Source organism: Edaphobacter sp., from assembly GCF_035532915.1.
GTDB lineage: Bacteria > Acidobacteriota > Terriglobia > Terriglobales > Acidobacteriaceae > Edaphobacter.
This window is the reverse complement of the sequence record NZ_DATKQC010000318.1, coordinates 1-45,434: the sequence shown is the minus strand read 5'-3', so window position 1 is coordinate 45,434 and position 45,434 is coordinate 1. Positions and strand designations below refer to the sequence as shown.

Annotated in this window: 38 protein-coding genes and 2 riboswitches; of the genes, 17 read left to right on the top strand and 21 right to left on the bottom strand. The window is 58.3% G+C overall.

Annotated features, from left to right (window positions below; translation table 11 throughout):
* Positions 1 to 78: 78 nt before the first annotated feature.
* The 5 genes from atpB to VMU57_RS15225 all read right to left on the bottom strand — a co-directional run bounded on the left by atpB (position 79) and on the right by VMU57_RS15225 (position 3,960).
* The gene (atpB, locus tag VMU57_RS15245; protein WP_325384916.1) at positions 79 to 810 is read right to left on the bottom strand and encodes a F0F1 ATP synthase subunit A; all 732 of its coding nucleotides are present in this window, start codon (positions 808 to 810) and stop codon (positions 79 to 81) included.
* Between the two features lie 54 nt (positions 811 to 864).
* Entirely contained in the window at positions 865 to 1,275 is a 411-nt protein-coding gene (locus VMU57_RS15240; protein ID WP_325384914.1) for a hypothetical protein, read from the bottom strand.
* A gap of 20 nt (positions 1,276 to 1,295) precedes the next feature.
* Positions 1,296 to 1,553, bottom strand: a complete 258-nt coding sequence (locus tag VMU57_RS15235; RefSeq protein ID WP_325384912.1) for an AtpZ/AtpI family protein — start codon at positions 1,551 to 1,553, stop codon at positions 1,296 to 1,298.
* A gap of 229 nt (positions 1,554 to 1,782) precedes the next feature.
* Entirely contained in the window at positions 1,783 to 3,576 is a 1,794-nt protein-coding gene (locus VMU57_RS15230; protein WP_325384910.1) for an ATP-binding protein, read from the bottom strand.
* Positions 3,577 to 3,585: 9 nt separating this feature from the next.
* Positions 3,586 to 3,960 (bottom strand): response regulator, encoded by a 375-nt coding sequence (locus tag VMU57_RS15225; protein WP_325384908.1) that lies wholly within the window; start codon positions 3,958 to 3,960, stop codon positions 3,586 to 3,588.
* A gap of 151 nt (positions 3,961 to 4,111) precedes the next feature.
* On the opposite strand from VMU57_RS15225, the gene VMU57_RS15220 reads away from it, so the two are divergent.
* The 7 genes from VMU57_RS15220 to phoU all read left to right on the top strand — a co-directional run bounded on the left by VMU57_RS15220 (position 4,112) and on the right by phoU (position 10,877).
* Positions 4,112 to 4,816 carry a response regulator transcription factor gene (locus tag VMU57_RS15220; RefSeq protein WP_325384906.1) on the top strand — a complete coding sequence of 235 codons (705 nt, stop codon included), beginning with the start codon at positions 4,112 to 4,114 and terminating at the stop codon, positions 4,814 to 4,816.
* A gap of 14 nt (positions 4,817 to 4,830) precedes the next feature.
* Entirely contained in the window at positions 4,831 to 6,207 is a 1,377-nt protein-coding gene (locus tag VMU57_RS15215) for a sensor histidine kinase (protein WP_325384905.1), read from the top strand.
* Positions 6,208 to 6,321: 114 nt separating this feature from the next.
* Positions 6,322 to 7,371, top strand: coding sequence for a phosphate ABC transporter substrate-binding protein PstS (gene pstS, locus VMU57_RS15210; protein WP_325384903.1), 1,050 nt, complete (start codon positions 6,322 to 6,324; stop codon positions 7,369 to 7,371).
* 111 nt (positions 7,372 to 7,482) lie between these two features.
* Complete coding sequence (pstC, locus tag VMU57_RS15205; protein ID WP_325384901.1) at positions 7,483 to 8,538, top strand: phosphate ABC transporter permease subunit PstC; 1,056 nt, start codon at positions 7,483 to 7,485, stop codon at positions 8,536 to 8,538.
* A gap of 1 nt (position 8,539) precedes the next feature.
* On the top strand, positions 8,540 to 9,457 hold the full coding sequence (pstA, locus tag VMU57_RS15200; RefSeq protein ID WP_325384899.1) for a phosphate ABC transporter permease PstA: 918 nt from the start codon (positions 8,540 to 8,542) through the stop codon (positions 9,455 to 9,457).
* Entirely contained in the window at positions 9,457 to 10,215 is a 759-nt protein-coding gene (pstB, locus tag VMU57_RS15195; protein WP_325384897.1) for a phosphate ABC transporter ATP-binding protein PstB, read from the top strand. Before pstA ends, pstB begins: the two co-directional genes overlap by 1 nt.
* Positions 10,212 to 10,877: a phosphate signaling complex protein PhoU gene (phoU, locus tag VMU57_RS15190; RefSeq protein WP_158910540.1), complete on the top strand. Its 666-nt coding sequence runs from the start codon at positions 10,212 to 10,214 to the stop codon at positions 10,875 to 10,877. Before pstB ends, phoU begins: the two co-directional genes overlap by 4 nt.
* A gap of 1 nt (position 10,878) precedes the next feature.
* Here the strand turns inward: phoU and VMU57_RS15185 are convergent, their stop codons facing one another.
* Genes VMU57_RS15185 through VMU57_RS15175 form a run of 3 tightly spaced genes read right to left on the bottom strand, consistent with a single transcriptional unit; the run spans position 10,879 to position 18,369 of the window.
* Positions 10,879 to 14,490 (bottom strand): UvrD-helicase domain-containing protein, encoded by a 3,612-nt coding sequence (locus VMU57_RS15185; protein WP_325384894.1) that lies wholly within the window; start codon positions 14,488 to 14,490, stop codon positions 10,879 to 10,881.
* Positions 14,483 to 17,176 carry a PD-(D/E)XK nuclease family protein gene (locus VMU57_RS15180; protein ID WP_325384892.1) on the bottom strand — a complete coding sequence of 898 codons (2,694 nt, stop codon included), beginning with the start codon at positions 17,174 to 17,176 and terminating at the stop codon, positions 14,483 to 14,485. Before VMU57_RS15180 ends, VMU57_RS15185 begins: the two co-directional genes overlap by 8 nt.
* Positions 17,177 to 17,223: 47 nt before the next feature.
* Entirely contained in the window at positions 17,224 to 18,369 is a 1,146-nt protein-coding gene (locus tag VMU57_RS15175; protein WP_325384890.1) for an MFS transporter, read from the bottom strand.
* Between the two features lie 50 nt (positions 18,370 to 18,419).
* Here VMU57_RS15175 and VMU57_RS15170 point away from each other — a divergent pair, with 50 nt between their 5' ends.
* Positions 18,420 to 19,310 (top strand): SCO family protein, encoded by an 891-nt coding sequence (locus tag VMU57_RS15170; protein ID WP_325384888.1) that lies wholly within the window; start codon positions 18,420 to 18,422, stop codon positions 19,308 to 19,310.
* Positions 19,311 to 19,380: 70 nt separating this feature from the next.
* Here the strand turns inward: VMU57_RS15170 and VMU57_RS15165 are convergent, their stop codons facing one another.
* From VMU57_RS15165 to VMU57_RS15150, 4 genes are all read right to left on the bottom strand, one after another.
* Positions 19,381 to 19,914 (bottom strand): outer membrane beta-barrel protein, encoded by a 534-nt coding sequence (locus VMU57_RS15165; protein WP_325384886.1) that lies wholly within the window; start codon positions 19,912 to 19,914, stop codon positions 19,381 to 19,383.
* A gap of 49 nt (positions 19,915 to 19,963) precedes the next feature.
* Positions 19,964 to 20,512: an outer membrane beta-barrel protein gene (locus tag VMU57_RS15160; RefSeq protein WP_325384884.1), complete on the bottom strand. Its 549-nt coding sequence runs from the start codon at positions 20,510 to 20,512 to the stop codon at positions 19,964 to 19,966.
* Between the two features lie 131 nt (positions 20,513 to 20,643).
* Positions 20,644 to 22,473, bottom strand: a complete 1,830-nt coding sequence (locus VMU57_RS15155; RefSeq protein ID WP_325384882.1) for a hypothetical protein — start codon at positions 22,471 to 22,473, stop codon at positions 20,644 to 20,646.
* Between the two features lie 88 nt (positions 22,474 to 22,561).
* A complete protein-coding gene (locus VMU57_RS15150) occupies positions 22,562 to 23,695 on the bottom strand; it encodes an energy transducer TonB (protein ID WP_325384880.1) in 1,134 nt (377 codons plus the stop codon).
* 350 nt (positions 23,696 to 24,045) lie between these two features.
* Here VMU57_RS15150 and galE point away from each other — a divergent pair, with 350 nt between their 5' ends.
* The 3 genes from galE to crcB all read left to right on the top strand — a co-directional run bounded on the left by galE (position 24,046) and on the right by crcB (position 26,205).
* The gene (galE, locus tag VMU57_RS15145; RefSeq protein WP_325384878.1) at positions 24,046 to 25,014 is read left to right on the top strand and encodes a UDP-glucose 4-epimerase GalE; all 969 of its coding nucleotides are present in this window, start codon (positions 24,046 to 24,048) and stop codon (positions 25,012 to 25,014) included.
* Positions 25,015 to 25,057: 43 nt separating this feature from the next.
* A complete protein-coding gene (locus VMU57_RS15140; protein ID WP_325384876.1) occupies positions 25,058 to 25,633 on the top strand; it encodes a DUF421 domain-containing protein in 576 nt (191 codons plus the stop codon).
* A gap of 47 nt (positions 25,634 to 25,680) precedes the next feature.
* A riboswitch (Fluoride riboswitch) is annotated at positions 25,681 to 25,742 on the top strand.
* Between the two features lie 37 nt (positions 25,743 to 25,779).
* Positions 25,780 to 26,205, top strand: coding sequence for a fluoride efflux transporter CrcB (gene crcB / locus VMU57_RS15135; protein WP_325384874.1), 426 nt, complete (start codon positions 25,780 to 25,782; stop codon positions 26,203 to 26,205).
* Between the two features lie 28 nt (positions 26,206 to 26,233).
* Here crcB and VMU57_RS15130 read toward each other — a convergent pair whose 3' ends face one another.
* The gene (locus VMU57_RS15130; protein WP_325384872.1) at positions 26,234 to 28,429 is read right to left on the bottom strand and encodes a glycosyl hydrolase 115 family protein; all 2,196 of its coding nucleotides are present in this window, start codon (positions 28,427 to 28,429) and stop codon (positions 26,234 to 26,236) included.
* A 157-nt stretch (positions 28,430 to 28,586) separates the two neighbouring features.
* Positions 28,587 to 28,657: riboswitch (Fluoride riboswitch) on the top strand.
* 12 nt (positions 28,658 to 28,669) lie between these two features.
* On the opposite strand from VMU57_RS15130, the gene VMU57_RS15125 reads away from it, so the two are divergent.
* Positions 28,670 to 30,097 (top strand): voltage-gated chloride channel family protein, encoded by a 1,428-nt coding sequence (locus VMU57_RS15125; RefSeq protein ID WP_325384870.1) that lies wholly within the window; start codon positions 28,670 to 28,672, stop codon positions 30,095 to 30,097.
* Complete coding sequence (gene dcp, locus VMU57_RS15120; protein WP_325384868.1) at positions 30,030 to 32,201, top strand: peptidyl-dipeptidase Dcp; 2,172 nt, start codon at positions 30,030 to 30,032, stop codon at positions 32,199 to 32,201. The genes VMU57_RS15125 and dcp overlap by 68 nt, the downstream gene beginning before the upstream one ends.
* A 32-nt stretch (positions 32,202 to 32,233) precedes the next feature.
* Here the strand turns inward: dcp and VMU57_RS15115 are convergent, their stop codons facing one another.
* On the bottom strand, positions 32,234 to 32,503 hold the full coding sequence (locus tag VMU57_RS15115; RefSeq protein WP_325384866.1) for a hypothetical protein: 270 nt from the start codon (positions 32,501 to 32,503) through the stop codon (positions 32,234 to 32,236).
* A gap of 12 nt (positions 32,504 to 32,515) precedes the next feature.
* Between VMU57_RS15115 and acs the strand changes: the two genes are divergently transcribed.
* Complete coding sequence (acs, locus tag VMU57_RS15110; protein ID WP_325384864.1) at positions 32,516 to 34,477, top strand: acetate--CoA ligase; 1,962 nt, start codon at positions 32,516 to 32,518, stop codon at positions 34,475 to 34,477.
* A gap of 18 nt (positions 34,478 to 34,495) precedes the next feature.
* Here the strand turns inward: acs and VMU57_RS15105 are convergent, their stop codons facing one another.
* The 4 genes from VMU57_RS15105 to sppA all read right to left on the bottom strand — a co-directional run bounded on the left by VMU57_RS15105 (position 34,496) and on the right by sppA (position 39,224).
* A complete protein-coding gene (locus tag VMU57_RS15105; RefSeq protein ID WP_325384862.1) occupies positions 34,496 to 36,892 on the bottom strand; it encodes a PAS domain S-box protein in 2,397 nt (798 codons plus the stop codon).
* A gap of 65 nt (positions 36,893 to 36,957) precedes the next feature.
* Positions 36,958 to 37,530 carry a nuclear transport factor 2 family protein gene (locus tag VMU57_RS15100; RefSeq protein WP_325384860.1) on the bottom strand — a complete coding sequence of 191 codons (573 nt, stop codon included), beginning with the start codon at positions 37,528 to 37,530 and terminating at the stop codon, positions 36,958 to 36,960.
* A 148-nt stretch (positions 37,531 to 37,678) separates the two neighbouring features.
* Positions 37,679 to 38,026, bottom strand: a complete 348-nt coding sequence (locus VMU57_RS15095) for an HU family DNA-binding protein (RefSeq protein ID WP_325384858.1) — start codon at positions 38,024 to 38,026, stop codon at positions 37,679 to 37,681.
* Between the two features lie 274 nt (positions 38,027 to 38,300).
* Positions 38,301 to 39,224: a signal peptide peptidase SppA gene (gene sppA / locus VMU57_RS15090; RefSeq protein WP_325384856.1), complete on the bottom strand. Its 924-nt coding sequence runs from the start codon at positions 39,222 to 39,224 to the stop codon at positions 38,301 to 38,303.
* 290 nt (positions 39,225 to 39,514) lie between these two features.
* Here sppA and VMU57_RS15085 point away from each other — a divergent pair, with 290 nt between their 5' ends.
* From VMU57_RS15085 to VMU57_RS15075, 3 genes are all read left to right on the top strand, one after another.
* Positions 39,515 to 40,327 carry a dolichyl-phosphate beta-glucosyltransferase gene (locus VMU57_RS15085; protein WP_325384854.1) on the top strand — a complete coding sequence of 271 codons (813 nt, stop codon included), beginning with the start codon at positions 39,515 to 39,517 and terminating at the stop codon, positions 40,325 to 40,327.
* 237 nt (positions 40,328 to 40,564) lie between these two features.
* Positions 40,565 to 42,511: an NHL repeat-containing protein gene (locus VMU57_RS15080; RefSeq protein WP_325384852.1), complete on the top strand. Its 1,947-nt coding sequence runs from the start codon at positions 40,565 to 40,567 to the stop codon at positions 42,509 to 42,511.
* 131 nt (positions 42,512 to 42,642) lie between these two features.
* Positions 42,643 to 43,503, top strand: a complete 861-nt coding sequence (locus VMU57_RS15075; RefSeq protein WP_325384850.1) for a proline dehydrogenase family protein — start codon at positions 42,643 to 42,645, stop codon at positions 43,501 to 43,503.
* 478 nt (positions 43,504 to 43,981) lie between these two features.
* On the opposite strand, the gene VMU57_RS15070 is transcribed toward VMU57_RS15075, so the two are convergent.
* From VMU57_RS15070 to VMU57_RS15060, 3 genes are all read right to left on the bottom strand, one after another.
* On the bottom strand, positions 43,982 to 44,602 hold the full coding sequence (locus tag VMU57_RS15070; RefSeq protein WP_325384848.1) for a DUF3106 domain-containing protein: 621 nt from the start codon (positions 44,600 to 44,602) through the stop codon (positions 43,982 to 43,984).
* 101 nt (positions 44,603 to 44,703) lie between these two features.
* The gene (locus tag VMU57_RS15065) at positions 44,704 to 45,213 is read right to left on the bottom strand and encodes a hypothetical protein (RefSeq protein WP_325384846.1); all 510 of its coding nucleotides are present in this window, start codon (positions 45,211 to 45,213) and stop codon (positions 44,704 to 44,706) included.
* 66 nt (positions 45,214 to 45,279) lie between these two features.
* Entirely contained in the window at positions 45,280 to 45,420 is a 141-nt protein-coding gene (locus VMU57_RS15060; RefSeq protein WP_325384918.1) for an RNA polymerase sigma factor, read from the bottom strand.
* Positions 45,421 to 45,434 lie beyond the last annotated feature (14 nt).

Sequence of the window (45,434 nt, the reverse complement as noted above, 5' to 3'; positions counted from 1 at the left end):
CTCACCGTGCTGGCACCCTCACGCTATGCGGCGTTGTTACCTGCCGCGAAGAGGGAGGCCCTCCGCGGCAAACTCAAACTAATGGTCCTGCGCGACTGCCAGCGAAAGATAGATCGCCGCGAGCAGGAAGAACACGTAAGCCTGAACCACGGCCACGCCAAGGTGCAGTCCCAGAAACACCAGGGGAACGCCGATCGGTACCAGCGAGAAGAATGCGATGGTTAGCAAGTCGCCGGCGAACATATTGGCGTACAGACGAACCGTCAGCGAAAGAATACGTGCAAAGTGCGAGATGATCTCAATCGGCAGCAGCAGCGGATACAGCCACCACACCGGCCCCAGAAACTGCTTCCCGTACGAAAGGCCATGCGTCCGGATACCGTGGTAGTGGTAGTAGATAAACGTGACCAGCGCAAATCCCAGCGGCACCACGACATTCGCTGTAGGCGACTCCAACCCCGGAATCAGGCCCAGCAGGTTGCAAAGCAGGATGAACAGCAGCAGCACCGTCAGGTAGCCGGTGAACCGCTCCGATCCGTGTCCGATGATCTGGTCGCCCTGCTCCGACACGAACTCATGCGTCATCTCGGCAAGGTGTTGCAGCGATGCGGGCTTCTCGACGTTGAGTGTCAGTCGCACTACGATGAAGTAGGCCAGCAGCACAGCGAAGACCAGCAGCTCCATCGCAAACTCGTTCGTAATCGGCTTGGCGGGATACTGCGGCTGGATATGCAATGCATGAAGCAGCGAATCGACCGGGCCGGCAAAGTGCGCGTTGAGAGTTCTGGTAATCAATAATTGTGTTGGCATATAGAAAAATAAAGAAAATCTTCTGTCTTGCAGATCTAAGCCCGAATCGCCGGTCTAAACCGTCCACGCTTTCATAAGTCTCAGCCCCTCCACCGCGAGTGAAAATACCCCCAGCGCAAGGCCTGCGGCGAGCGCATAGACCGAACCATTCAGATACTTTAGGCTAACATAAAGCACCACGACTGCGACCCCCAGCCGCAGGAAGAATCCCACCAGCACCATCGCCATCGGTCGCGCCGTCTGACCGCCGTCCATCCGCACCATCACGGCCGACATCAGCCGCAGCCACTCAAACAGCCCCGACCCCGAGATCGCTGCGCCTACAACCAGCAGGGCCGCGCTCGGCCAGCCCACCTTCCACCAAACCAGCGGCGTCGCCACGACGACAATAATAACTAGCAGCCGCAGCGCGCTCCATATCGTACGCTTGAAATCAGCGTCGGTATAGCTATTGATTCCCGTCACAAAATCGTCCTCGTCCGTCTCTATTTGCTGTTCTTCAAAAAGCGTGAAGCGGTCGTAAATATCTGAACAAAGCCCGCCACGGCCCCCAGCACGATCCCGGCAATCGAGATCCAGCCTTGGTGAAAGTGCTGATCCAGCCATGCGCCAATCAGCCAGCCAATCAGGCACCCTGCCGGTAGCGCTATCGCCAGTTGAATCATCGATTCGGCCTTTACCAGGTCCCCCAGCGGACCATTGCCGCCCCCGCCCTTGCCGTTTTGTGATCCGTCATCCGCCATCGCCCACCTATTACACCACGCAAAGGCGACCAAAGACACCTCTCTGAAGCTCTAAAAACGTCACGCCCGTCCAACCTGAAGCAACAAACCCACGTCATCTCGACCGGAGCGAAGCAGAGCGGAGAGATGGCGTGGGTTCGGGGGACGGGGATGAGAAATTTCAATAATCGAGAGCGGCCGTTGGATGGAAAGTCTTCTCTATATCATCCATTTCCCTGAGGAGAGTTACCTAGTTACCGCCTGCGTTGATGGTCGGCTTAGTGGCCAGGAAGACGCTTACGGAGGTGCCGTGCGTGGTTTCGCCGGTATCGCTGGCCAGCTCGATGGTGCCGCCATGTTTGGTGATGATGCCGCGGCTGACCCAGAGGCCGAGGCCGGTGCCGCGCTCGCCCTTGGTGGTAAAGAAGGGCTGGAAGAGATGTGGCTGCACCTCCGCCGGAATGCCCATGCCATTGTCAGCAATGGTTACGATGGCTCCGGCCTCCTGCCTGATCCCGTTAATTGAAAGGGCCGGCTGCGGCCTGAGGCTGACGTTTACCTGTCCCCCGGGACCGGCTGCTTCAGCGGCGTTCGTAATCAGGTTGCTGAAGACCTGTCGCAGCTCGGCAGGGAAGGCATCGACCGAGACGCCGGAAGGGAGATCGGTGTGGACGATGACCTGGTCGTCGCTGAAGCGGCGCTCCATGAGTAAAAGAATCTCCTGAAGCATCTCTTTGAGATCGACCAGGACGGGAGCCCGGGACTCGCGGTAGAGGCCAAGCATGGCGCGGCTGATCTGGGTGACGCGGGCGAGTTCCTGCTCGGCCATGTCCATGAATTGCACCGACTCCTCTTTGGTGGCCCCGTTGCGCATGAGGTAGAGCAGGTTAGAGACGGAGTCGAGGGGGTTGTGAATCTCGTGCGCGATGGTTGCGGCGAGGCGACCGGCGACAGCCAGCTTCTCGTTGGCCAGCAGAGCATCCTGAGTCTTGCGCTCGAGCGTGATGTCGCGGAAGACCATGACGACGCCGGCGATTCCGTCGGTGCGGTCGCGGATGGGGGCTCCGCTGTCGGCGATGTGCAACTCGGTCTTGTCTTTGCGGATGAGGATGGTGTGGTTGCCGAGGCCGACGATACGATTGAGCCGCTTGACCTTGGAGACAGGATTTTCCATGGCGAGGCGAGTCGTCTCGTTGACGATTTGAAAGATGGTCTCGAGCGGTCTGTCGTGGGCCTCGGCCTGTGACCATCCCGTGAGTTCCACGGCGACGGGATTCATCATCTGGACACGGCCCTCGGTGTCGCAGGTGATGACGCCGTCGCCGATGGAGGCGAGCGTCGTACGCAGTTGCTGCTCGGACTGAAAGATCTCTTCGGCGCGGCGGCCCAGGACGTCGAGCGAGGTTTTGTAGGCGTCGGAGACGGCGTGGAGGCGGTTGCGGGTGAACAGGCCGATGAAGATGCCAACGCACAGGGCGAGCACCAGCAGCAACTGCTCCATGTAGCGAACCTGATGCTGCCATAAGTCGATTCGCACGGCACGGCGCTGCTCGGCGTTGTGGGTGGTATCCGCGAGGTCTCGACGGATGTCATCCATCATGAACTTGCCGCGCAGGTTCAGATCAACGTCGCGGACCTGGCCGCCGGCCTCAATGGTGGCGATGACGGGGAGAGCAAACGCATCGAGCCAGGTCTGGTGCTTGTCGATTAGATCGTCGATGTAGCGCCTCTCGACGTCATCGAGGCCGGGAAGCGCCTTCATCTTGTTGAACTCGGCCTGCAGGTGGGGGGAGGCATCGAGATACGGTTGGAGAAAGCGGGCGTCGGAGGTATTTTCGTATCCGCGAAGGGCGGACTCCTCGTTGAGGATGAGGGTATTCAGGCGGCTCACCTGGGAGATGTGGGCGTCGGATTCCTGGATTAGCCGGACGGTCGAATTGGCACCCTGAATCTGCAGGTACAGCGCCACGGCGGCTAATAAGAGCGCGATGACCGGCAATAAAAAGACCTGCCGCAGGATGCGATTGAATTGACTTAGATTCACAGCCCTCTCTTAAGCTCGACTCAGCGGTTGCAGGAGACTGCCCAGCTTGCTCAATAGAACCGGGGGACCCTCTCCTTTGGTCATGCACAGGTCAACCATTGAGAGTACCTCAGATGGCAGACCAATGTAGGCAGAGAGTAGAAGAATGGGGATATGAGGCTTAGCCTGGCGCATCTTCGCGGCGACCTCGCCGCCATTCATTCCGGGCATCGAGTAGTCGAGTACAACGCAATCGATGGGCTCGCTCGTAAACAGCTCGAGTCCGGCTGAGCCGTCGGGCGCGGTGAGGACACGGTATCCCGCGCGCTCGAGCAGTATCTTGCGAACCTTGAGGCCGATCAGTTCGTCATCGACACAAAGGACGAGATGGGGTTCTTGCGCCATAAGAACTCGATTCGGAGCCACTGCTCTATCAGGATACCGCGTGGGCGTATAAAAGTAACATTTCCTAAAGGACTGACGTTAAGGATTCATCGTACGTTAGCAATGTTTCGGTCACGGTAGGTTAATCTGACGGTAACACTGAGGTTACAAATTGAGTCAGACGATCTTTGTACTGGAAGACGATGCCGATATCTCTCGCCTGGTGCAGTATCACCTGGAGAGCGCCGGTTATACCGTCCGCGTGTATTCGACCATTGGCCAGATTGTTCCGGATGCCGATCGGCAGCCGCCATCGCTCTTTCTGCTGGACATTATGGTTCCGGGAGGCGATGGGCTGGACCTGTGCCGCAGGCTGCGTCAGAATCCTACGCTGAGCGTGATCCCCATTATCTTTTTGACGGCGCGTGCGGCGGAGAACGACCGGGTGCAGGGTCTCGAGATGGGAGCGGACGATTACATCACCAAACCGTTTGCTACGAGAGAGTTGGTGGCGCGGGTAAAGGCTGTGCTGCGGCGGTTTGAGCGGCCGACCTCCCCGTCGGTGCTGAAGTTCGAAGAGATCGAGATTGATGCGAACGCGATGCAACTCCGCGTAGGCGGCGAGTTGGTGACGACGACGGCAACGGAGTTTCGGTTGCTGGACTATCTTGCGCGTCATCCGGGGAGGGTGTTCAGCCGCGACCATCTATTGGATGCAGTGTGGGGCGATGCCCGTTTCGTTACGCCGCGCTCGGTCGATGTTTATGTGCGGCGCATCCGTGAAAAGATCGAAGCCGATGCTGAGAGCCCGCGCTATCTGAAGACGATGCGGGGAGCAGGGTATCGCTTTGAAATTCCCAAGACTTCGCAGTCCTGAGCGCGGGGGTATTGGTGAAGCGTAGTCTCTTTCTTTCGATCTTTTTTCGCATGACGATCGCCCTGGCGGTGGTTGTAGCCCTGTGCGTGTGGCTTGCACCGCATGGCTGGATCTTTGCGGCAATCTTTCTGCTGGGCTGGGCGGTGTTGAGCTCATTGCTGATAGCGCGTTTGGTGGGCCATGATGCCTCTGCGCTGCGGTTGTCCACGGCGGCGATTGCTGAGCGACCTGTCAGCGCGATCGGCAATCAGTATGCCGACTTCGACGAGGTTGCGCATGCGATCTCGCAGGCTTCGGAGCAGGTGCAGCGTCAGCTTGCGGAGGCTTCGGAGGGTCGTCATAAGCTGGAGGCGATGATCGACAGCATGCAGGACGCTGTCGTCGCCGTGGATCAGGCGGGGCGAATCCAGTGGACCAATCAACGCATGCAGCGGCTGATTCCAGGGGCTTTCGTCGGCGGAGCGGTTCGCGTCGGACATGCGCTGGTGCAGACGATTCGCGACCCGGATGTTCTGCAATGTGTTCGCTCGGCGCTGGACGAGCGCGTGGTGTGCGAGCGGCGGTCGACGTCGGTTGTCCCGGGGCGCATCTTCGAGATTGCAGCGTCGCCGATGCCGGGCGGTGGAGCCGTGGCTGTTCTGCACGATATGACGCGCATTGAACAGGTGGAGCGTATTCAGCGCGACTTTGTTGCGAACGTCTCGCATGAGCTGCGCACACCCCTCACCTCGATTAGCGGCTATGTGGAGACGCTGCTTGACCATGAGGCGGGGCTCAGCAAGCAGGCGCGGGAGTTTCTTTCAACGATTCTGAAGAATGCCACCCGCATGAACCGACTGACCGAGGACCTGTTGCTCATGGCCAGGGCGGAATCGTCCGAGGGAGAGCTTCACCCTGTACCGGTGCGGGCAGATATTCTGATTCGCGATGCGGTGCAGGCAATGAGTGGGCTGGTTCAGGATGCAGAGGCGGTGTTGGAGATCGGCGAAGTGACGACTGCCGAGGTGTTTGCCGATACGGACGCGATTGTGCAGGTGCTGAGCAATCTTATTGAGAACGGCATCAAGTATGGACAGGGTCGCAATGCTGCGGCTCCCCGCGTGATCGTGAGCGCACGTGAGGTCTCAGAACCTGTTGAGGCTGTGGAGTTTCGCGTGCGCGACTTTGGGCAGGGAATTGCATCCGAGCATCTTGGCCGAATCTTTGAACGCTTCTACCGGGTGGACAAGGCGCGCTCGCGGGAGTCGGGAGGAACCGGGCTTGGGCTCGCGATTGCACACCGGATTGTGCAGGTTCACGGAGGAACAATTCGTGCTGAGAGCGCGCTGAATCATGGCAGCACGTTCATTTTTACGTTGCCGAAACAGTCTGTCCAGGCGCCGCGACCATAAGAAGAGACGCAAGCTTTTCCCCAGCATTCATGTCTTTGTAACCTTGGCTTAACATTGCTGGACGACACTCAAAGAGACACAAATCCAATTTTCTGAGGTAATCAGGTGGAACGAGTGAGTTTGAAAATTGCTGCCGCAGTGTTATTCGCTTTCTGCGTCACGGGCTGTAAGCAGTCTGCCAACACGACCGCAACATCGGAGAGCCAGAGCAGCGCGCAGAATCTGAATGGCGCCGGCGCTACCTTTCCTTATCCTATCTATTCGCGCTGGTTCAGCGAGTATGCCGCGGCGCATCCTGGCGTTCACATTAATTACCAGTCCATTGGATCGGGTGGAGGCATTCGACAGGTTTCGGAGCAGACGGTTGACTTTGGAGCGAGCGATGGCCCGATGACGGACCAGCAGCTTGCGGCATCGAAGGTCCCACTCATGCATATTCCTTCGGTACTGGGCGCGGTGGTGCCGGTTTATAACATTCCGGGAGTTACGGGAAATCTCAACTTTTCTCCTGAAGTGATCGCCGATATCTATCTGGGAAAGATCACCAAGTGGAATGACCCACGGCTGGCGAAGGACAATCCTGGAGTCAAATTTCCCAGCTCGGCGATTCTTCCGGTCTATCGTTCGGACGGAAGCGGAACGACGTACATCTTTACGGATTTCCTCTCCAAGGTTAGCCCCGAGTGGGCGAAGAAGGTAGGGAAGAGCACCTCGGTGAAGTGGCCTGTTGGAATCGGCCAGAAGGGCAACGAGGGAGTTGCCGGGATGGTGCGCCAATCGCCTTCGTCCTTTGGCTATGTGGAGCTGATCTATGCGCTGCAGAACAAGATGACCTACGGCGCTGTTCGCAACGCTTCGGGCAAGTTCGTTCTTGCAACCACGGATGGCGTGACTGCAGCAGCAGCAGGTGCCGCTGCGAACATGCCTGCGGATTATCGGGTCTCGATTACCAACGCGCCGGGCGATACCTCTTATCCCATCAGCAGCTTTACCTGGTTCTTGATCCCGACGCATTCGTCCGATGCGGCGAAGACGGCGACGCTCAAGGACTTTCTGACATGGATGCTTGATCATGGCGAAAGCGAAGCTTCCTCTATGGGGTATGCTCCGCTTCCGACGCAGGTCCAAGACATGGAGCGGAAGAGTATTGCGGATCTCCACTAGGCCGATCTGCCGCACGGCTTCAAAAAGCCGTGCGGCATCGCTGGCTTTACCCGGCTACAATCAACTGCAGAGACTCAAATCACAGGATTCAGGATTGTGCCTCCGAGTCGCATGACTATCGACAGAGTATCAGGATCATCGTTACCGGCTGCGCCGCCACGTACGCCTGCCGTCTTCGCTGTTGCCAACCCGGCCACAGGTGGAGCGACGCCTTCGCCTATACGTGACTATCTCAGTAAGCGGGGCAGTGGCCGATTCGCTGACAGCAGCTTTGCGGCGCTGATGCTGCTTTGCGCATGCAGCATTTTTGCAATCGTTGCCTTTATCTTCTGGATCTTGACGGTCCGCTCTCACCTCAGCCTGGTGCAATTTGGCTGGAATTTTTTTTCCAGTTCGGCATGGGACCCCGTCTCGGGCGCTTTCGGCGCGCTTCCGTTTATTTATGGCACGCTCGCGACTTCATTTCTCGCTCTATTGATGGCGGTACCGCTTGCGCTTGGTGTTGCGGTCTTCGTCACGGAGCTTTGCCCGAAGCCGCTGCGCGCCCCGATCTCTTTTCTGACAGAGTTGCTGGCCGCGATTCCGAGTGTGGTGTATGGCCTGTGGGGAGTATTTGTTCTTGTTCCGCTGATGCGAGATGTCATTGGCCCGGTTCTCACTAAAACACTGGGATGGACCGGCTTCTTCTCTGGCCCAAATTTTGGCGTCGGCCTGCTTACGGCGGGCATCATTCTTGCAATTATGATTTTGCCCATCATCTCCTCGCTGACTCGAGATATTATGCTGGCGGTCCCGAACAGCCAGCGTGAAGGTGTTCTCGCGCTGGGCGCGACGCGGTGGGAGATGATTCGCGTCGGTGTTCTTCGCAATTCGCGCATCGGCATCGTTGGCGCGGTGATGCTTGGCCTTGGGCGCGCACTGGGCGAGACGATGGCGGTCACCATGGTCATCGGCAATCACCCCAATATCAGCAAGTCGCTCTTCGCCCCTGCTAACACGCTGGCCAGTGTGATTGCGGGTGAGTTTACCGAGGCGACGGGAGATCTTTACCTGAGCGCGTTGATCGAAATAGGCCTCGCTCTCTTCCTGGTCACAATCGTCGTCAATGCGATTGCCCGCCTTCTGGTGTGGGCGGTCACGCGTGGCGCGCCGGTAGGAGCGGCCTGATATGAGCACGCAGCCTGTCATTCCGCCCACGCAACCTCGTCCTATGAATTTTCAGTCGAAGGCGATGCGCTTCAACACAGCCCGCCGCTCTGCGACGAATTATTTTGTCGGCGGTCTGGCAGTCCTTGCTACTTTTATCGTGCTCGCACCGCTCGCCGCCATTCTTTTTTATCTCGTCTACAAGGGTGCAAGTTCCCTGAACCTTGCCTTCTTTACGCACGTACCTGCCCCGGTGGGCGAACCCGGCGGCGGCATGGCGAACTCAATTATGGGATCAGGCGTCATCCTTATTCTTGCAAGCCTGATGGGGATTCCGATTGGGATTTCCGCTGGCGTTTATCTGGCGGAGTTTGGCCGAGGCAAGGTGCTTGCCAACGCGGTGCGCTTTACGGCAGACGTACTTAACGGTGTTCCTTCGATTGTGATGGGCATCGCTATTTATTCACTGGTGGTGATGCCGCAGAAACATTTCTCGGCGCTGGCCGGTGGCATCGTACTGGCGATCATGATGGTGCCCACCGTGACGCGCACGACAGAAGAGATGCTCTCGACGGTGCCCCATGCGATTCGCGAAGCGGCGCTCGGCCTTGGCGTTCCCAAGTGGAGGACGGTGCTCTCGGTCAGCCTTCGTACGGCTTCGCCGGGAATTATCACTGGTTGCATGCTGGCCTTCGCCCGCGTTGCCGGAGAGACGGCGCCACTTTTATTCACCGCTTTCGGCAATCAGTTCTGGAGCTTCAAACTCAATGAACCAATCGCTGCACTGCCGCTGCAGATCTTTGTTTATGCCATCTCTCCTTACGATGAGTGGCATCGGCTGGCGTGGGCAGGCTCGCTCGTTCTTATCGTTATGATCATGGTCTCAGTCACGCTCGTCCGCATCTATGCCAGCCGCGGCGTACTCAAGGGAGGAAGCTAGTGGGAGTAGGCATTCAGGTCGAGAACCTAAACGCGTGGTATGGAAGTACCCACACCTTGCAGGACATTAACCTGCACATTCCCGCGAACCATGCCACTGCGCTGATCGGGCCTTCGGGCTGCGGAAAATCCACCTTTGTTCGTTGCCTCAATCGAATGCATGAGACCAATCCGATTGCGCGAGCAACGGGTACCGTCAGAATGGGTGAGCTTGATGTTTACAAAGATGCGTCGCCGGTGGAGATTCGCCGCCGCGTAGGGATGGTCTTTCAACGTCCTAACCCGTTTCCAACGATGTCGATCTATGACAATGTGGTCAGCGGATTGAAGCTCAACGGCTTTCGTAATAGACGCGTGCTCGACGAGACGGTCGAGCGGTCGCTGAAGCAGGCCGCGCTGTGGGAAGAAGTGAAGGACGATCTCAAGAAAAAATCGGGGGCCAGCCTCTCCGGCGGTCAGCAGCAGCGCATGTGCATCGCCCGTGCACTTGCGGTCGATCCTGAAGTGCTGTTGATGGACGAGCCTGCGTCTGCGCTCGATCCTGTTTCGACCTCGAAAATTGAAGACCTCATCTTCCAACTTAAGAGTCAGTACACCATCGTCATCGTTACGCATAATATGCAGCAGGCTGCACGCGTGGCTGAGAATACGGGCTTCTTTCTGAATGGCAAGATGGTCGAGTTCGACTCGACCCACAAGATTTTTACGAACCCCCGCGATAAACGCACCGAAGACTACATCACCGGGAGGTTCGGATGACTCGGATTAAATTCCAGCAGAACCTCGACGATCTCAAGGAGCGATTGCTCATCATGGCAGGCATGGCGGAGCAGGCCATCCAGCGATCGATTGAGGCCTACAGCAGCCGCGATCTCAGCATCTGCGAGTTGGTCTTTCGCTCGGAGCCCGCCATCAATCGGCTTGAGCGTGAGATTGATCAGATGGCGCTGGACCTGCTCGCGATGGAGCAACCGATGGCTATCGACCTTCGCTTCATTCTCTCGGTGATTCGCATCAATGCCGATCTGGAGCGAGTTGGCGATCAGGCCGTCAATATTGCGATTCGTGTTCGCGAGATGGGAGCCTTCGCGAATACCGATCTTCCGGTAGATATTCCCAAGCTGGCTTCGCTGGCTTCGGCGATGGTGCGTAAGGCGCTGCAGGCTTTCATCGAGGCGGATGCGGAATTAGCGCAATCGGTGCTTCTGCTCGATGACCAGGTGGACGAGATGAATGATGCGGCGTTTTATGCGCTAAGCTCGCTGATCAAGGAGAAGCCTGAGTTGACGCCGCAGTCGCTCAATGCGCTCATCATTGCGCGCAACCTTGAGCGGGTTGGAGATCACGCCACCAATATCGCGGAGGACGTCATCTTCTGGGTGCGCGGGTTCGATGTTCGGCATAATCCGCGCACCGATTAGTTCAGGCTGGCTCGGGGTCCCACCAGATTAGTTGCGGCAGAAGCGGGTAGTAGAGCGCCAGGCGGATATTTCTCCCTCCGCTGTTGATCGTTTGCGCGTAGGTCCGCATCTGCGCGTGGTATTTTTCTCGTTCCGCGGAGAGAAAGGCTTCGATGCCATCGCTTCCATGGGTGGTCGTTTTGTAGTCTACGATCCAGAGGTAGTCGTCTCCTTCAGCGAGCGGGGTTGCGCCTGCGCGAAAGATTCGATCGAGCCGGACATTGCTGCGTGTCTCTGCCCACGAGGTGAGAGCAAGCTCGGTGGACGCTTCCTTGTGGGCTGCCAGTATCCATAGCCCTTCAGCGTCACGCAGTGAATTTTCAAGCGCCGTTCTCACCCGTGACGCCAGTTGCTTTGTGCGGGGCAGGGCTAGCCCGTTGCCGCGTAAAACTGTCGAGATGCGCGATTCCCATGTTGCTAATTCTTTTGATAGCCTCTCTGGACTAGCTCCATGCGCGAGTTGCTTCGCGATTACTTCCAGAAATTCGTGGACCGTATTTCCAAAGGCACGTGCCTCAAATGAGCCTTCCGGTCGCTTGAAGTGAGCTAACGGCGTCTCAGACCTGATGTCTCCACACGAGAGCTTTTGTATTTCGGCAAATCTCGCCGCTGGTAAAAAGTTCAATGGTAGACGCTCCAGCATTGCGGGTCGTTCTTCTGCTACCGTTGCGGCTAAGCTGCCAACGAATGTATCGGCGACCGGTGAGGACTTCGGATGTGACAGGGCGAGCTTGCCCTGCACGTTGTCGGAAGCGTCATACTCAACAACGAAATGCCGCTCTGCTGCGGGCCACGACGCACTGAGCAGGCTTCCGTATGCCTGACTGACCGAGCCGTCCGATTTAATCTCAGGAGCGGCGAAGAGATGCAATTCTTCTTTTGCTCGAGTGCAGGCGACATAGAACAATCGCTTTCGCTCTGCAGTATCGCGAGCCTTCTCGATGTTGTTCAGCCAATCGTTCAACTCTCGCGACTCCTCTCCTCTGCCGACGATTGGAGCAAGAACTACATGCGCAGCGTCAGGCCCTTCCGAATTAATTTCGGTCCATGTCAACAATCGCCCACCAGATGCACGTGCCCGCTTTTCCAGTCCCGGCACGATCACTACATCCCATTCCAGCCCCTTTGCTCCGTGGATCGTCATCAGGTCGACTGCGCCTGCGTGGATTGCCGCTTCAGCGTAGAGCTTATCGAGCCGCGACCTCAACAGGTTCAAGTCGATTGAGACAGCCTGCTCTTCGAACTCATCCAGCAATTGCAGGTAGCGCCGCGCGTTCTCCATCTTTTCGGGCGTCAGGTAGACATCGCCGCCCAGGGAGCGCCACGTTCGCTCAACCCATTGTGCTGTCGTCAGTCTGTCGCGGTGCTCCGATGCGGCTTGTAAGACCGGCCAGATTCGAGTCAGTCGCTCACAGCTTTCCTCACTCAGCAGATGCCCGCGCTCTGCCAGAACGTCGTCGATGGACCGCTCTGCCCACGTATCGTCGTCTGCTCCGGCGAGCAGATGCAGTTCAGAGGATTCCAGGCCGCACCATGGAGCATGCAATACGGCGAACCATGCCACCCTGTCTGCTGGATGAAAGAGCGCACGCGTCAGCGCGAAGAGGTCCAGCACTTCGCGCTGCTCTCCAAGAGCCTTGATGTCGACGGCGCGATAGGGAATTGACCCTCCGCCATTGTCTCTTTCCAATGTGGCGACGATGTCAGTCAAATGACTGCGGCTTCGCACCAGGACGGCAATCTTCCAAGGCTCTTTTCGCTCCTCAGGCAATGGACGGGCCTGCCATTGCTCGATGATTGTGCGAACAGATTGTGCGTCCGCCTTCGTCTGTTTTCTGCGGGTGAGCGCATCGGAGGCTGGCAACCGATTGGTATGCCAGACAACATCGCTTGCTGCGTTCGTGGATCTCCCGCGTATTGCCTGAGCCGCAACGTACGCGACTTCGCCTGAAGTTGCTGCATCCACGGTGCTGGGAAAGATCCGCGAAAAATCGTCATTGAACGTACTCACCAGTCCTTCTTGCGAACGGAAGTTGGTGGTCAAGCGCAGACTTCCCACTGGCAAGTCGCCCAATTGTTCTGCCAGCATTGTCTGCACGAAGCGCTCGACTCGCGCTTGCCGGAAGAGATAGATCGATTGCTTCGGATCGCCAACCAGAAAGACAGTCTGGCTGTGGCCGTCCCAATTCTGGGTGAGCAACTGGATCAGCTCATACTGGCTGGTCGACGTATCCTGCATCTCGTCGACCAGCAGATGTTGCAGCCTCATGCCTAATGCCGCTTCCAGATCGTGCACGCCGTCTTCGCGACGCAAGGCAGACTTCGCCAACAGTCCGAGTTCGGCGAAATCGCATTCTCTACTCTCGGCGAATACGAGTTGCAACTCCGCCAATGCGTGGCTGAGAACGCGAAAGAGCGCCTTCGCTACGACCCATTGTTCCTGCGGATATTTTGCGGGAGGCAGGTAATTGATTGCCTGAATTGCCGCCAATATGTCATCGCGATCGCTTAGTTCTTCGACAAATGCTTTCAGTCGTGCGGCATCGTTTTTGTCGATCTCGAATTTGAGCCAGTTGTTGCGGAAGCCGGAGCGCCAGCCTCCATCACTCTTCGTCAACAGGTGAATAAGTGCACGCCAATGTGCGAGATGCTCCGCAGACTCTTCTGGAGCTGTGTGCAATCCCGCGCAGATTGCGATCGGCGATGCCGAATTCTTATAGCCGCTTGCATGACCCAACTCTCCGGCAAACTGCGAAAGCTCGTGCAGGATGTCAGGCGGAAGGGCCTGCGAAAGCCTCGTCAACGCAGCACAGATCGCTTGTTCCAATGCCCGCTCCAGGCGAGGTAGCACGGTCTCATCGAGATAGGTGTCGTCGAGATCACGCCCGGTGAGTGGGACCAACTCACCCCACTGATCTCGTAGCGCCAACATTGCGGCAAGCAGGCGTTCGCACTCTGCGAGGTTGCCATCGCGGTGAAGCAGAACTAGCCGCAGTGCGGCGTTCAGGGAATGGTTCTGGCCGCCGAGTTGCATCAATGTGCGCCGCGCTGCCTCGAGATGAAGCCGCGAAGCATCTAGCACGGGCGACTGGCCGCCGCCACCGCCTGAGAGTACAGGCAGTGAGTTGGCAATTTCGGCACAGACAGAGTCGATAGTGCGCACCCTTAATCTGCGTGGGCGTTCCAGCAACCCCCACTCCAGTATTTGGTCGCGGCGCAAAACGGCCTCGGCGAGCGTGCGTGTCTCCCGCTCGAACTCGCTGTTGCTCAGTAGGGGCTCATTTCGCGATGCTTTTTCCAGTTGAGTGACAACGCGTTCCCGAATCTCTCCCGTCGCTTTAACCGTGAACGTAATTGCCAGCACCTGCTCGGGCTGCTCTACGCTTTCATCGCCCAGCAGCTTCAGATATCGCTGAATGAGAAGCCCGGTCTTTCCGGAACCTGCTGGAGCCTCTACGATCCACGACTGCCTAATATCGAGCGCCTTCTCGCGCTCGCGCCAATCGGGCGGCCTTACGGCATTAGGATTATTTTTTGTCTCCGATTCAGATCCGACAACGAATAGCTTAGTCACGCTCTGCCTCCGTTGTTTCTTCATCATCTTGATCGAACGAAGCTGGATCGATGCGGCACAGCAGGCGTTGTGCGCAGTAGGCACAGGTCGATGGAAAACTCTTCGGCCTTACACGGATGTCACCATGGTAAAAATCTTCGGCGAGCGAAGTCAGAACCTGCCGCCACTCCGCGACCTGGTTTTCAAGATCGTCGGGATGTTGTTTTGGTACTCGAATTCCCGAGTCTGCGCTGGTGGCGAATCCCTGCAGACCCATATCTTTTCCTGCGCGTACCTGGCCGAATGCCACGGCTTCCAGTTGCTCGGCCTCGGACAAGACAGCGTAGAGCGGCAACTGGGGAGCGTCCGGTCGGTCTGAGAGCCACTCGCTCGGTTTGGCCACACCGGTCTTGTAATCGATGATGATGTCGCCGCCCTCGCCGATATCGATGCGGTCAACACGCACGCTTAAGCGTAGGGGGCCAATCTGTACGCCTTCCAATTTCTTTTCGCTGAGCTTCACTTCGAACGGTGGCCGGGCTAATTCAAGATCAAGCCATGGCCCCAGCAGGTTTCGCAGACGCTCGCGTTGCATGTCAAGATAGGCTGCATCCCAGGAGGTCTCACTCAATTTCTCACTCTTTTGGAGAGCAGTCGTTATGCATCGATTCAGCAAAGCCTCGCGCTCGGAGCGTTGCATGGCCTTCAGTGCGCTCTGAGTCTTAACTTCGTTCCAAAAACTTTCGAGCACAAGATGAACGATGGTGCCGCGCTCTGCGGCGTCCAGGCCCATCTCTGTGGTGCGAAGTTCCGTTGACCAGAGACGACGCTCTGCGAATGCGCGAAACCCACAAGCGGCTTGCAGGCGCAGTATCTCAGCGCCGCCGTGAATTACTTGATCGGGCAGCGGTTGCAAACGGCCCATGTCCTCGATCTTTTCGGTGTCAATGAAGGTGGGCGCCGTTTCTGCTGCTGTGATTGCTTTAACGGCAACTGCTTCGAGCGCTAATCCATTCATCGCCGAGGACAGGCGCTGCCGCCCTTCGGCAGACTCGGCTGCGTAGGTGAACACCGTGATGGGTGCGCTTGCGGCGATGCGCTCGGTCATACGCTGTGATTGATTCGCATCCCACTGCGCATCGGCACCAGGCATCTGAAGATCACGTTGCAGTGGCCAGGGCAACAGAGGGTTCGCTCTTCTCGGGAGAGGCCAGCTCAAATCGCCGCTTCGCATAAACCAGATAGCGTCGAATGTTGAACCGGCAGCTTCGAGCGGACCCATGATCTGGACGGGCGCTTCGCGCGACTCAGGCGCGAACATTGTTTGCTGCGCTATTCGCGCCAGCGCGTCCAGCGCCTGTACGAACCCGACGCGCTGCCCGTCGAAATCGAGCATGGATAGTTCATCCAGAGCGCTCTCCCATTTTCGCCGGGTTTGAAACTCAACGCTGTCCTCACCTTTGCCTGCTCCCCAGTCTGCAGCCGCCAAAAGTTCCCGCATCGCTTCGGCCCACTCTGAATGCGGTCGCAGCGCGCTCTTTGTTAGTCGATTCGAGGCTACGAGCATCATGCGCAATTTGTTGAGCAGGCCGGTCAACTTTGATTTGCGCCTGGAGCCTTCTATCGCCTTAATTGACCACTCCAGTGAAATCTCAGGACGTAGAAGCTTTGCCCGCCGCAGTTCGAATGCATCGAATTCGGCTCGGACACCGTACTCTGCTTTGATCGCTGCGAGATATGGAGAGAGCAGCAACCTGCTCACACGCTCCAGAGGAAGTGCGCCTGTGCACCAGCGCAGCAAATCCAAGGCTGCTGCCGCCATGGGAGTGTCCGCCAGCATCACACCGACGGAAAACTCAAAGGGTTCAGAATTTGCATTGGCCGTAATATCTTCCAACTCTGGAGCAAGGATCTCTCGGAAGACTCGATCGATCGCGGCGCGTTGCTTCTCAAGATCGGGCACGATGACCGCGATGCGAGCGCGCGAATTTTGCTCGAGCAGCTTTCGCACTCCGAGGGCTGCAACCCGAAGTTCCTCGCGCTCCTCTGCGATTGTGACGATCAATTGCTGTTCTGACGTGATGGCGATTGGCAATTCGTCGATTTTTACTCCGGCATCCCGCAATGCTTCCACGAGCTGCAACTGGGCTGGAGTCAACGAGTCGAATCCGAGGAGCACAACTTCTGACGTTGTTTCAGCTTTAAGTTGTCCGGCAGAGGCTGCAGCTTGCAGCGCCGACTCTAACTGCGCTCGAGCCAGCAATCCATCTGCTCGGCATTGCTGTTCAAACTTCGAGGACCACCGTTGAAAGGCGCGTGTATCGGAACTCACGGCGGCTCCGCGCAGCCGCGCCTGTCCGTTGTGGCCGCAGAGCAGACTCCATGCCTGCGCCGCCATCTCTGCAAGAGAGTCCACCGTGCGGAGGCTGCGCAGCTCTTCATCTGCTTCCAGAATCTTGCGCCACACGGCATGTTCCTGTGCTCGGTTCAGCAGCAGCTTCGAAGTGTGGCCGCCGACCAGAAGCGCGTGCCAAAGATCTGCTGTCCACACGTCCCATGCCATGATCGCAGGAGGCTTCCAGCTATCCAACCCCAGGGAGCGCTGCTGGCGATCAAAGGCAACCCGCAATGTTCGCGCCGCGCGCTGATTTCCCGTCACCACGGCTGCGCCGCGCCCGAGCGCCTGTGCAATCTCTACTGGCAGCAAATCTTCACCATCCCTCTCTCGGTTATACGCCCGGCACCGTTGGAAAATCAGCTTGTTGAAGCCGGATTGGAGTTTCTCCACAGACTCATCACGAGCAACAGGATTGCGGCTGCCAGCGGTAGTGCAAGCGCCACCTGCAGCGATCCCGTTCGCGTCGAAACTACTCCCATCAGCCACGGTAAAGCTGCAGCGCCCAAACCTGATACGGCGAGTACAATGCCTGCCTGCCGAGCGGCGGGTTTTTCAGTCATCAACAAGGCAAATGTCGATGGAAAGAAGGGAGCGAGGCTGAAGCCCAGCAATACGGCAAACACCGCAATCCCCATAGCCGAATGCGCTGTCGCCAGTCCAGCGGTAAAGATGACAGCTAGAGCCATTCCCCAACGCTGGACTGTCTTCTCTCCAATCCGCAGCATGACGACAGAGGACCCGGCACGCCCTGCGGTCAGAGCCATCCAGAGCAGCAACGTTGTGTATTCACTGATGGCCAAAGTTTTGTCGCCATATCGCAGAGCGTATGTCGTCAGCCATCCGCTCAGGCAGGTCTCGAGGCCGCCATAAAGAACCAGCAGCGCGGCAAAGTAGAGGAAGACTCCCCAGCGTAGCTGCTTACTCTCTGCGGGAGCTTCGGCCGATTCGATCTCTTCCGGCATGCCACCTATCTCGACGGTCATTGCCAGGCCCGCGACCAAAAACAGTGCGGCGAAGCACTCCAGCATTCCGCGCAATGCGAATCGTGGGAGCAGCCACGCAGCCAGCAGGGGGGAGAGCATTGCCCCGAAGCTCCACGAGAAGTTGAGCAGCGCCAGGGCTGAGCCGCGATGCTCGGTATAGCGTCGTCCCGCAATAATGTTGGTGGACGCAATGATCTGGCCCAATCCGAAGCCACCGAGGAAGAGGCCGGTACACGCCGCTGCCAAACCAGACGCAACTGAAAATAGACCAAAGCCTGCGGCGGCGGCGAATAGACCCGTTAGCAGGCTTCTGCGCAGATACCGTGAGACGCTGACGCCACCTGCAAATGAGCCGCAAAATTGTGCCAACAGCAAGAGCCCGCTCTGCGCGTCCAATAAGTGCCACTGCCGGGTCAACAACGGCAAGATCGGCCCCAGCAACGCCGTTCCCAGGCCGGTTAACACAAACCCGAAGTGCATCAATCCGGCAGATGGAGAGACCTTGATCCGTTCAGCCATGCAACCCCCACCAAGCTCTTTCCATTATCATCAATCCAGGAGTTCTTGCCTTGCCCAGAAAAGCTTTCGTCGTTCTCCTCTTCATTGCTCTCCTGTCGGGCTGTCGCAAGTCCTCGGTTCCGGCATCAGGCAACTCCACTGCGGCACAGGCCACCTTTCCGATACGCGGCAAGGTCGTCAGCACCGATGCATCCAGCGTAACTCTCGACGCCGAGGCCGTTCCCGGCTTTATGGACGCGATGACAATGCCCTATAAGCTCAAGGACCCGATCGTCGCCACGGAACTTCATCCCGGTGACCGCATCACGGCTACGGTCCTTGCCGATAAGGATGGCAGTGACTTCGCCAACGTTCGTCTGGATAACGTCGTAATCATCTCGCAGGCGCGTCCGGATTACGTCCCTGCCGTTCAGTACCACATCCCCAAGGTGGGGGATGTGGTGCCCGACTTCAAGCTGCTCAACCAGAGCGGCCGCGCGATCCATCTGGGGCAGTTCAAGGGCAAGGTGCTGTTGCTCACCTTCATCTACACCCGTTGCCCGCTCGCTGATTTCTGTGTCCGCATGAGCCGCAACTTTGCCGAAGTCGATAAGGCTCTCGCCGCCGATCCGGCACTGTATCAGCAGACCCATCTGCTCAGCATCAGTTTTGATCCCGCCTACGATACGCCGAAGGTGCTGCGCAGCTACGGCGGAGCCTACACGGGGCTGTATACCAAGGAGAAGTTTCTACACTGGGATTTTGCCGCACCTACCGAAAAAGAGCTGCCTGCACTTGCCCAGTACTTCGACGTGGGCATTACGGGAAGCGGCAAAACTCTCTCCCACTCTCTGTCGACCGTTCTTGTCGGCAAGGATGGCAAGATCATCGCGTGGTACCCCAACAACGAGTGGAAGCCCGCCGATGTCGTAGCCCAGATGAAACAGGCTGGGGGTGCCTGAGGTTTTCTACGTCAGAAGCAAATCAATGCCCCGGTATGAGCCGGGGCATTGATTTGAAAAGAATTATGGATTAGAAGTGATAAGCCGCGCCAAAGGTGAACAACGTGGGTGTCAGGCCGCTTTGGGGGAAGCCCAGCCATCTCTGGTATTCGAAGTCGGCTCGTGCGTTGAGGTGCTTCAAGACTCGATAATCGACACCTCCGCCGACGGCAAAGAGGTTGTAAGCCAGATTGGCGTGCCGAAAGCCGGGAAAGGCAGGGAAGTTGAAGACGCCGCGACCATACATTCCCTTTGCATAGGGAGAGAACCGGCCATAGGTGCGGTGGTAGCGGCCACCGATCTCATAGGTCTTTTCGTAGACCTCTGAACCTCCTCCATCCTTGACGAAATGGAACTCGCCTTCGATGCCAATATGGTGGATGAAGTCGTAATCGAAGTAGGCTGCGCCGCCATTGATGCGGTTGGGAACGTAATCGGAGTTGGCCGTGGTAAAGCCGCCGCCGATCTGAAGATCAGCGGTGCGGGAAGCAGTCGGCCTGGCTTGTGCCAATACCGTGGTCGCTGCACCAGCAAGGCTGATGAAGACAAGAAATTTTATAAGCAATCACATCTCCTGAAACTGTTGGCTTGCGCCCATCTCAATCGAAAGAGGTCTAATGAAAAGAATACGCGACACCGACGGTCATGACGATAGGAGAAAGGCCGTTATTCCTGAATCCGGGCCAGTCCTGGTACTCGAAATCGAAGGCGCGAACGTTCAGGTGCCTTGTCGCCCGCAAATCGACTCCTCCGCCAAACGATAGCATTCCATAGGTATAGGTTGCAGATTTCAGATATTGACTCGGAGTCTGGTATCCAAAACGACCAAGTCCGAACAACGCCTTGGCGTAGGGGGTGAAACGATGATAGTGAAAGCGATACCGTGGACCGACAAGGTAGGAATTCTCAGAGATATCGGTTGGCGTGATTATATTGACGAAGTGGATATCTCCCTCGACGCCGAGATGCCGGGTAAAGTCATAGTCTCCATAGACCGATAACCCACCGATTCCTTTTCCGCCGTAGTCTGGACGGGCGTAGGTGACGCCTCCGCCGATCTGCAGACTGCCTGAGCGAGATGCCGTGGGAACAGCTTGTGCATGCGACCACGCCGTGAGGCCAAGCACGCAGGCGTAACAGCCAATAAGAGTGTGCAGTTTCAAAGAGATACCCTCCTGAGGGGATATTGGTTGGGGAAAGCCAATTCAGAAGAAAATTTGAACGAGTCAGTTGCTTAACCAGGAAGGCGTGGGAGAGCCAAAAAACGCCCCGTACCCACGCCCTCTTCGATAAGTTACTGCTGTGGAACGGTGGCCTGCGGCTCTGCAGCCGGAGGCGCTGCGTTTGCCGGAGCTGCTGGTGAAGGTGCAGCTGCCGCTGGGGCTGCCTCAGACGGTTCCTGATACGGACTCAGCTTCAGATAGACCGGTTCGACCTCAAAGGGCATCTTGTCAGCCGGGCTAAGGAGAGGCTCGTAAGCGGTATGCATCACCGTTACCTGATCCGTCCAGGGGTTGAAGCGAAGGAACGCACCCAGCGGCATGGCTGCCTGCTGTTTCAGATCGTTCACGTTGAGCTTGGGGCTCTTGCTCGTCAACGCCTGCATCCAGAAGGTGGAGTCCTTGTCGCTTCTGACCAGGCCGTCTCCAAGCTGAGGCTGGTTGAGTGCCTGAAGCGCCTTGATGCGCTGCTGCAGCTGCTGGAGGTAGAGGCCGAAGTACTGCTCGCCGCCAACCAGCTCTTTCGCATTCAACAGCTCGATCGCCTTCTTCGCAGCGGCTTCATTGTCGGCATCCGTGTGGTGCATGGGGATGCGCTTGAACACCGAGGTCGAGGGAAAGAGCAACTGGTCGTTGAAGGCGTACTTGGTATCGAGGCGGTGGCCGAGGATGATATGGGCGACCTGGAAGGCCAGCAGGGCATTTAGATTGCCCATCTGCTGCGCGCCGTCCTGGGTGACGATGCCGGTCGTATCGATCAGTCCCTTGGAGAGAATGATGGTGTTGCCGACGGCCAGCGACTCCAGTGGCTGGGTGAGCAGCGTGCGCACGCGGATGGGCCGAGAGAGCGTGATGTTGTTATAGGCCAGGATGTTGTTCGCAAGGTCGGCAAGCGTCTTGTCGAAGTCGCTGGGTGCATCGAGCAGGCCGGCCTGGTAGAGACGGTCGATGACGTTGTCTTCTGCCTGTTGAACCCATGCGCGCTGGGCACCCAGCGGGCTTACATCCTGGGCATCGTTGCTGACGTCGGTTGCGCCGACCACATCAAGCGACGTGTTCTGCGACTCCTGGGTCGGAACCTTCAAGGAATAGCCCCAGATGTGGTTGATCGCTTTGAACTTCAGCGTGTGCGAGGGGCTGTTGGAATCGCTCTCTTCCACGTAGGCGGAGGTCGGCAGCCAGAGATCGGGCTGCACGGCGGTACGCCAGCTATCAAAGTGATAGAACTCGCGGTAGCCCTTTTCGCTGCCTGCGAAGTCTCCATTGAAGCGAACGACGTTGCCGCCGTTGGTCTCGATCCAGATGCGGCCAAAGAAGCGGCCCACCGACTTCGTCCCCGGCGTGGGGGCAACGTCGAAGACGGCGGTCGGCATGTTGCCGAGGAACTCGTTGCGAACAAAGCCGAAGATGTAGTGCTGCCGGTCGAAGTTGTTCGAGTCGATCAGCAGCATCTGCACGAAGCCGGTCGAGTTGAAGTTCATGTGCAGGGTGTTGCCGAGACCGGTGATGTAGGAGCCGGAATGCTTGAAAAATCCCAGCGGCCCGCGGGAGGTCGATTTGTTCTCATAGGCGTTGTCGCCAATGACGTTATTGAAGTCGACCCGTCCGAGAAAGTGCTGATCGGACTCAGGTACCTGGCCCATGACCGGGTCCGGCTTCATGTTCTGAATATAAGTCTCGACGAGGGGAGCGCGCTGCTTGAGGGCCGCAATCACCACCTTCTCGCGAGTGATCGCTTTGTCGATCAGAGCGTTCTGTGACGGCGTCAGCTTGCGGGAAGACATGACGCTGGTGTCCTGCTTGTTTTTTCCAAAGTGCGGGAAGCCTGCTGCACCGGCAGGGAGGGTGGTTGCGACAAAGAGTGCCAGCAACGCACCGGCGGTTGAATGTTTCCCGTAAATCATTGTTTGCGGCTCCTGCGGCGACCTTGCGGTCAGCCTTCTTAATTTGATCTTCATGTTAGCTAGTCAGACTACGTTCAAACAAATAGGTTTATCCGGCGAGTTGGAATGCGACATTGACAACGCCCTCCCAATCGACTGGACGTCCGGATGCATCGGTGGCTGGAGAAAAGCGGGTCCCTTCCACGGCGCGAATGGCGGATTCGCCCAGACCGTGCCCGAGGTCGCGGGTAACGCCCAGCACCTGGACGGTGCCCGAGGCAGAGACGCGAAGTCGAACCGACACGGTGCCTTCGATATGCTCCTTGATCGCCTCGGCAGTGTACTGCGGACGAGGCTTGTACAAGACCTTCGGCGCAGATCCCGAACGGGCATAGGTTGGGGCAGAGGATGGTCCAGCAGGGGGCGGCGCGACTCGACCGAGGTTGACCGGGCTGGCAGCCTCGCGGCTATGAGAGTTCATCGGGCCATTGCTTCCGGCAACGCCAAGACGGACTCCACGGACGGCGCCTGATGCATTGTCTCTGCCATTCATATTCTGGCTGCCGGAGGAACCCGAGCCAAGGGTGACGGCTTTGGCGGCAGGTCCTGCTCCCGAGTTGGAGGCAGGCATGCCGGCCATACCCCTCTGCCCAAGATTAATGGAGCTGACGGCGGGTCGGTTGGAAGGTGCAATGGGATTGTCAGGACGTCCCAGGGCCACCGGGGAGGGATGGGGGGAGTTATTGACGACAGCAGCTGCCTGGGCGCGTCCCAGGTGAACGACCTTGGGCGCAGGCGGCGGCTCGATCCGCTTGGGCGGCGCCGGAACCACGACAGGAACAGGACGCGTCATGTGGACAACCGGAACCTTGGGCTCAGGCTCCTTGACCTCAGGCACTTTGATCTTGGGCGGCTGAGGCTGAACCACCGGCGGCTTGGGCATCGGCGGCGTGTGGATGACCGGAGGAGGGGGCGGTGGCTTGAGCGGTAACGGCTCGATCAGGGTGACGAGTTTTTTCTCGGGCGGAACAATCGTGTTTCTTACTGCGGCCCCGATGATAATGATGACGACTGCGATCAGGACATTGATGACGATGGAGCTATACAGCGAGCTTTTGCTCTGGCTGCCGTCATTCAAAATGCCAAAATGCTTGAACTGGATATTCTGCGGTGCTGGGTTGTCGCTGCGAAGCGGCTTTACCATAAAAGTCCTTCGTAATGCCTCATCATCGAGGCGGAGCATGAGGCCGATCCCGGCGACACAACCAGAACCGGGGGAAACGGGATGAAAAAGCTCCGAACAACTTCTGTCGGAGATCCGTCGAGTGATCGAACTCTGTCGATCTGCCCGATAAAACTTTTATTGCGAGGGAGATAGTTGCTCCGTCATTTAACTTCTATATAGACAGACGAGAAAAGAGGAAGAAAAGGTTGTAGCAGGTGCCGTGCTTTGGGGAGTAACTTCTGTTTTGTGTGCCGGCACTCTGCAGATTGTCTACTGCAAGTATAGTGCCGGAAGGCTATGTGATTGACACTGGTACTTTTGTGGTATCCAAGTAGAGAACAAATTGCAGGATAAATGGAGATTTTTTCATGAAGATTCTGGTAACAGGCGGGGCGGGATATATCGGCGGGACGGTGACGCGTCTGTTGTTGGCAAAGGGGCACTCGGTGACGGTGTTCGATAACCTGTGCCACAGCAAGAGATCCGCCGTAGCCGAAGGAGCAAAGTTCATTCTTGGCGATCTGGCGGACCGGGCGATTGTGGAAAAAACGCTGAACGACGGCCGTTTTGATGGCGTCATGCACTTTGCCGCCTTGATCGAGGCGGGGGAGAGCATGAAGAAGCCGGAGATTTATTTCCGCAACAACACGGCCTCGACGCTGACGCTGCTGGAGTCGATGTTGGCCACTGGACACGACAAGCTGGTCTTCAGCTCCACGGCTGCCTGTTATGGAGAGCCGGAGTCGACGCCGATTCTTGAGGATGCCAAGTTGCAACCCACCAATGCTTACGGAGAGAGCAAACTCCTTGTAGAGCAAATGCTTAGGTGGATGAACCTAATTCATGGGTTTAAGTATGCCAGCCTGCGCTACTTCAACGTAGCCGGAGCGATTGAGGGCTATGGCGAGGCGCATGAACCAGAGTCGCACCTGATTCCGCTGATTCTGGATGTGGCGCTGGGAAGGCGGAAGGACATCAAGATCTTTGGACGGGATTATCCGACCAAGGATGGCACCTGCATCCGGGACTATATCCACGTACGTGATCTGGCCGAAGCCCACCTGCTTGCATTGGAAGCGCTCAGCCACGAGAGCCGGTTGATCTACAACATTGGCAACGGACAGGGCTTTACCGTGCTCGAGGTAATCGAATCGGTACGCCGAGTGACCGGGAAGTCGATTCCGGTCGAAGAACTCGAGCGCCGGGCTGGCGATCCGGCAGTGCTGGTGGCCAGTTCCGAGAAGATCAAGAAGGAGTTGGGCTGGAAGCCGCAGTTTGCCGAGCTGGACAAGATTGTTGCCAGCGCATGGGAGTGGCACCAGAAGAGATACGCCTGATTTGCAGTCGCAGTGACGGAACAACCGTAAAAGGAGTTTTTCTGTGATCCAGAGTATGTTTGCCCTCCATCTGCCGATTCTGGAGAAGCTGCTGCGGCCCATGATCGTCTACCTCTTCCTGATTGGGTTTCTCCGCCTGTTTGGGAAGAGGGAGCTGGCGCAGTTGAACCCGTTCGACCTGGTGGTGCTGTTGAGCCTGTCGAACACGGTGCAGAATGCAATGATCGGGGACGATAACTCCGTGACCGGGGGAATCATTGGAGCGTTTGCCCTGCTGGCGATCAACTGGCTGCTGACGCTGGTACTGTTCAAAAGCCCGAAGCTCGACAAAATCGTCGAGGGCACGGAGACTGTGCTGATACGACACGGGGTGTTGGACCAGGCGGCTATGAAGAAGGAGGCCCTCACGGAACTCGAGCTGAAGTCCGTGCTTCATAAGCAGGGACTCAACTCCTACGCCGAGGTGGAGAAGTGCGTGCTCGAGCCGAACGGCACCTTCTATGTCGAGGCGAAGACGCCGAGCTCCGATGATGCCGAGCGGAGGGAGGTTCTGGCATTGGTGCGAACGCTTTCTGCCGAGGTGCGAGAGTTGAAGGTGCTGCTGGCGGCGAGAGGGTAAGCCGCTGCAATTCGGATTTGCGAAGGAGTGTCTTGCGGGAATAGCATCTTGTCGAGGGGAATGGAGTCTCCCGAAACCGCCCGATAGGGCTGATGACTCCTGCCGGTTCAATACGCTCGCCAAGGCGGGCATACTACGAGGGCAGGATGTCAACCTATCTCTGGATAACACTAGGCAGTGCACTGGGTGGGGTGCTGCGTTATGCGCTGACGCGGCTAACTCTCGATAGCAGCACGAATTTTCCGTGGGGTACGATCCTCATTAATGTGATTGGCTGCTTCGTCATGGGCTTCTTCGGCACGTTTACCTTTCCCGGCAGCCGGTTCGAAGTTCCTGAGAACATCCGGCTATTCGTGATGGTCGGCTTGTGCGGTGGCTTTACGACCTTCTCGTCTTTCAGCCTGCAGACCTTCGACCTGCTGCGGACCGGAGAGTGGAGCCGTGCGCTGGCGAACGTTGTACTTTCGGTTCTGCTTTGCCTCGGCGCGGTGGCGCTGGGCCATATAGTCGCACACCACAGCAATGCGATCTTTGCCGTCGCTTCGAACCAGGAAGAAGAGTACACCGGCTGACATACGCGGCCGGTGCATGGTTCCTCGTTTATTGCACGTCGGCCGAGCGGTCTCCCTCGTAGTGCATGATGTGGTAGTAGCCCTCCCAGCCGTTCCATAGAAGCGGCTGCGGCAACGGAGTCGATGGATCTTCAAGGAACTTCGCGAAGACCTCAACCAGTTCGCGAGTTCTGGGAACGCCCGTCAGCCAGTCTCCGTGATACCAGTTCTTCCACTTGCCGTACTCAGCATCGGCTTCGGCGCGGTGAATATTATCCAATGCGCTCAGAGCTTCTTCCGCTTCCTGATGAGCTTTAGCGCTGTCTCCGCTTTCGGCATCCTGAATGGCCTTGGAGATGAGCAATAATGTCCGGTTGCTCTCGCGGTTGATTGCGATCATGGCCAGCACCTGGGCGCGGTAGAAGGGAAGCCGCGATGGCGTAACCAGTGGCTCGGCGGCGAGGGCCTGTTTCCACACCGCGTCCCATCGCGGCAGTGCGTCGTCGCACTGCTGAATCTCTTTTGCCGCAGTCGTGTTGAGCCACGCTTTCTCCGTTGCACGGTCAGACGCTCCGGCGATTCGTGGCTGCTCCCACTTCGGAGCCTGGCTGGGGACGGAGTAGATCGGCGAGTCGATCATGTAGGTCAGCATCATGCGCCGCGATTCGGTGTGATAAAGCTGGTCGCCATACTCGAGGGGCGGCGTGCCGAAGTGCGCCGGGGCCTGAAAGTATGCCTCGTAGACCTTGGCGACGGCAGGCGCGGCCTTGGCTCCGAACTCCTCGGTAGCCCATTGACGATAGAAGTCATTGGCCGGGTGAGCGCTCTCGGTGGGAAGGCCCTTCCATGCGATGTCCATCACCGCCTTGGTGGTCATGGAGACGGGGCGGATGTCGCTGGTGTTGAGCAGCAGGTACGCCGTGGCTTTGGCCTTGATGTAGCGGCCCAGTTCGGAGTCGATGCGGTCGACGGGCACCATCTCCGTGAGCTGGTTGGAGCGGTCGTTCATCATGGCGACGTGATAGTAAGCGCCCTGGCCCGCGGCGACCTGTCCATTGTCCTGAAGATACCCATAACCGGTGTCGGCCCAGACCAGCGTGACCTCGGGAGGGATGGTGAGGTCGCCCTGCTTGACCAGCCTCGCTCCCTCCTGCCAAAGATCCGTGACAAACTTCGCGTCCGGATGCGCGGCGCGCACGATGCGCATCTGATCGGCGATGGCCTTGCTGATCAACGCTCCCAGGGCCTTGTCGTTGCCTTTGACGCTGGGGTCCATCGAATCGTAGCTGACATCGGAGAGGCCGCGCAGGCCGACTGACCAGAGGATCTCCTGATGCGCCGGATAGGTCGCGACTGCATCTTTCCAGGCGCGCTCGAGAATCTCAGGATGCGTTGTGTAGTTGTAGGGAACGTTCTTAGGCCAGCGAGCCACGTTAAGTCCGAGAGGAATGGCGTGGTGCTGGTTCATGATCAGGCCACGCTTTGCCGCCAGAGCGATCTGCGGATCGTCAGGGAAGATCCATGTGCCGGGCACCACCATGTTTCCTTTGAGGCGCAGTATGGTCTCGTAGACCTTGTTCCACACGTCGAGCGAGATGCCGGTCTTGTCTTTCTTCTCTCCGGGAGCCCATCCCGTCAGCAGGTCTTCGTCGTTGAGAAAGAAGCCGCGATATTTGAAGACTGGCGCAGGGAAGACCTCGTTGAGCGAAGCCGGAACTTCGATGTGGGTGCGCCGAGCGGGTTCGTGATCGGTCCAGTAATACATAGGATCGACGCCGAGATATTCCTGCGAGAACTGGTAGATTGCATAGACGGTGCCGCGCAGGTCGGCCCCGGCCAGCACAACCACTTCTGTCGGACGCTTCGCATTCCAACTGGCCTTGTGTGTCGAGATGGAGAACGATTCCGGCGCGGTCAATCCGCTGGGACGCATCGCTTCGGGGAGCTGCGACTGCTCTCCGATCAGGATCGTCGCTTGCCCAGCATCTTCCGGGCGAGTTACGATCTTCGGCTTTGCGCCAAACACTTTTTCAAAGTCGGAAGCGACATCCTCGGTCGCCTGCTGAATCGGTGCAGGCTCGCTGGGATCGAGAAGGATGGTAACTGTGGGGCCGATGCTAATGGAGCTACTTCTGGTCGACGGCGATTTCTGCGCCGAGGCAGATGTACCCGCAACGACGGCGAAAACAGCGAGAAGCGCAACCATTCCATTGACCCAGTAGCGGCGCTTGTTTCGATCCGACATCTTATGCAACCTCTTAATCAGGAAATCTCAGGCAAGCAAAATTCTATAGAGATAGTGTTTCCACCTGTTTTTTAATCGGAAGATTAAAAATCATTTCTTGCGTCGCTGATAAGAAAATTGATTGACCCTGTCAGCGGACGATTGATACTCTATGTATACAACTTTGGGTGATGGAGTTCGCCCTAACCGCCTGCGCGGCCTGCGCAAGCTGATGACTCCTACGACATCGTAGGAGGCCCTTTGCAGAAAAATAACGTGGTGTGGTCTGGAAGCGAGCAAGGGCATATCCTCGTCGATTTGCTTCGCTGGCTGGCGATTGCTTCCGTTGCCGGAGTTCTGGCTGGCTCGGCGTCGGCGTTGCTTTTGGCTTCGCTGGAGTGGGCGACAGCGGTACGTGAAAGCCACAAGTGGATCATTGCGCTGCTGCCGCTGGCCGGCTTATTCGTCGGCTGCCTCTACAAATATCTTGGCACTTCGGTTGAGGCAGGGAACAACCTCATCCTCGACGAGATCCATGACCCCAAGGCAGTCCTGCCGCTGCGGATGACTCCGCTGATCCTGCTGGGAACCGCAGTCACGCACCTCTTCGGCGGTTCGGCCGGGCGTGAGGGAACCGCAATTCAGACCGGCGCTTCTCTAGCCGATCAACTGACCCGACCTCTGGGACTTAATGCCAGAGACAGGCGCATTCTGCTAATGGCAGGCATCAGCGGCGGTTTTGGCTCCGTCTTTGGAACTCCGTTGTCGGGCGCGATCTTTGGGCTTGAGGTGCTGGCGATTGGCCGTATCGGCTATGACGGTATCTTTCCCTGTTTTGTGGGCGCGTTTGTCGGCGATTTCATCACCCGCGCCTGGGGCATTCACCATACGATCTATCGCGTAACTTCGGTGCCGAAGCTCACCTTTACCGGCTTCCTCTCCGCCATCGCCGCGGGCGCGGCGTTTGGCCTGGTTGGGATGGCCTTTGCGAAGACGACGCACGCCATCGGGCACTGGGGCAAGAATAATATTGCGTGGGCACCGTTGCGGCCATTTACCGGCGGCGTCATCGTTGCGGTGGCGGTCTTCGCTATCGGCACCACGAAGTACATCGGCCTGGGGATACCGACGATTGTCGCGGCGTTCGCGACTCACCTGCCACCGTACGACTTTGCCGCCAAGTTTCTATTTACAGCGGTGACGCTTGGCTTTGGATTCAAAGGTGGCGAGGTCACCCCCTTGTTCTATATAGGAGCCACGCTTGGCAATGCTCTGGCGTGGCTGCTGCCGCTGCCGCCATCGTTGCTGGCTGGCATGGGATTTGTCGCGGTCTTCGCGGGAGCAGCAAATACTCCGATTGCCTCATCGCTGATGGCAGTGGAACTGTTCGGTGCCGAGGCTGGAGCGTATGCAGCAATAGCCTGCGTGGTGAGCTACCTGTTCTCAGGTCACGCCGGAATCTATCACTCGCAGCGCGTAGGCCACAGCAAGCACGCGAGAACGATAGGCGAAGAGGGTTTATCGCTGGGGGTCGTGACGAAGGCGCGGGTAGGCAAGGGAGCCCATCCATTGAACTCCAGGGATTCCTCTACAATCGAGCGTGTGAGGGACATGACCAGCTATGAACACAATTCGTCCGCGCAAGAACAACTTCATGATGTCGAGGATATGTCTTCTGACTGCCGCTAGCGCCATTGCTTTGAGTTCCAGTGTCGTGCCAGCCTATGCTGCTGGCGCAGAGTTCGGCCCGTCGAATCCGTTCTATGCGGCGAGCACGCTGCCGTTTCAGGCGCCGCCCTTCGACAAGATCAAGGACAGCGACTACCAGTCTGCGATTGAAGCTGGCATGGCGCAGCAGCTCGTCGAGATGCAGGCGATTGCCGATAATCCCGCCTCGCCGACCTTCGAGAACACGCTGGTGGCGATGGAGAAGACGGGCCAGTTGTTCGACCGCGTGATGATGGTGTTCAACGGCGTCACCGGCGCAAACATCGACCCCGAGCTGCAAAAGGTGCAGGACATAGAGGCCCCGAAGCTGGCTGCGCATGACGATGCCATCTATCTGGACTCGAAGCTGTTTCACCGCGTCGAGACGATCTATAAAGAGCGCGAATCGCTTAAGCTCGATCCCGAGTCGCTGAAGCTGGTGGATTTCTATTACAAGAAGTTTGTTCACTCCGGCGCGAACCTCTCCGATGACGATAAGGCGAAGCTCAAGAAGTTGAACGAAGAGGAGTCGACGCTCTCGAATGCATTTATCACCAAGCTGCTGGCTGCCACTAAGGATGCCGCTTACGTAACGACAGACAAGGCAGCGCTGGCGGGAATGAGCGATGCGCAGATTGCCGCAGCGGCCGAGGCGGCGAAGGAGCGCGGTAAGCAGGGCTGGGTGCTTCCGCTACAGAACACGACGCAGCAGCCGGATCTGGTTTCGTTGAGTAATCGCGATACGCGCAAGGCTCTGTTCGAGGACTCGTGGACGCGAGCGGAACGCGGCAATGCCGATGACACGCGCTCCACCATCGCGCGGCTGGCGCAGGTTCGTGCCGAGAAGGCGAAGCTGCTGGGCTATCCGAACTTTGCGGCGTGGACGCTGGAGAATCAGATGGCCAAAACACCCGAGGCCGCGCTGAAGTTTATGAATGCTCTGGTCCCGGCGACAACGGCGAAGGTTGCCACCGAGGCAAAGGACATTCAGGCTGTCATCGATGCGCAGAAGGGCGGCTTCACGCTCGAGCCGTGGGACTGGGAGTTCTATTCCGAGCAGGTGCGCAAGGCCCGGTACGATCTCGATGAAGCGCAGGTCAAGCCGTACTTCGAGTTGAATAATGTGCTGCAGAACGGTGTGTTCTATGCCGCCCACCAGCTCTATGGGCTGACGTTCAAAGAGCGGAAGGACATTCCGGTCTACAACCCGGACGTGCGCGTCTTCGAGGTCTTCGATGCCGACGGCAAGCCGCTGGCGCTGTTCTATTGCGACTACTTCAAGCGCGACAACAAGAACGGCGGCGCGTGGATGGATGTCTTCATGGGCCAGTCCAAGCTGCTGGGCACGCTGCCGGTGGTCTATAACGTCGCCAACTTCCAAAAGCCTGCAGCGGGCGAGCCAGCGCTGATCAGCTTTTCCGATGTGACCACGATGTTCCATGAGTTTGGCCATGGGCTGCATGGCATGTTTGCCGATACCGAGTATCCGAGCCTCTCGGGAACTTCGGTGGCGCGTGACTTTGTCGAATTTCCGTCACAGTTCAATGAGCACTGGGCGAGCTATCCAGCAGTGTTCAAGCACTACGCGAAGAGCTACAAGACCGGTGAGCCGATGCCGGACGAGCTGGCCGCGAAGATTAAGAAGGCAGCAACCTTCAATCAGGGATATGAGTTGACGGAGTTGCTGGCCGCGGCAGAGCTCGACATGCAGTGGCACACGCTGCCTGCCGATGCGCCTCTGCAAAACCCCGATACGTTTGAAAAAGAGGCGTTGCAGAAGACGCATCTCGACATCAGTTACGTGCCGCCGCGCTATCGTTCCAGCTACTTCATGCACATCTGGGGCAATGGCTATGCGGCTGGCTACTACGCCTATCTCTGGACCGAGATGTTGGACGATGATGCGTACCAGTGGTTCGAGGAGAACGGCGGCCTGACGCGGGCCAACGGCGACCGCTTCCGCCGCATGATTCTTTCGCGGGGCAATACTGAGGACCTTGCAAAGATGTATGCGACCTGGCTGGGCAAGCAGCCGAACGTCGAGCCGATGTTGAAAGACCGCGGCTTGGAGCCCTCAGGCAAATAATGCCAAATAATGCGGGAGAGATGAGAGTGCTGTCAGCCCTTTTTGTTTTGATGGGGTGACAGCTTTTCCATGGCTTTGCTGTAGCGTTCTGGCGGGGCATCGAGCTGCGAGTCGCGTAGCGCGGCACGATAACCGCCCATGTAGATGGAATACATGACCGCCAGCGCACAGCCTACTCCGAAGGCAAAGCCCAAGAAAAAACCGATTGAGGCTGTCCAGTAAAAGGGCATGATGTGAAGTCTACCGCGTACCGGTTTGCCGAGGGTGCGATGGATGCTATACCTTTTTTCGATAGGGAACATGGAGGTTTTTGCGTGGCATCGTCTGTTGAACATACGAATCTGGATTCGAGCTTGAGAGAAAACCGGGTATTTGCGCCGCACGCGGAGTTTGCGGCCAAGGCCCATGTAAAGAGTCTGGAGCAGTATGAGGCGATGTATCGCCGCAGCGTCGAACAGCCGGAGGAGTTCTGGGCAGAGGCCGCAGCAGAGCTGGAGTGGTTCGCTCCGTGGAACAAGGTCCTCGACGGTGAAGGCAAGGATGCGAAGTGGTTTGTCGGGGGCAAGCTCAACCTCTCGCACAACTGCGTTGACCGCCACGCCCTGGGAGCACGCAAGGACAAGATTGCGCTGCTTTGGGAGGGCGAGCCCGGCGAGGTGCGGCGGCTGACCTATGGCGATCTGCACGAGCAGGTGCAGCGTTTTGCGAATGTGCTGAAGGGGCTGGGCGTCAAGCGCGGCGACCGCGTTGCCATCTACATGGGCATGTGTCCGGAGCTTGCGATTGCGCTGCTGGGATGCGCGCGCATCGGCGCGATTCATTCGGTGATCTTCGGCGGATTTGCCGCTCACGCCATTGTGGACCGCGTGAATGACTCGCAATGCGTCGCCGTAGTGACGCAGGACGCGAGTTATCGCCGTGGGGGCGAAGTGAAGCTGAAGGCGATTGTCGACGAGGCGCTGGAGAATTGCCCTTCCGTGAAGAACGTTGTGGTGTATCGGCGTTCGGGCTCCGAGATCAAGATGAAGGAAGGCCGCGATATCTGGTGGGATGAGGCTATGCTGCAGACCGGGAAGGAGTGCGCGCCGGAGTGGATGGACGCCGAAGACCCACTGTATCTGCTGTACACCTCAGGAACGACGGGCAAGCCCAAGGGACTCGTGCATACGACCGGCGGCTACTCGGTTCAGACATACCTCACCAGCAAGTACGTCTTCGATCTGCGTGAGGAAGACGTCTACTGGTGCACAGCAGACATTGGTTGGGTAACAGGACATAGCTATGTGGTCTATGGTCCATTGCAGTGTGGCGCGACGGTGATGATGTATGAGGGCGCGCCGAACTGGCCGGAGAACGACCGCTTCTGGAAGATCATCGACGACCATAAGGTAACAGTCTTCTATACTGCGCCGACAGCAATTCGCGCATTTACGAAATGGGGAAATGAGTGGGTCGAGAAGCACTCGCTCGATTCGCTGCGGCTGCTGGGAACGGTGGGCGAGCCGATCAATCCCGAGTCGTGGATGTGGTATCACCGCGAGATTGGCAAGGAACGTTGCCCAATTGTCGATACATGGTGGCAGACGGAGACAGGTGCGATCATGATCGCACCGATTCCGGGTGCTGTACCTGCGAAGCCGGGTTCGGCGACGAGGCCGTTCTTTGGGATTGTTCCTGAAGTGGTTACAAAAGAGGGCGAGCCGGTTCCCGACGGACAAGGCGGCCTTCTGGTGATTCGCAAGCCATGGCCTTCGATGGCACGCACCATCTATGGCGATCCGAAGCGTTACGAAGAGGCATACTGGAGCGAGATTCCCGGAAGCTACTTCACCGGCGACGGTGCGCGGCGCGATGCCGATGGCTACTTCTGGTTGATGGGGCGCGTGGATGATGTCATCAATGTCAGCGGACACCGGCTGGGAACGATGGAGGTGGAATCGGCTTTGGTGGCGCACCCCAAGGTGGCTGAGGCCGCGGTGGTGGGCCGTCCCCATGAGATGAAGGGGCAGGCCATTGCTGCGTTCGTCACGCTCGAGTCCGGCTACGAAGCCAGCGAAGAGCTGAGGCAGGAGCTGCGCCAGTGGGTCGCCCAAGAGATCGGCGCGCTGGCTCGGCCCGAAGATCTGCGGTTTACGGATTCGCTGCCCAAGACGCGGAGCGGCAAGATCATGCGGCGGCTGTTGCGTGAACTGGCGACGACCGGTGAGGTGAAAGGCGATACGACCACGCTCGAAGACTTCGCCGTGATTGCGAAGCTGCGTGAAGAGGAAGAGTGAGATCTCTCTCCTTACCGCTTAGAGAAGATTGTTTGCTGGCTGAGTAGGCAGGGTGAAGTGAAAGGTTGTGCCTCTGACGGCATTACTGGTGGCCCAGATGCCGCCTCCATGCTGAGTCACGATGCTACGACAGATCGCCAGCCCGAGGCCCGTGCCTCCCAGCGCGCGCGAGTCCGACGCGTCTACCTGATGGAAGCGCTCGAAGATGGTCTCCAGCTTGTCGGCGGGAACACCGCGGCCCTGATCGCTGATCTCGATGATGGCTTCATTCTCGTCGAGGTTGCGCGCGGTCAGGTGGATCGCGCCGCCGGGATAGGAGAATTTGATGGCATTCGAGATGAGGTTATTGAAGGCTTGAAGGATGCGGTCGGGATCGGCCCAGACGCTGACGCCACTTGCGTCGAACGAAATGTCAACCTCCGGCTTCGGAATCTCCGCCTGTTGAATGCTGGCCGCACGCCGCATCAATTCCTCGATATCGCACATCACGCGTTGCAACTCGTCTTTACCGCTGCCGATGCGTTCCAGATCGAGGATGTCGTTAACCAGCCGGATGAGGCGGTCTGAGTTGTTGATGGCGATGTCGAGCATCTGTTGCGCTTTTTCCGGACGCTCGGAGAGTACATCCGCATGCAGCAGTCCCAGAGCTCCGCGAATGGAGGTGAGCGGTGTTCGCAGCTCGTGAGAGACGGTGGAGATGAACTCGTCTTTCATGCGGTTCAGGGCATGACGCTCCGTGGTATCGGTAAAGGCGACGACGACGCCGATGGCCTTTACCTTGCCGCGGTCAAGCATCTGCGAATCGAGCTGGGGGCGGGCGACATAGTCGACAGGGAAGCAGGTGCCGTCCTTGCGCCAGAAGACCTCGTCGGAGACGCGCACCGTATCGAAGAGGGAGAGACTCTTGCGGATAGGCGATTCTTCGCTGGGATAGGACGTGCCGTCGACGCGGGTGTGATGAATCAGCTCGTGCATCCTGCGACCCAGAATCTCGCTTTGCCGGTAGCCCAGCATTTGGGCGGCTGCGGGATTGACGATCGTCACCCTGCCTTCGAGGTCGAGACCGTAGATGCCGTCGCCCACCGACTCGAGAATGGAATCGGATTGATTCGTGAGGGTGCGGAGGCGGCCTTCGGCTCTGATCTGCTCGCTGATATCCACGCCGAAGCCCAGGACGTAGGGCGCGCGGCCCGGCGAAAGGATGAGCTTGTTGCGATAGGCCACGACGCGGGTTTCGCCATCGGTATGGGCGAGATGCAGAAACCCCTGGGCCTCGCCGCTCTGGGCGATCAGTTCGAGATAATCCTTGAGCAGGGGCTTGCGGTCGAGAACGATGAACTCTTCAAGGGAATGGCCGATCATCTCAGCTACAGTTCGCCCGATGGTCTGTGCGCCATGGGAGTTGACGGAGAGCAGCATACCGCGCAGGTCGTGCGTACAGACCATGCCGAGAGAGCCTTCGATGAGCAGGCGATAACGGGATTCACTCTCGCGCAGCGTCGCTTCGGCCGCGCGCTGCGTGGTGACATCGATGCCCGTGGCAATGATGAAGGTGATCTGGCCCTGTGCGTCGCGCAGAGCGGTGGCCGTCCATGCAATGCGACGAAGGCTGCCATCGCGATGCAGCCATTGGTTCTCATAGGCGGCGGGGAGATCGCCGGACCGCAGCCGCTCGAAGTCTTCAATCGCTTCGGGAATCTCCTGGCGGGGAATCAGTTTGTCCCAGGGATAGCGCCCGACCAGCGTGGTGAAGTCATAGCCCGAGGCGGTCTCGCAGGCGCGGTTGAAGCGGACGATGCGGCCCGCGGGATCGAAGACCGCGACCAGCGCACCGACAGTATCAAGCACTGCCGAGACGAAGTTGCGCTCGACCGTCAGGGCCGATTCGACGCGTTGGCGGTAGCGCGCCGCGCGGTCGATCTGGCGAATCCGGCTGCTGAGCTCAAGCCGGGTGATGACCTGTCGCGCGAGAATGGCCAGCGCCGACGATTGCTCCGGGGTGAGCGTGCGGACAGGGAAGTCAAGGACGAACAGCGCCCCGAGATTGACGCCGCCCGGCGTAATCAGGGGAACTCCCGCATAGAAGCGATAGTGGCGGCCTTCGAGAAGGATGCCATCGGGCGTGTAGTTAGGATCGGCACGCGCATCGCGAATCTCATAAAGGGTATCGCCGAGAATGGTCGTCTCGCAGGGCAGGCTGCCCAACGCTACATCCGGTGCCTTCGCCCCGAAGCGCGACTTCAGCCAGATGCGGTCATTGCCGATGAGTGAGACTGCCGCGACAGGCGCGTTGCACACCTGCGCGGTCAGCCGGGTAATGTCATCGAGAATTGGGTCCGGCGCAGAGTTGAGCACCTCATATTGATTGAGGGCCTCGATTCGCAGGACTTCGTCTTTGACATGGAGAGCATTCATCTAGCCTCTCGATGGTAGGGGATGGCATAAGTGCTGACACTGCTACTTTTGGGGTAGCGAAGCCGTTACGGCTTGGGCAGCGTACAGCATTCCCCCGCGCCCGCGGGCTCGTCGGAGCTCGCATCCATTGCGACCTTCCAGCTTCCATCGGTGACCTTTTTCCACACCGTAAAGTACCGTCCGGAGATGACCACGGGCTGGCCATTCTTATCCTTGGAGCGGCCCTCGTAGTGTCCCCAGGTGAAGCCCATGTCGTTTGACGGGCCCATTTGGGCACCTTGCGGAGTCCAGCTGAGTTGATAGGTCTTGGGGTCCCATTGAGCCTGTGCCGCAATGGCGGCGCGGCCCATGACGGCAGGCTTGCCATTGTTAAGAGTCACAGCATCATCGGCGAACCAGCTGGCGAATGCCTTACCGCCGCCCTCTGCAACTGATTTTCCGAATTTTCCGTCCAGTTCCAGCAGCAGAATGACGCCCGGGGAGAGGGTCGGCTGGACGAGCGGGCTGATAAGCGTAGGGGACTGCTTCGCCAGGTTGTCGAACCCCGAGGTAGAGTCCGGACCCGTCTGGGCCGCGAGTGGAAGCGCGGCAACCGCGCACAGGACGAAAACGATTCCAGAACTAAAAAAGCGCTGCATACAGGCTATGCTACCAGCGGAATACGCGAGGGGTGAGCGTGTGAGCCCACGCCACGATGAAGTAGCTGAAGGACCGGTGTCAAAGCCGAGACAGCCGCCTTGAGCCGGATGGGGAGACGACGATTTGGATTCGCGAACCGGCCCTGAGCTACATGGCAGGGGGATGGTGAGGATCGATATGTTTGGTGTCTGGCTGGGTAGAGTTGAGGCCTTTGTTTCCGGACGGGTTGACCGAGTCGCGCAGCTCTTTGGACGGCTTGAAGAAGGGGACGCGCTTTGCCGGCACCTCTACCTTCTCTCCGGTCTTTGGATTACGTCCGGTGCGCGCATTGCGCTGGCGGGTGCGAAAGCTGCCAAAGCCACGAATCTCGATCTTGTCGCCTGACTTGAGAGCGCCGATGACGGCCTCGAAGAGGGTATCAACGATGACCTCTCCGTCGCGGCGGGTGAGGTCGCCCAGGGCGGTCACTTTGTCTACGAGGTCTGCTTTGGTCATGAGCGGGTTCCTTTCGTACTTGGGAGGGCCATAAGTTGTGATGCTGATTTCTCGAATTGAGTAGGATGCAAATACTCATTGTCGTTGATTGTAGACGGGATGGAGGCAATTCGCTCCCTAAATCTCACCCAAAAATCGCTGACGCAGTCTGAAAGAATTGAGATGCGCAAACCACCCCATTCGTCACGTGGAAGTCCGAAAAAGCCCCGATTTTCTTCTCGGAGCCTTCCAGTATTCCGCAAGGGACCTCCTGCAAAGGCGGCAGGGCAGTCTGTTACTTCCACATAAAGTAGAAGCCAGGGGAGTGGTTCAGCAGTTGCCCAGGGTTGGAAAACAGGTCATTGGCGTCCCCGGTGAGCAAAGCCAGCAGCCCGCCTTTATTTTTTGGCGAGCGGACGATATTCGGCTCGCCCGAGATTCCAACCCCGCGGGCGGTGTCGATCAGCGCGCTGCGAAATCCTCCCACTTTGTCGATGAGGCCCAGCGGAAGCGCCTGTTCGCCGGTCCAGACCTGCCCGGTGGCGAGCGGCTTGATCTTGTTGTCGGTGGTATGACGACCGGTGGCGACGTCGTGGATGAACTGCCCGTACATGTTGTCGACCAGCGACTGGAAGTAGGCCTGCTCCTTTGGCGTGGCGTCGCGGCTGGGGTCGCCAGCATCTTTCAGCTCTCCGGCGTGGATGACGACGCTCTTCAGCTTCGCCCAGTGCATCAGGTCGCCATAGTTGGTCCACTCCATGATGACGCCGATGGAGCCGACAACAGACGCGTCATTGGCATAGATCTTGTCGCAGCCGCTGGCGATGTAATACGCCCCTGAAGCCCCCACCGACTCGACCGAGGCGATGATCTTCTTGTGGTCTTCCTTCCGGACGCGAAGTACCTCGTGATAGATCTCCTGCGAGGCTGCAGCCCCGCCGCCGGGAGAGTTGATATGCAGGATGATGGCTTTGACCGAGGAGTCCTCGCCGAACTTGCGAAGCTGGGTGTCGATATCGTCCGGCGACAGGATGACGCCGTTAATGTCGATGACAGCGATGCGGCTGCCGCCTCCCAGGTCGAGTCCCGCTGTTCCCGTCGCCGAGCGCACCGTCATCCAGACCATGAAGGTGAACAGCAGAACCACGGCGGCAAGCGAGCCGGCGATGATGCCGATGTAGAACCAGGGCGAACGTCTCCGCGGAGGAGGATATGGCATAGGATAGCCTTGAAACGGTGTGGGATAGGGCTGAGGCTGGGCGGCCGTATAGGGAGGGGGAGGAGGCGGTGGCTGAGGTACAAAATCTTCCGGCATGGTGAGGAGTGTAGCAAAGACTCATGGCTTGCCGTATGCCGGCTAAAAAACCCCTTCGGGGTTTGTAGGATCTGCGTCCTAAAAGGTTGCCCGCGCGTCTAAATATTGCAGTATGATGAACGACGGTAGTTTCGATTGCTCCCCATTGACTTTTGCGCAGGTAATCCCGGTTCGGTTGAAAGTTCGGTAGTCAGATGTCGCATCCTCAGCTAAGTATTGTTATACCGGCCTATAACGAGGGAGCGCGCATCGAGGCCGCTCTTGAACGAGTGACCTCCTGTATCGCAACGCGAGGATGGGACGCAGAAATTCTGGTTGTCGACGACGGCTCGAAGGACAATACCGCGGCGATCGTGCAGCGCTGGATGGAGAGCTATCCGCGCCTCCACCTGATCCAGAATCCCGGCAACAAGGGCAAGGGATACTCCGTTCGCAATGGTCTGTTACAGGCCGCAGGCGAAATCGTGATGTTCACGGATGCCGATCTCTCGGCCCCCATGGAAGAGGCGGAGCGCCTGATGGCCGCTCTGGCTGACGGTGCCGATGTCGCTATCGGCTCGCGCTGGATGGACCGGACGCGACAGACGATCCATCAGCCGCTCTATCGCCAGTTCTTCGGACGATGTTTCAACTGGGTGACTCGCGCTGTGATGGGGCTGCCCTTCAAAGATACCCAGTGCGGCTTCAAAGCCTTCCGGCGGCCCGCCGCACAGACGATCTTCCGCCTGCAGACCATCGAGCGATGGGGCTTCGATCCCGAGATCCTCTTCATTGCCCGCAAATTGAAGTATGTCGTGCGCGAGGTTCCGGTCACCTGGGGCCATGACGAACGCAGCCGCATGAGCTATCTCAAAGATGGCCTCAAGATGCTGGAAGATATGGCAAAAATTCGCGCGAACTCGATTGCTGGCCGCTACGACGAGGCCATCGCTGCCATGAAGGACACCAGCACGATGGTCACCGCTCCGGTGGAGCATGTGACGAAAGTGGGCGCTGAAGTCCGCTAGCAGATTCGGTTCCCGGCCGCACACCACATGCACAATTCCCAGTCAAGTAGACTGGCAGTACAGGTAGTGCCCGACGCGCTCTTCCTCATCCCGGTGACGCGAAGGTTGTATCGGGCTGTCCGTATCGTGGGACAGACCTCCGCGAATTCTCTTGCTACCTTGGTATTCGATCCACTTGATTCGCTCCTTTTCGCTCGTTGTGAGCCTTGAATAACTATGTATTGACCAAGGAGCTGTATGCGTTTTCAGATCTCCCTTCGCGGGATTGCCGTGACATTTGTAAGTCTTGTTCTGGCAGGTTGCGGATCAGGAGGAGTACTTCCCGGGACCGCTGGAACTGGCTCAACGGCTGGCACGGGTTCCACCGCTGCAACAGGTTCCGGCACAGGCACAGGTTCAGGCTCTTCCACCGGTTCCGGCAGCACTTCCGGAACGGGTTCAGGCTCAAGCAGCGGCAGTTCAGCCATTGTGCTCTCCGGCCTGGTGCATAGCGGATCAAAGTCCATCTCCGGGGCCTCGGTCGATCTCTACGCAGCAGGTACTTCTGGCTACGGCACCGGAGCAGTCTCTCTGTTGAGCGGATCCGTCACTACCGACACCGATGGAAAATTCAGCATGGCTGGCAGCTCCGCCTGCCCGTCGGCAAATGCACAGGTTTACGTCGTGGCCAAAGGCGGCGATGCAGGCGCGGGCGATAACAGCAGCGCCGTCCTGATGGCGGCCCTGGGCGATTGCAGCGATCTGGGCAGCGACGCGGTCGCCGATGTCAGCGAAGTCTCATCGGTAGCTTCGGTCTATGCGCTTTCGCAGTTCATGAAGCAGGGAACGACCGCGGTAGGCACCAGCAGCACGAATGTCCGCGGTCTGTTGAATGCCTTCGCGACGGTGAACAATCTGATCGACCCGGCGAAGGGCACCGCCCGTGCGACGACCCCTGCCGGAAACGGTACCGTGCCGCAGACGACGATCAACGCGCTGGCCAATATCATGGCAGCCTGCGTTATGACCAAGGGCAATGGAGCCTGCTCGCAACTGCTTTCGCTGGCGACGCCTCCAGGGGGCACGGCTCCTACGGATACGCTGTCGGCGCTGCTCGACATCGCGCTCAACCCCGGTAACAACGTAGCGAAGCTCTCCGCGCTTCAACCCGCGACGAAAGTCTTTCAGCCTGCACTCGCAGGCGCGCCCTCCGACTGGACGCTCAGCATCGAGTACACCGGCGGCGGCCTCAATCTGCCGCAGCTTCTGGCCGTCGACGGCTCCGGCAATATCTGGGTGCCAAACTCAGGAGGTTATCCGGGAACGCTGAGCGAATTCAGCCGGACAGGCGAACCGCTCTCTGGAGCCAAGGGCTTCATGGGCGGTGGCCTGAATGAGCCTTTCGCCGTAGCCGTGGACACCTCCGGAAATATCTGGAGCGCCAATTATGGCGGCGGGGTCAGCGAACATACCTCAGCCGGGACGCCGCTTTCAGGCACCTTGGGCTTCACCGCTACAGGCTTGTCGAATCCGGTTGCACTGGCCCTCGACTCGGCGGGAGACATCTTCACCGCGAACTCCAACAACTCGGTGACCAAGCTCAACTCCGCTGGAAGAATGGTCGCGCAGGTTGCCACGGGCGACCTCGACAATCCTTATGCCGTAGCGATCGACGCCGCGCAGAACATTTGGGTCGCCAACTACGGGTCGAGCAACAGCGTATCGAAGTTCACCAACAGCGGGGCTAGTCCTGCAAACTTTACCGGCAACATGTCCGAGCCTGCGGGGGTCGCCATCGACAGGAACGGGAACGCCTGGGTAGCAAACTTCAATCGCGCCTCGGTCAGTGAACTCAGCAGTACCGGGTCGCTGCTCTCAGGCGGCTCCGGCTTCGCCACCTCGGCTGGCATTAGCTCGGTGGCCGTCGACGGAGACAATACCATCTGGACGGCAAACACCGACGGTTCCATCAGCCGCCTGTCATCGTCTGGAGCGAGTATCTCGCCGGTCAAGACAGGTTATGTCTCGGCCGCGGCAACGGCCGAGGTAGGCCTTGCGCTCGACGCCTCGGGAAATGTCTGGACATCGGACTACAACTTCGGCTTTGGCAACAGCAGCATCTTCGAATACATCGGTGCGGCTGCGCCCACGGTGACGCCGCTGCAACTCGCAGTCAAGAACAAGACCATAGGCACGCGGCCCTAAGCAGTTTCTCCCTAAAGCGAGCGGCATGGGACAATAACCCTTATTGCCCGGGGGGTCCGCCGTTGCTGCGATCTGCGCTGATTGCTTTGTCTCAAAACAAGAGGCTGCGGGCCTTCTCCGAGCGTTCCACAATGGGCCGCAGGCTCTCCGGAAGATTCATCGCCGGCATGACCGTCAGCGACGCGCTCGCCGCCTGCCAGCACGTAAACGGCGAGGGCATCGCGGTCAGCCTCGATTCGCTGGGCGAGAGCGTGACCGTCGAGGCCGAGGCCCGCGCCTCAGCCGCCATCTATCATCAGCTCCTCGATGCGGTCCACCAGCGTGGACTCAACGCCAATGTAAGCGTCAAGCTCTCCCAGATGGGCATGGACTTCGATCCGGCGCTGGCCGAACGCGTCGTGGGCGAGATCGTGGAGCACGCCGCTGCTGCCGGATCTTTTGTCCGCATCGACATGGAATCGTCGGCCTACACGGAGGCCACCATCGCCATCACCGAGCGGCTCGCAGCACGGTATCCCGGACGGGTGGGCGCCGTGTTGCAGGCATATCTCTACCGCACAGCCGAAGACACCGAGCGGCTGTTGGGGCAGGGAATTCGCATTCGCCTGTGCAAGGGCGCTTATAAGGAGGGGCCGGACGTCGCCTTTGCCGCCAAGGCAGAGGTCGATGCCAACTACGTTAGCCTGATGAAGCGGATGGTCACGTTCTCGCAGGAGGGCAAAGGCGTCTTTTGCGGAATCGCGACCCACGACGAGACCATCATCGAGGAGCTGCTGGCCTTCGTTCGCTCCAACAAGTTGCCGCAAAGCGCCTTCGAGTTCCAGATGCTCTACGGAATACGACGCGACCTGCAACGCCAGTTGGCCGCCGACGGATTCGGCGTTCGCGTCTACATCCCATTCGGCTCGGAGTGGTACCCCTACTTCATGCGCAGACTGGCCGAGCGTCCCGCCAATCTCCTCTTCCTGCTCCAGAACTTTTTGAGGAAGTAGGAAATGAAGCGGCGGCGCATTTTGCTGATCGGGCAAATGCCGCGATGGTGCAGGGCAAAACTTCTCCGGTCAGCGCCAACTGCGCAGTCTCTGCCAGCCAGGACAAAGCCCCCGGTCTGGGGTCTGGAGACCGCCGCAAAGAGTAGGGCTGAAAGTCCTGTCTACCTGTTCACCACGTCCGTATCCCCGGCGAATACGCTCTGAAACCCCAAAAACATCAGTAAAATTACGTGTCAAGCCCCGAAATCATCTAACCGCAACAAAACAAAGTACATAGCAGTTGTGGGTTAGTTCTGGTCAATTCGTTACAATTAAAAAGGATCAATAGAACGTAAAGGCCCTGGTTTGGATCAAGTGGAATATCTTGCTCCTAACTATATTATCAACAATACTTTAAAGTAAAGTGTCTGGAATGAATACTTTGCAAATTAAGTCTTTTCAATAGAAGACTTTAGCGGTCTAGTAGGGGGAGTGCAGGTCATCGTGGAGGCTCAGTCGGCAGCAACGGCGCGACATCGAGCAACTGACCCAGCGTGCCCCGTTCCTGCGGAGAAAACTGATTGCGGAAGCGTTCTGAGTTAAGCAGCGACTGACGCTGCGACGGAGGCATCGCTCGCATATCGCGAAAGGCGCGGGCAACCATGCGGCGGCGGTCTATGGGAAGAGCTCCGAGCTGTTGCATGGCTCCGCGGAGCTGCTGCCGCTGGGGCAGGGTGAGACGCTCAATGGCTTCGTTGCGCTCGATCAAACGGCGGCGCTGCTCGGGAGGCATACCGTTGAGTTGACTCAGCCGGTTGCGCAGATGCTCCTGGGTCTGCGGCGGCAACTGGCGAAAACCTGGCTCATTGTTCAAAGCTCGCTGCTGTTGTTCCGGAGTCATGTTGCTGTGGCTGTTCATCCACTGTTCGAGATGCTCGCGATTCTGCCCTCGCGGCCCCTGACGTCCCGAGAACGAGCGCATCTCTCGTCGCTGCCCGTCGCCACCAAATCCCCGGTGTCCGCCGCCGGGTTGCCTCGCGAAGGCCGCAGAGCCAGTCGCGAGCACCAGAACAGCGAGCGCTGACTGGAGCACCTGTCGAAATTTGGCTGAAAGAAACATGGAATGCAGGTCCGCGGCGTTGATGGGTTGGTGAAACAATATTCTAGTCTGAAATCGTTACTCGCCTACTGTATCTCATTCATAATAAACATCGATTGTTGCTAGCTGCTGGGAAGAGCCGGAGAGTTGTCATTGCTCGAGTTGTCATCCTGGAGCAGCAGATTCATCGTCTGTAGAGCCTGATCGTTCTTGTCGAGAATCTGCAGGTCATTCACGGTGGCAGAGATCTGTGTCTTGGCCGGATGCGGGAAGCCGGAGATATCGGCGAAGGTTCCGCCGGCGATCAAAAGGGCAACGGCAAGGCTGCCGGCTAGAGCAGGACGGAACTGGCGGCCGGTGTTGAACAGGAGGCGGCTTCGTATCCGCTCGAACCATCCGGCGACGGGCAGCTCCTGCTCTTCACGCAGACGAACGGCAAGCTTTTGGTCGAAGTAGAGAGACGGCTCCGGCGCCTGCCAGCTATCGAGCAGGGCAAACGTGGCCTCCAGGGACTGGAACTCCTGAATGCAGGCGGAGCAGGACTTCATATGCTCGCGGGCGGCAGCGTTGGACGTTGCGGCCGGGGTAAGCAAAAGTTCCGGAAGAGCGGATTGGCAATCGTGGCAGGTCATGTGGATCCTTTCCAGCTGTTGTTGAGCGCGTCGAGTCAGTGTCATGCGCGCTTGTCGTTCCATGAGCTAAATAAAAGACTTCAGTTTGTCCCGCAACGTTTGGTACGCGCGGAAGAGTAGAGATTTTGTGGCGGACTCGCTTAATTTGAGCACGTCACCGATTTGCTTGTAATCCATGCCTTCGTACTTGTGCATCAGGACGGCCATGCGCTGCCGTTCCG

Coding starts and splice junctions, on each gene's coding strand:
- atpB (WP_325384916.1), bottom strand. CDS start 810: ATGCCAACACAATTATTGATTACCAGAACTCTCAACGCGCACTTTGCC.
- VMU57_RS15235 (WP_325384912.1), bottom strand. CDS start 1,553: ATGGCGGATGACGGATCACAAAACGGCAAGGGCGGGGGCGGCAATGGT.
- VMU57_RS15225 (WP_325384908.1), bottom strand. CDS start 3,960: ATGGCGCAAGAACCCCATCTCGTCCTTTGTGTCGATGACGAACTGATC.
- pstC (WP_325384901.1), top strand. CDS start 7,483: ATGACTATCGACAGAGTATCAGGATCATCGTTACCGGCTGCGCCGCCA.
- pstA (WP_325384899.1), top strand. CDS start 8,540: ATGAGCACGCAGCCTGTCATTCCGCCCACGCAACCTCGTCCTATGAAT.
- phoU (WP_158910540.1), top strand. CDS start 10,212: ATGACTCGGATTAAATTCCAGCAGAACCTCGACGATCTCAAGGAGCGA.
- VMU57_RS15175 (WP_325384890.1), bottom strand. CDS start 18,369: ATGGCTGAACGGATCAAGGTCTCTCCATCTGCCGGATTGATGCACTTC.
- VMU57_RS15155 (WP_325384882.1), bottom strand. CDS start 22,473: ATGATTTACGGGAAACATTCAACCGCCGGTGCGTTGCTGGCACTCTTT.
- VMU57_RS15150 (WP_325384880.1), bottom strand. CDS start 23,695: ATGCTCCGCCTCGATGATGAGGCATTACGAAGGACTTTTATGGTAAAG.
- galE (WP_325384878.1), top strand. CDS start 24,046: ATGAAGATTCTGGTAACAGGCGGGGCGGGATATATCGGCGGGACGGTG.
- crcB (WP_325384874.1), top strand. CDS start 25,780: ATGTCAACCTATCTCTGGATAACACTAGGCAGTGCACTGGGTGGGGTG.
- VMU57_RS15130 (WP_325384872.1), bottom strand. CDS start 28,429: ATGTCGGATCGAAACAAGCGCCGCTACTGGGTCAATGGAATGGTTGCG.
- dcp (WP_325384868.1), top strand. CDS start 30,030: ATGAACACAATTCGTCCGCGCAAGAACAACTTCATGATGTCGAGGATA.
- VMU57_RS15115 (WP_325384866.1), bottom strand. CDS start 32,503: ATGTTCCCTATCGAAAAAAGGTATAGCATCCATCGCACCCTCGGCAAA.
- VMU57_RS15105 (WP_325384862.1), bottom strand. CDS start 36,892: ATGAATGCTCTCCATGTCAAAGACGAAGTCCTGCGAATCGAGGCCCTC.
- VMU57_RS15100 (WP_325384860.1), bottom strand. CDS start 37,530: ATGCAGCGCTTTTTTAGTTCTGGAATCGTTTTCGTCCTGTGCGCGGTT.
- VMU57_RS15095 (WP_325384858.1), bottom strand. CDS start 38,026: ATGACCAAAGCAGACCTCGTAGACAAAGTGACCGCCCTGGGCGACCTC.
- sppA (WP_325384856.1), bottom strand. CDS start 39,224: ATGCCATATCCTCCTCCGCGGAGACGTTCGCCCTGGTTCTACATCGGC.
- VMU57_RS15085 (WP_325384854.1), top strand. CDS start 39,515: ATGTCGCATCCTCAGCTAAGTATTGTTATACCGGCCTATAACGAGGGA.
- VMU57_RS15080 (WP_325384852.1), top strand. CDS start 40,565: ATGCGTTTTCAGATCTCCCTTCGCGGGATTGCCGTGACATTTGTAAGT.
- VMU57_RS15075 (WP_325384850.1), top strand. CDS start 42,643: ATGGGCCGCAGGCTCTCCGGAAGATTCATCGCCGGCATGACCGTCAGC.
- VMU57_RS15070 (WP_325384848.1), bottom strand. CDS start 44,602: ATGTTTCTTTCAGCCAAATTTCGACAGGTGCTCCAGTCAGCGCTCGCT.
- VMU57_RS15065 (WP_325384846.1), bottom strand. CDS start 45,213: ATGACCTGCCACGATTGCCAATCCGCTCTTCCGGAACTTTTGCTTACC.
- VMU57_RS15060 (WP_325384918.1), bottom strand. CDS start 45,420: ATGGCCGTCCTGATGCACAAGTACGAAGGCATGGATTACAAGCAAATC.